Here is a 57,671-nt window from a genome sequence, read left to right on the forward strand (position 1 = left end):
AAAAATTATTTCGATAATAGGACCTAACGGCTCCGGAAAATCAACCATTTTACGCAGTTTTGCACGTCTTTTAAATACTGCATGCGGCCAAATATCCCTTTTCGATACCGATATCGCAACAGTATCAAAAAAGGAATTTGCAAAACGATTGGCAATTTTATTGCAGCACAATATCTCGCCTGAAGATATTACGGTAAAAAATCTGATATACTTCGGCAGATGTCCGCATAAAAAATGGTATCAGCAATTTGAAAAAAGAGATGAAGACATTTTACAACAAGTCCTTATCCAAACGGACTTAGTCGACTTTGCCGAAAAAAAAGTTTGCATGCTTTCAGGCGGCGAAAGACAGCGTGTCTGGCTTGCAATGGCATTGGCACAGCAGCCTCAAGTGCTACTGCTGGATGAGCCTACCACCTATTTGGATATAGGTTATCAGCTGGAACTTTTGGATCTTGTTTACGATTTAAATCGAAACACTAATCTTTCGATTATTATGGTATTGCACGATTTAAATCAGGCAGCACAATATAGCGATGAAATTATCGTATTAAAAGACGGCAAACTCTACAAAAAAGGGACACCGCAAGAAATTTTTACTTCAGAACTTATAAAACAAATTTACGGTATAGACTGTAAAGTTATTTATGACGAAGAGGAACATTTTCCGATCGTATTGCCTAAAAGAAAAGGCAAAATCTAAATCAAAAATCAATTAGGAGAATTATTTATGAAAATTTTATTGACTTATTCAAGTAAAACTGGAAACACCAAGGCTGTAGCAGAAGCCATATTAAAAACTCTTCCTCAGGGAACCGATTTTTTTGCAGTGAGCGAAGTTAAAGACGTAAACAATTATGATGCGGTCATTGTAGGTTTTTGGATCGATAAAGGCCTTCCAAATGAAGAAGCATTAAATTTTATGGAAACGATTAAAAACAAAAAAACGGGCTATTTCTTTACATTGGGAGCTTATCCCGATTCTCCCCATGCGGAAGATTGCCATAAAAGCGCAAAAGAGCTTTTAACAAAAAACGGAAATGAAGTGCTTGCAGGATTCGGCTGTCAAGGAAAAATAGATCCGGCTCTTACCGAAATGTTTAAATCCTTACCTAAAGATCATCCGCACTACATGAATGAAGAAAGAAGAAAACGCCATGAAGAGGCGGCAAAACATCCTGATAAAAAAGATTTTGAAAATGCAAAAAAAGCATTTGAAAATTTCGGAAGATAATTAAAATCTGCCGGTTAAAATTAACATAAGGAGCATTCTATAAATGACTGCAGAAGATATTTTAAATTGTTCATTTAAAGACCGCAAAAAATCTCATCACGATGCAGGAATGGGTTCCATGAAATATTCAAAAGGAATGAGGTCTTTGGAAAAAGCCCTTTCAGAACCCAATACACAAAACGGGAAAAAATCCATTTACATCCACGTACCCTATTGTAAAAAAATTTGCAATTTTTGCAGCATGAGGCGGACAATAAACCCGGTACCGGATGACTACGCCGCCCTTGTGATAAGGCAGATTGAAAATTACGGTAAGACGGAATATGTAAAAACCTCAAACATAAATTCGGTTTATTTCGGAGGCGGAACACCTACAACCCTGCCTGCAAAACAGCTTGCCGAAATACTTAAAGCTCTTCAAAAAAATTTTAACATAGCAAAAGATGCCGAAATTTCGATGGAGACTACCGTTTCTGAATTGGATGACGAAAAGCTTAAAATTCTTTTTGAAAACGGTTTAAACAGAATAAGTGCCGGTATTCAAACCTTTAATGATGAAGGACGAAAAACATTGGGCAGAATCGGAAACGGCGAAAATGCGGAAAATTTTTTGAGACGAGCTTTTAAAACCGGCTTTAAAAATGTCAACATCGATATTATTTATAATTATCCCGGTGAAACAAAGGAAATATTAAAGGATGACTTACATAAGGCCTTTGCCTTAGATATTGCAGGTTTTTCTTTTTACTCTCTCATCGTAATGGATACTTCCAAGATAGGCCGCAGTGTCGATAAAGAAGAATATGCCGAAAAAACGCTTCATCAGGATGCAGAGTTCTTTTTGACCATTTTAGAAGAAAGCCGAAAAGCAGGTTACGATTTTTTAGAGATAACAAAACTTGTAAAACCCGGCAGAGACAACTACGAATATATCAGAAGCGGGCACCTAGGCGGCGATATTTTTCCTGTAGGAGCCGGAGCCGGAGGCTTCGTAAATAATACGGCCGTAATGAATCCCCTCGACAAAGAAAAATTTGCGGATCAAATTAACGGCTTTGATAAAACTTCAGGTATGTGGATAAGCGAAGATTACCGCAGAATAAAAAGATTTTCAGGACAGCTTCAAGAAGGATTGTTGGATTTAAGTTTTTTGACAAAAGAAGAGTCGGATAAAATCTATGATATGCTTACCGGATTGGAAAAAGAGGCTTTGATCAAAAAAGATGAAGGCTCCAAAAATTATAAATTTACCGACAAGGGCTTTTTTTGGGGCAATAGTCTTGCAGCCGAACTTGGAAAAAGCATTTTTTAATAACAAAAAGAATTAAAGAAGAGAGCGGCATAAAGGCAATTCCCCCACCCTCTTGCCGTTTTGCCGTTTTTTTTGTATCTTATACCCACGATAATTACTAAATTAATATAGATTCTTAAGGAGAACTAAAATGGCTAAACAATTATTGTTTAATGAAGAGGCTAGAAAAAGCCTTCTCGCCGGTGTTGAACAAATTTCAAATGCAGTAAAGGTTACACTCGGACCCAAGGGACGAAACGTTCTTATAGATAAGAGTTTCGGTGCCCCTACAGTTACAAAAGACGGCGTATCCGTAGCACGAGAAGTTGAACTTGAAAACAAATTTGAAAATATGGGTGCCCAGCTTTTAAAAGAAGTTGCAACAAAGACAAATGATGTTGCAGGAGACGGAACCACAACAGCTACCGTTCTTGCATACTCCATGGTAAAAGAAGGCTTAAAGGCCGTAGCTGCCGGAATGACTCCGCTTGAATTAAAACGCGGTATTGACAAGGCTGTAGCTATTGCCGTTGAAGATATTCAAAAAAATTCAAAAGAAATTAAGGGCTCGGAAGAAGTTGCCCACGTTGCCTCCGTTTCTGCAAACAATGATGCGGAAATCGGTAAAATCATCGCCGATGCCATCGCCAAGGTAGGAAAAGACGGCGTTATCGACGTAGGTGAAGCCCAGACAATGGAAACCGTTACGGACTATGTAGAAGGTATGCAGTTCGACAGGGGTTATATTTCTTCTTACTTTGTAACCGACAGAGACAGAATGGAAACTGTTTTTGAAAATCCCTACATCCTCATCTACGATAAATCAATCTCTACAATGAAGGATCTTCTCCCTCTCTTGGAGCAGGTAGCCCAGTCAGGCCGCCCTCTTTTAATTATCGCAGAAGATGTTGAAGGTGAAGCCCTCGCAACCTTGGTTGTAAACAGCCTCAGAGGTGCATTAAAGACATGTGCAGTTAAAGCCCCCGGTTTCGGCGACAGAAGAAAGGAAATGCTTGAAGACATAGCCGTTTTAACGGGCGGACAGGTCGTTTCGGAAGAATTAGGCTTTAAGCTTGAAGCAGCTCAAATTTCAATGTTGGGTCAGGCAAAAAGCATAAAAATCGATAAAGACAACACAATGATTATCGACGGAGCCGGAAAATCAAAGGACATTAAAGACAGAGTTACCCAGATCAAGACTCAGCTTGATGCTACCGATTCGGAATATGACAGTGAAAAGCTAAGAGAAAGATTGGCTAAGCTTTCAGGAGGTGTTGCCGTTATTAAGATCGGTGCCGTAACCGAAGTTGAAATGAAAGAGAAAAAGCACAGAGTTGAAGACGCTCTTTCGGCAACAAGAGCCGCTATCGAAGAAGGTATTGTTGCAGGAGGCGGTCTTGCAATGATTCAGGCTATCTCAGCCCTAGAAAAAGCCGATATGGGCTCTCTTACAGAGGACGAAAAAGTTGGCTTTAAGATTGTAAAACGAGCCCTTGAAGAACCTATCCGCCAAATTGCAGAAAATGCAGGTTTGGACGGAGCAGTTATTGCAGAAAAGGCTAAAGAAAAGAAGGGCGTAGGCTTTGATGCCGCTAAGATGGAATGGACGGATATGGTAAAAGCCGGAATCATCGACCCTGCCAAGGTTACCCGTTCCGCCTTGCAGAACGCAGCTTCGATTGCAAGCCTATTGCTGACAACCGAATGTGCAATTACGGACATCCCTGAAAAACAGGCAGGTCCTGCAATGCCTTCACCCGATATGGGCGGCATGGGCATGTACTAAAAAAAATTTTAGTAAACTGTATGCGGGCATGTACTAAAAGGCTTATGCCTACTCTATGCGGGAATGTATTAAACTTTTAGCTTACCGTATGTGGGCATGTACTAAACCGTAATATAAAATGAAGACCGTTATGATGTTTAACATAACGGTCTTTTTTTATTTCCTTTTAATATCATCTTGCTATTTTTTTGAATATATATTACAATGCTTCTATGAGTGATGATATAATTTCAGAACTAGGACTAAATACATCAAGCAAGGATACGGTTGAACTTGATTCTCTCACATTGGAAGCCTTAAAAAAAGGTCCTATAGATATATTTGATAATGTATACCTAGGTGAAACAAGACCGCATTCTCTTATCCTCTGTATAGATGTACGCGGCTTTAGTGACTTTATGTGTAATAATGATGAAACAGTTGTTTTCGGTTTAATTAAATCTTTTACGGCTAATTTTCTTTCCTGCCTTAATCAATTCGGCTATAATTGTTCGTATTATAAACTGCTTGGAGATGGAGCCTTAGTTATATGGGACAAACTGGATGGAGTTGCAATAAAAGAAGCCGTCACGGTTTTTACTACATATATAGAATTTGCACGAGAAGAACTATTTAAACCCTACGGAAATCTGTCAATAGGCGGCGCCTTGGTTTTAGATAAGGTATACAAATATGAAATTTCGGCAGAAGCATCCCAATTAAAGTATAGAGATTATGTAGGCTATGGCATAAATCTTGCATGCCGCCTTCAAAACCTTGCAGCGGGTGGAGAACTCATCGTAAGTAAAAAATTGGTTGATATCGGTGCAATATATGCAACAAAAAATATGGACCCTGAAGTAATGAAAAAACTCAGAGCCCTTAAAGGAGTCAAACCTGAAGACAGGGAAGCTATCTTTTTGTATAAAGATATAAATCCTAAAATTATTTCGATATTTAAAGTTTTAAGCTTAGATTTCTAAATTAGGGCCTTGACATAAATGTATATTTTTTATATACTCAAAACTCTTACGGCGGTATAGCTCAGTTGGCAGAGCAAACGGCTCATATCCGTTAGGTCATAGGTTCAAGCCCTATTGCCGCTAGCTAAATTTAAAGGCACTCAAATGAGTGCCTTTTTTTATTGTTTTTTCCTAATTTCTTGATAACGCTAAAATCTTTCTATCTTTGAGACCAGAAAGGCATCTGCAAGAACTAAATAACACATTGCTTCAACAACAGGCACAATACGAGGGAAAAGGCATATGTCGTGATTTCCTCCGACAGAAAGCATAGATTTCTCCCCTCTTTTGTTAAAGGAGGCTTGGCTCATTTTGATTGACGGAACAGGCTTTACGGCAAGTCTAAAATCTATTTGACATGTGCTCTTATCTTTTCTTCCGCCCTCACGGCTTAAATTTAAAGGATAGCGCATATCACAGGAAATACCGCCCAATATGCCGCCAGAATAATTTTTTGAAATATCATTATTTTCACTGCCGGAAATAGAAGCCGAAAAAAAACCGCCTCCGATTTCTATGCCTTTGACAGCACCTATCGACATTAAGGCTTGAGACAAGACCGCATCAAGTTTGCCGAAAACAGGAGAGCCGAGCCCTTCGGGAACATTTAAAAGAGAACAGGATAAAATACAACCGGCCGAATCTCCATTAGCAGCCAAAGTGCTTAACCTTTCAAAAATCGGTTCAGGCAGAGCATCACCTTCTTTAAGAGGAAGGCCTGTTTTAAGACCTGCAATTTCTTCGGCTCTTACCTGCACCGCAATAGGCTTTTTAGCATCCTTTATAGCAAAGGCTTCGAGCATGTTTTTTGCAACAGCTCCGCCAATAAGCCGGCCTATCGTCTCCCGTCCGGAAGAGCGGCCTCCGCCTCGGTAATCCCGATACCCGTATTTTACATCATGAGCATAATCGGCATGTCCCGGACGGTAAACATCTTTTAAGTTTTCATAATCCTTGGAGGAGGTTTCTTTATTTCTAACCAGAACGGCGATAGGGCTTCCCAGAGTCTTACCTTCAAAAACACCGGATAGAATTTCGCAAATGTCGTCTTCATTCCGTTTTGTAGAAAAAAGACCTGAGGAGCCGGGTTTTCTGCGGTTAAGCTCTTTTTGAATATCCTCGGCACAAAGGGGAATACCGGCAGGGCAGCCGTCAATTACAGCCCCTACCCCTGCACTCCTGCTTTCTCCAAAAGTTGTTAACGTAAAAAAACGCCCAAAAGAATTTGCCCCCATATCACACCTCCTATTCAGATAAACAGTAAGGCAGAATTTCTGCCGCACTGTTTATCGAACCTCCAAGTTTCAAAACTGCTTAATCTTTTTCAAATATAAGCTCACTTATCACGTGTTCTTTTTTTATGCCCTTTTTTTCAAACTTTGTTGTGGGACGCCAGCTTTGGCTTGGAGCGAATTTTTCGTATTTGGATTTTAGATTGGGAGTTTCGCTCAACTGCTCAAAGGCATCCTCTGCATAGTTTTCCCAATCCGTTACCATGTAAATATAGCCGCCCTTTTTTAATTTTTTTGAAAGTAAATCGGTTCGAGGTCTTCTTACAAGCCGCCTTTTATGATTCCGTTTTTTTTGCCATGGATCAGGAAAAAAAATATGAAAGCCGTCAACACTTTCATCATTTATCATATTTTCTAAAACTTCAATTGCATCATGTTCGATAATCCGTAAATTATTCAATTTTTTTTCTTCTATTTCGCCTAAAAGCTTTCCCACACCCGCCTTAAAAACTTCTACACCGAGATAGTTTTTATCCGGATTATCCTCGGCAATTTGGGCAGTTGCAGTTCCCATGCCGAAGCCGATTTCTATGATTACGGGATTATCGTTTTGAAAAAGAGTTTTGAAGCCGATTGGGCTTTCAGTATATGGAATACACCACTTTTGATAAAAAGTTTCGTAATTTCTTTTTTGTCCCTCAGTTATCCGCCCCGTCCGTAAAACAAAGGTTTTTATAGATCGAAAATAAGGTGATACATCGGTATTTTGAGTAATTTCAGTACTATCCATCCTTTAATACTAATACAAACTATGGTACTTTGTCAAATAGGCTGTATCGTCTTGAGCATTTTGAGCCATACATTGAATATAACGGGCATCGGGATATTTTTCGATCAGGGAAGCAATAGAGTCCTCTAGTGTAGACATTTCAGATAAATCTTGAACAAAAATAGGTTGTTTATCGGCTCCCGAAAGAATAAGAAAAAACTTTTTAAATGTAGAATTTTTTGAAGCTTCAACCCTCCATTGGCCGTCTTGAATCCGGAATACAAAAGGAATAGATAAAAGCTTTTCAGGCTCTTTTAAGACAATTTTTTTTATAACTCTATTTCCCGACAAATCTTCCAACACAATGGAATATTCTCCTATGGGAATTTGCCCAAACGGCGATACTATTTTATTGGAACCCGCCCATAAAGTTTTTTCGGAATCCGAAGCTCTAAGCTGTGAGGAAGAAAAAAAGGAAGTATTTTCCCTGTTCAAAATCCATGTAAGCCCCGACTCCAAATGTACCAGCTGTATTGAAGAATAATCATTCCGTCCGTTTTCATCCTTGTACATTAAAAATAGGGAAAGTCTTTCTTCAATTGTTCCGGCATCCGTTTCTATCTTTAAAATTTTGACGGAAAGCTCAGGTATATCGGGCTTATCAAAAGAACATGAAAACAAAAGAGCTGCAATAAAAAAAAAGAAAGTTTTTTTTAGCCATTCTTTTTTTATATTTTTTTTCATTGAATTATCCGCAACTTCTTCATGTTAAAACATAAAGGACATATTCATAACGGTAAGATCCGTATCTTCAAAGCGGTTTGCACTTGATTCAAAACGGACATTTACCTTTTCGCAAGCATCATTTAAATAAGAAATATAATACATTCCCAAATTTAAATCTTCGGAACCTTCAGGAAGGGCTCGATAAAAATCAATCAAAGAATTTTTGTCGACATCTGCCATCTTTAAATCATTTAAGTTTGCCCTGACGGCATCCGACTGTTCATTTTTACTGTAAAGAGTAATCTGAAGCTTGCCCTGTGTACCTATCGAGGCAGTACCTCCACTTCCCAGCTTCCATGAAACAAATACCAGCTCTTTTTTCTTTTCAAGCTCGGTAACAAGCCGGCGGCGTATTTCGGGATCAAAGAGGGCTTCTTGCGGATCATCCAGCTCAGGAAAAAGGATTAAAGCTTCTTTGCGCAAATTCATGTTTTCCGCACTTAGGATCAACTCCATAAGCATCAAGGCTATGTACTCGGCAATCTTCGTTTTATCCATGTATTCGGTAAGGGATGTACGGATTGTTTTTAGAATCAGGTCAAAATCCTTATGAAGTCTAAATTTAGTTATGATAAACCAAGTAAAAGGACGCATCATGTTTAGAAATTTCTCGGCCAAAAAAAGCTGAATATTTTTTTCTTCGGGAGATAAAGCATTATTCTTTGTTATAAAAGAAAAAAGAGGTTTTACGATTTCCTGCTTCGCTTCATAAATCATTTCTTCGTTTTGCTGCAATACATTTGCCAAATATTTTTCGTTTATTCGGGTTTTTTCGTCAATTATACTTGCAGGATTTTGCCTGTTCCATTTTTTTATAACGGGAGAGTTTAATATTTGTTTAAAAATATAATCGTCATATTGTTTATATAAAACCGAATATACTATAAGTTTCGAAAGATCCATAACCTCCTGTCGCGAAGAAACAAATTCGGGTTTCGATATTTCAATCTTCGAGATATAATCCGCCAAAAGAAGACGTTGAATGGTTTCAGGAATAAATTTTTCGAGAGAAATGCCGTATTCTTCAATATTCCCGGCAAGCTTAAATTTAAGGAGTTTTTTATTTCTTTTTATAAAGAATGTAGAACCTTCCTGAGTCAAAATAAGCTTTAATGGAAGGTCCAAAATTCTTTTTTTTTCACTTGCAGCCATAAAATCTCCTCTCCCTATACTACAGACTGTTAACTACATCTTCAATTTTAATATAATTTTAGGAAAAATTCTATAGGTTAATTAAAGGGATGAAAGTATCGAGCGAATTTCCGCAGCTTTTGGATAATTCGGATTTTTATTCAATACACTTTCCAAAATAAGCTTTGCATCAGCCTTTTTATTCAAACTTATGTAAAGTTTACCCAGCTCATAATAAGCATCCCAGTTTTTAGTATCGACCTTTATAATCTGCTCATAAACGCTTACGGCATTTTCTTTTAGATTCGCAGAAATATAGGCTGAAGCCAAATTATGTTTTGCCGTAATATTAAGGGGCTGGGTTTTTACGGCATTAGCGTAATGATTAACCGACTTAGTATAGTCTCCTTTTAGGCCGTATAACTTGCCTAAATTTGTGTTTACTTCAAAATTATTTTGTTCAAGTCTATAGGCAGCCAAAAGGTTTTCTTCCGCTTCACCGAATTTTCCCTCATCCAAATACATACGCCCCAGATTTATTCTAGGCTTAGCATAGTTTCTATTTGCAGACACAGCCTGTGTGTAATAATCATAGGCTTCGGATTTTCTTCCGTTTTTTTCCAAGGTTAACCCGTATGTATATAAAACTCTTGCATCCGCAGGCTTTAGCTTATAAGCTTTTTCTGCATTAGACATAGCTTCTCCGTATTTTCCTAAATCAACCTGTACCGTTGCCAAGTTATAATAAGTTATGGCGTCATCCTCTCCCAGAGTAATAGCCTCCTTAAAGTGACGCTCGGCCAAATTATTTTGTCCCAAATCCGCATAAACTTGAGCCATTTCCCGCAAAGCCGGAAGATTGGTCGGCTCATAAGAAATAGCATTCTTATAGTTTTCTACGGCTTGATCAAATTTCCGTTGGGCCTTGCGTATACGGGCCATCTCCAAAAAGGCTTTTACATAGTCGGGCTTTATCTTTACAGCTGACGAAAAAGCGGAAAAAGCTTCATTTTCCAAACCTAATTTTCTGCAAGACATTCCCAAATTAAAAAAAGCATTATCGAATTTAGGATTGGATTTTACGCTTCTTTCAAAGGAAGTCTTTGCTTTTTGATAATGACCTCTTGCGTAATATTTTTTACCGAGTTCATAATTGTATAAATAATTATCCGGATCCAAACTTTGAGCCTTTTCCAACTCTACAAAGGCAACTTGAGGCTGTTTTTGTGCATCTGCAATCTGAGAATAAACATAATGAGCCCTTGCATTTTGTCCGTCGGCATTTACGGATTTTTTTATGTATGAATCGGCATCCGAAAGAGCTTTCTCGGCATCTCCGGTTCCTTCACGAGCCGAAGCATAGTCGTTTAAAGCAGAAGCCATATCCAAATATTTTTTTGCAGTAAACGAAACTTCGGAATCCGGCATTCTTGTTGAAGCCTTCGAAAAACTGTTAAGAGCCGAATTTAGATTTCCGTTCTTTAAAAAGTTTACACCTTCGGAAACCAAGCGGTTCACCTCATCCATTTGAGCTCTGGTCTTTGCATCGGCGTTTTGTTTTGCAAGTCTTTCAGCTTCTTGAGCCTTTTGAGCATCTAGAGCAGCCTTCTTTTTGGCTTCTTCTTCGAGCCTCTTTTTTTCTCTTTCTGCATCCGATATCTTTTTTGCGGCTTCCTCTTTTGCTCTTTGCTCGGCAGCTAATTTTGCCTTGCGTTCCTGTTCAGCCTTGGCCTTTCGGTCGGCTTCTTCTTTGGCTTTACGCTCTTGTTCAGCCTTTGCTTTGCGGTCTGCTTCAGCCTTGGCAGCAGCGATCTTTTTTGCTTCATCTATCGATGCTTTTTTCTTTGCTTCAGCTTCTTTTAAGGCCTGTTGCTGCTTGATCAATTCTTCTTGCCGCTTTCTTGCCTCTTCAGCCCGTTTTAGAGCTTCTGCAGCCTTTCTTTTCTTTTCTTCTTCAGCGGCCTTTTTTTCTTTTTCTGACGCCGCAGCAAGATTTTTGTTAATTTCCTCAGCTCTCTTAATGCTTTCAGCTTCTAAAAGAGCTTTTTCCTTTTCACTTTCTTTTTTTGCTTGTTCAAGCTCAGCTTCTATCTTAGCTCTTTTTTCTTGAAGACGGGCAAGTTCTTCTTTTTCTGCCTCAATTTTAGCGAGGGTCTGCATATCGGCAGCAGCAGAATCAGAAGTCCTGCTCTTTGTAAAAAATAAAATACCTACAACAACTAAAACGGCTATAAAAATACCCGCTAAAATACCTATTAAAAATTTTTGAAAATCAGTCAAGTTCGTTTTCCTCCGAATAATCTATTGTATCGTCAGCTCCTGCCGATACTGCATCTGCATTGTCAACCGAAGAAAGGTTGGCGTTTACATCTTCCATAAGTTTTTTATACCTTGCCTCTGCAGCCAAGCGTTCAGCCTCCTCGGCAGCTTTTTTTGCTTCAGCTAAGGCTCTCGCTCTTTCCGCCTCTTCGGCAAGACCTTCCAAAAGCGATATCATTTTTTCGATTGAAGATCTTTGCAGCGTATCAGGTTTTAAGTTTAAATAAATTTTATAATCTTGTAAAGCACCCTCAAGCCTTTCCAGTTTGATACGCGCATTAGCCCTGTTTAAAAACGCCGGAGCATAGAGGCCGTTTGAAGAAATAGCCTCATTATAAGCCGACTCGGAGGCTTCAAACTGATTTTGTAAAAAATATACATTGCCTATATTGTAGTAATACAAATGCTCGTTGAGGATATCCTTATCCTTGCCTTGAGAAAGATAGGTTAAGGCCTCACTGTACTTCCCTATCCTAAAATAAGCAACACCGAGATAAAGATAGACCGATTTAGGAGTTCCCGCTTCCTGACTAGCCTTAAAAAGAGCCGAAACAGCCTCTTGAGGCTTATCAGCATACAAAAATTTTTTACCTTCTTCAAAATAATCTACGGCAAAAAGCAATGAAAAAAAAGATAAAAAAACAGCAAAAAAAATGCCTTTTTTGAATTTTAATCGATAAAAATGCGTTTTCATATTTGACATTCCCTCCTAAAAACTATACCATATAGATATGTCTTCATTAACGATTATTTTGATTGCAGCGATAAGTGCAAGCCTCACTTTCCTCATTATTTTTTTGCTAAAATCTGTTCTTTTTCCAAAAAAAAGATCAAGAATCGAAAAAAACTTAAAATCCGGAAAATATGGAGCTGCAATCAAGGATGCAAAATCAATACTCTCAAAAAATCCCAGAGATTCGGAAGCCCGGTATCTTTTGGGCAAGGCATACCTTGCAGACAAAAAAATAGATCTAGCCTTCATCGAGTTTAAAACTCTAAACAAGACAGCAGTATTTAACAATCCGGCAACCGAAATCGAATTCAGAACTATTATAGCAGATTTATATTTAAAATTCCAGCAGCCGGATGAAGCTTTAAAGGAATTTATGCTTTTAAATAAAAAAGATCCGAAAAATCCCAAGCCTTACTTTCAAGCCGGACAAATTTATGAAAATAAAAACAAGTCGGAACAGGCCATAGCTTATTTTCAAAAAGCTATAGAAGTTGATTCACGCTTTGCAGAAGCCTATGCTTCATTAGGTCTTTTACTTTTTAAAGCAAATCAGATACCTGAGGCCGAAAAAGCCATTGCTACAGCCCTAAAATTAGCCCCGGATAACAGTGAAACTCTCTATTACCATGGAAGAATTTTAAAAAGCAAAAAAAACTACGCACAAGCTCTTTCGGCCCTCGAAAAAGCTGCAAGAAAGCAGGAGATAAGGTCAAAATGCTTTTTTGAAAGAGGATGCTGCTATTTGGAAACAAACAGCCTTGAAAAGGCCGAATTCGAATTCACTAGGGCAATAAAATCTTCAAAGCAGCAATCGGCTCCTGAAGTTCTTTATTCGAGATATCTTTTAGCCGATTGTTACGAAAAACAAAGAGACATAGACCAGGCAATAGAGCAATGGGAAGCCATAAGTGCTGTCAATCCTAAATTCAGGAATACGGCTCAAAAACTGGCCGAATATTCAGACCTTCGTACCAACGACCACATGAAAGAATATTTAACCCTCATCAAGGAAGATTTTTTCAAAATGTGCAGAGATATTACCGAGCAGCACTTTGACTATCCCGTTCAAGCCTTAAAAGAAACAAAGATGGGCTGTACAATACTTGCAGTTGAAAAAGGCTCGGAACAATGGCTTAATACAAGAAAAAAGCCCCAACTTCTAATCTTCTCGAGGGATGGACACACCATAACGGAATCCTTTTTACGATCCGTGCATGAAGAGATGAAAAAACAAGCCGTTGTAACCTCTCACATTATAACCTCGGGCAATTTTTCGCCTGATGCGGTAAAGTTTGCAGAAAACAGGCCATTTAACCTTATTGACAGACAAAAACTCGAAAGAATAGTTGAAAAAGTAAAATTTACATTTTAGGGAACGTACAATGAAAAAAATTTTATGTATTTCGGATCAGATAGACCCTGTAATTTACAGCAAAAACATAAAAGAGAAATATGGAGATGTAGATTTTATAATATCGGCAGGGGATCTGCCGGTAGACTACCTTGACTTTGTACAAAACTCCTTAAATAAACCGCTTTATTTTGTTTTCGGAAGCCACCACTTAAAAGCTCTTACTCACTATCATCCCGAAATGGCTGAAAAAACAAAGGATGGAGAGGTAAATATATTTAAAAAGGGAAATACAAAAAAAAGCAATCAGGGAACCTATATAGGTTTTAAAAGCCTTAAGCATGAAAACATTATAATAGCCGGCGTTTCGGGTGCTAAAAAGCACAATGACGGTAAAAATCAGTTTACGGAAAAACAAATGAAGCGAAAGCTTTCAAAAATGATTCCGGCACTGTTTTTAAATAAGCTGAGATACGGGCGTTATTTAGATATCTTAGTAACCCACTGTCCCCCATTGATTGAAGGTGAAAAAGAAGAAAATAAACAAGAAGCTTTTGAGTGTTTTACCAAATTTATAAATTTTTTTAAACCTAAATATCTTATACACGGACAAGTCCATATATATGACCCTCAACAATCCCGCAGCATGAGACATGGAGCAACCGAGATAATTAACGCATACAGCAGACATATTTTGGAGGTAACCTAAAATCTATAAATTGTTACCATTATTTTCAAAATAAATCTTGACGATATTCCCTTTAGATGATAGAATTACTACGATGAAAGAAATTAACTCTCTTGATGTTTATGCATTGATTACTCTTTCGATCTTGAATATTTTATTACTTTTATTTCTCATAAGAATTACGGCTATAAACAAAAAGAAAGCCGGAGAAGTATCAAGGCCGTTTATTTTGTCAACTTATTCTACCCTGGCCTCTGCATTTATAATAAGCATAAGTGCTGCCGCCTCGGTATTTTTTAAAAGCTATATGATTTTAAATATAGGCTTATCGGTTACCCTAGTTGTTTTTACTGTCTATATGGTCTTATCAGAAAAGATATATCTGCAAGACCAAGTAGAAAAACAAAAAAGAGATAAGGCAAATGCAGATTATATTAAAAAATTACAAAACCTCCCCTCTGAAGAATCTTTACGGGCACATAAGCTGATAAACACAGCCCGCCTTTTGCTCCAAAAAACAAACGGATTAATCGTAAGAAAAAAAGATATCTCCTCCGAGATGTTTCCATATATCGCAGAGTCTTTTTTAACGGAATTATCTGCTGATGGGGCTGTAGTCCTCGCAGTACAAAGCTTTGAAGAGGTCCTAGCTGTAAAGGCCTTAGTCGGCACCTTTCCTCCGCCGTATAAATTACCTGATGACCTTGCACGCAAAGAAGACCACGTATTTTCCAACTTTAAATATGCACGGTTTGAGATGGGTGAATCTATATTTACCGAAGTCGCCTCCGAAGGCAAAACAATTCTCATTAAAAATTGGAAAGAAACTACTTTGCTTCCTGACAATGGAAACGAAAAATTTTTACAGCATGGAAGTCTCATATTCTTCCCCTTAATGGTAAACACCATTATAGTGGGTGTGGCGGCAGTATCCCGCAGTCCGGATAAGGTTCCCTTTTCAGAAAATGAAGTCAAGACAGGCGAATTCTTATCGGGTTTTGCAGCAGAAATGATTAACCTTACTTTAAGTATATCCGAGGCTTCCGAACATGCTGAAATTGAAAATATAACCGATACGGTTGCAAAAATTCAAAAAATTCTTTTACCTAAAAACTTAAAAAAAGTTCCCGGCCTTGAAATAGGAGAATATTTTTTACAGGAAAGAGGTATCTGCAGTGACTATTATGACGTAATCGTTCAACAAAAAAGAGTCTTTATCGTCCTTGCAGATGTTGCAGGTAAAAGTATTCAATCTGCAATTATTATGATTATGATTAGGGCCATCCTCTACCTTATAACAAACACCGATCAAAACATGGAATCTATTTTAGACTGGCTCAATAAGGGTATTACCGGCAAGATAGATATAGACCACTTTGCAAGTATTTCTCTTTTATCCTATGAACCCAAAACAAATACGATAGAATTCATAGGCGCAGGTAATCAGGCAATGATGATATGGAACAATGAAAAAAATAAAATCGAACTATTCCAGCAAAAAACGGATCCCATAGGAATAGATGTCCGCTCAACATATAAAAGCATAAAAATTCCTTTGAAAAAAGGTGATGTAGCAGCACTTTATACGGACGGTATGATCGAAACGCTTAATGCTGCAGGAGAGCAGTACGGGACAACAAGACTTGCACAACTAATGGCAGATAATAATTCCCAAAATTCAAAAGATATAGTAAATAAAATAAAAAATGACATGACTTCGTTTATAGGAAAGGCCCAGACTCATGATGATCGCACTTTGCTGATTATTAAGGCTAGGTAATAGAGAGGTTGCTAAGGAGATTGTTATGGAACTAAAAATCCGAAAAAACAAAGAGGTTTACATTATTGACGTAAGCGGTGAAATGGACCTATACAATTCATACAGACTAAAAGAACTTGTTATGAAGATGATAGAACGTCAAATCAAATGTATGATTATAAATCTTGAGGATGTGGACTACATAGATTCTTCAGGAATAGGAGCATTGATTTATATCTGCTCTACCGTAAAAAAGATGAATCTGCGGCTGTTTATAACCAATATTCACGGTTCAGTGAAAAAGGTTATAGAACTGACAAAGCTGATGGGCTACTTTCCCATAACAAACAGTTTGGAAGAAGCATTACAAAAAATGGAAAGCTAAAACGGAGGAGAAGAATATGACAGCAATAAAAGAACTTAAAGTTGATGAAAAAAATCCCTTATTCGATAAAACAGGGATGTTATATAAAGAATTTCCTTCTGATTTCAGGCAAATCAGATATTTTACACTCTTGATAGTACAATCAGCCCCCTTAGAAATAAAGGGAATCAACCTCTTGGAACAGCAAATCAGTGAGATTATTAAAAATGCGGTAAAACACGGAAACAGATGTAATCCGTCCAAAAAAGTCAAGGTATGGTATGAATTCAGCTCTACCCATGCACATTTAATAGTCGAGGATGAAGGAGAAGGCTTTAAAGAAATCGACAAGTGGAACGAATTCAATAGAAAACGCTTGGAGTGTCTGCATAAGCAGGACTTTGCAAACCTTGGAGCCTATGTTTCTTTTAGAACAGCCCGAAGCGATGAATATGACGGAGGAAACGCCCTTTTTGCAGCCCTCGAATATTGGGACGGAGGTTTTATTTTTAACAAGAAAAAAAACGGCGTTGCTATGCTAAAAAAATATCCTCAAAAAAAACACGGTATTTCGCTATAAGATTGGATTAAGACTAAATTTTCGGATATCCGTATTTGCTGGCGTGAGCTTTTTCATGCAAAAAACGTTTATCTTCTTCGTGGATGTTTTTTATTGTAAGGCAAAGAGCTCCACAGCTTTCCCCCGTAGAGTTTAGATTCAGATTGGGAAGGAAAAAAGAAAATATTGACGAGCATTTAACTTTTCGGCGGCCGAACCCTACTTCCATTTGAGCCGAAATTTGAGCCGCAATTTCTTTAGCCTTTTCCTCAATACAAAAAATAAGTATAAATTCCGCATCAATATATAAAAGACATGGGCTAAAATCAGGAGCGCTATGTTTTATTGCTATATCGTAAAGACGATAAAAAAACGCATCAGGGATCTTATCAGCATTTATTTTCATTAAGCCGGAAATCTTTGAGCAAAGACTAAAAAAGACTTCACTATCTTCATCATCTACAACCGGAGGATAGGGAAAGCTAAGAGGAAAATCGCTTGAAATACCGGCTTTTAGTTTAAAACCTCCGGAATTCCACAATGAGATTTGACAGTTTTTAAGCTCATCATTATGTTTATAAAATTTATCGGAGAGTTTAAAAACCGTAATACCCTCTTTTTGTTCGACTCGGCTAAAAAAATAAAGAGGACGTTTTTTATGATTAAAAAAAACCTTTATATCATCGTTTACATCAACTCCATCCGCTTTAAAGAAAATATAATCATCTATAAATTTATAAGAGAAGGAGTCTACTTTTACAAAAGTATTTTTGCATAAGAGGCTTAAAGGAGGTTTTTCTCTGATAAAGGTATCGACAATATACTCATATTCGATTCTATTGAGAGCTTTGTTCATTTTTATCTCCGATAATATCAAAAGAGTCCAAGTACCATTTCCCATCAATAAAAATAATGTAGACCTCAATAATAATATAAAATATTTTATCTTCTCCCCTGATATTGCATTTAAACAGAGTTTTTACCTTTTGATCTGCCTTATTTTCAGGTCTGCCGTAAAAGACAGACACTATGGGCTTAAAAGAATCCAGTCTGTAATTTATAAGATAAGGTAAAAAAGGCTTTTCTTTTGAACAAAGGCTTATATCCGCCTTATTTTCTTTAAATTGTAAACTTAATTTATCCAAAAAATTCAATATGGATTTTTCAATACCGGTATAGTCCAAAACTCCCAGCCCGTCCAAAGAAGGAAATAAGCCTTCTTCTAAATTCATATCTCCATAGGAACTCAAATTCTCCGTTTTTATCTCATCTAAGGTAAAGGGCTCAGCTATAGGAGAGGATGAGATTGTTTCAGATATTGTCCAATCGATCTCTGAAAAATATTTTTTAGCCTCTTCCAATATTGTGGGAAAGGAGATTTCTTCCGCTCGAATTTTATTATAAATACTAAAAAGAAATACAAAACTAAAGATAATCCGGTATTTTTTTAACTTCATACAATATTTATATCACATCTTATACTAACTAGACAATACCTTATCTTTGTGTTATAGTACAGGGGGAAGCTTTCCCTAATATCATTTTCTGTAGAACTAACAGATGGAGGACTTTTATGGATATTAAAAATTATCCTGCAGAACCTTTTAGAATAAAGGTTGTAGAGACTGTTAAGATGATCGATAAGGATCAAAGAGCAAAGGTTGCCAAGGAAGCCGGTTATAACACCTTCCTTATTAACTCGGAAGATGTTTATATCGACCTTCTTACCGACTCGGGAACAAACGCAATGAGCGATAAGCAATGGGGCGGTATGATGATAGGAGATGAAGCCTATGCCGGAAGCCGCAACTTTCATCACTTGGAAGAAACCGTTCAAGATATTTTCGGCTTTAAGCATCTTGTACCGACCCATCAAGGCCGCGGTGCCGAAAACCTTCTTTCAAGAATAGCAATTAAGCCCGGACAGTATGTACCCGGAAACATGTACTTTACCACTACCAGATACCATCAAGAAGCAAACGGCGGTATCTTCGTGGATATCATAAACGATGATGCCCATGATGCAGGCAAAAATGTTCCTTTTAAAGGCGACATCGACTTGAACAAGCTTGAAAAGCTTATAAAAGAAAAGGGAGCCGAAAATATTGCATACGTTTGTTTGGCGGTTACGGTAAACCTTGCAGGCGGTCAGCCCGTTTCTATGAAGAACATGAAAGCTGTCCGTGAGCTTACAAAAAAACACGGCATCAAGGTATTCTACGATGCAACCCGCTGCGTAGAAAACGCCTACTTTATCAAAGAACAAGAAGCCGGTTATGCCGACAAGTCTATCAAAGAAATCGTAAGAGAAATGTTCAGCTATGCAGACGGATGTACCATGAGCGGTAAAAAAGACTGTATCGTAAATATCGGGGGCTTCCTCTGTATGAACGATGAAGAGCTTTTCCAAGCTGCAAAGGAATTCGTTGTTGTATTTGAAGGTATGCCTTCATACGGCGGTATGGCAGGACGCGATATGGAAGCTATGGCTATCGGTCTAAAAGAAGCCCTCCAGTTTGAATATATCGAACACAGAATCAAGCAGGTCCGCTATTTAGGCGACAAGCTCTTGGAAGCCGGAGTTCCTATTATCGAGCCCGTAGGAGGACACGCAGTATTCCTCGATGCAAGACGCTTCTGTCCTCATCTTAAGCAAACCGAATTCCCTGCACAGGCCCTAGCTGCAGAGCTTTATATAGAATCGGGAGTTAGAAGTATGGAACGGGGTATTGTTTCTGCAGGACGAGATCCTAAGACAAGGGAAAACCACGTACCGAAACTTGAAACAGTCCGCTTAACCATTCCGCGCCGTGTTTATACATATAAACACATGGACATTGTAGCAGATGCCGTTATTAAGTTGTACAAACACAAGGAAGTTATAAAAGGATTAAAGTTCGTTTACGAACCTAAACAGCTCCGCTTCTTTACGGCACGCTTTGAACATATCTAAACTCTCAAGGTAAACGAATCACGGTTTTACTTTGACAAAAACTAGGCTGCCATCCAGCCTTTCCGCAAGAAAGGTATTAACAGCCTAGTTTTTTTATATTTACTGCGGCAGGTCTGACTAAATTATAATAATTAACATTTTGAAAATTAATACAACGTTTTTGAGAAAACTTATTAATTATAATTGACATATTTACGCCAGTGGCGTATAATAAGATATGAGAATTATAGAAACGCCTGTTTTCACAAAACAAATAAATAGGCTACTGGACGAAGATACATATAAACAATTTAAAGAATATCTAGTATGTAATCCATTGAAAGGTAAATTGATTAAGGGTGGCGGCGGAATACGAAAAATAAGATGGAGCAAAAAGAATACTGGAAAAAGCGGCGGTATTAGGATTATTTATTTTATAAAAACTGAAACAAAGATATATTTGTTGTTTGCTTATTCAAAAAGTGATGCAGAGAGCATTACAAAAAAACAAATAAATATGTTGGCAAGTTTTATTAAAGGTTTATAAGGAGTTTTTATGTTTAAAAGGAAAAAAATGAGTGATGAGATGTTTACCGAATTACTCCAAAGCGTAAAGGAAGCTGTTTTAATTGAAAAAGGAGAAATTCCCCCCTCCAGAGTTTTTGAAATAGAACCTTTGGATATTGCCAAAATACGCAGTAAGACAAATAAAACACAAGAAGAATTTGCATCTATGCTTAATATCAGTATCGGCACCTTGCGAAACTGGGAGCAAGGCAGGCGTAAACCTGACGGGGCGGCCTTGTCTCTACTTAAAATTGTTTCGGCTAATCCTCAATATGTGGAAAGTGTGCTACAGGGATAAAGGCTTATTCCGGTAAGTCCAGACAATTTTTTTAGGTTAGATTTAACGTGAGGCAATGAAACCCCTTGCATTTTGTAGAACAATGTTCTATAATGTCTGTAGAATATCATTCTATAAAATAAGGAAGTGCCTATGCCTGAAAAAAACGAAAACAGAGAAAGTCGGCAAGAAGACAGAGAAAGTCGACAAAATCAATTGATCGATGCGGCGACAACGCTGTTTTTTTCAAAAGGCTATACAAATACGTCTGTTCGGGATATTTTAGATGAGGCAAACGATAGGACGTCTTCGCCGAGCGTTTTTTATTATTATTTTGAATCGAAGGAAGCAATTTACCGCGCCGTTTTGCGCCGGTACTCCGAGCGCTATGTAAAATCCGTACAGGATGCAATCGACACTCACAAAGACGACGCGCAATCGCTTATGACTCAAGTAACGCGCCTGTTTTTAAAAACGGTAAAAGCCGATGCTCACGGAAAAGAAGCGGCCGCTTCGCCGGACAATCTTTTGTACTCATTAAAACTCAAAGAAGAACTGACACAAAAATTTGTTGAAGTTTGGGAACTGTTTATCCGCTCACTGGATTGGTACAAAGCGGACGCCGAAACGATTCATAAAGCTGCCGTTTTTATTGCCGGCGGCATCGGAGAAATGATGTACGATTTCGGCTATGTTCACGAAAAAAAAGAAGGCAGCGCCCGAAAACTTATGGACTGCATGATTGACTTTTGCGCCGGTGCTTTGAACGCTCCGGCTGCGGAAAAAGAAAAATACAGGAGGATTGTGTATGATAACCTTGCATGAACAGGTTGACATTAGCGCACCGTTCGAAAAACTGTGTGCGTGGGCAGACAATTTTGAAGAGGAATTCGTCAAGTGGAGTCCGTATCATTTGGAATGCGAACTGTACAACGGGAACGTAAATACGGGCAGCAAAGTCCGCTTTTACGAAATCGTTATGGGACTCGACTACGACGTAACCGGCACAATAGTAACGAGCGAACGCGACAACGACCATTTTCGGTTCGTATTTAAAAGCGACAAGGGAACCGCTTTTATCACATTTGAAGGGACGCGCACAAGAGACGGCTGCCGCTTTTCGCACACGGAATCGTTCGGTATAACGACACCCGTCATCGGGCCGATTATGAACTTTTTGCTGTTCAAAATCATCTTCCGTAAAAAATGCAACTGGCAACTCATTCGCGACGATATGATTTTGGACAATAAATACCTGACCGAAATCCTTACCGAAGGCAAGTATCCGGAACGCATTCCCGTTGAACGTTTAAAAGCCGGAGCAAAATAAAAGTCCGCTTTCGGAGTGGGGCGAATTGCCTTGCCGATAAAACATTGCAGTTTTTTCTCCTTTCGGCAATACTTTTTATATCGGAGGATATATGCAAGTATTGGTTATAGGCAGTAACGGCGCTTATTCTAAAAATTTCCCTCTAATGCGGAAATTTTGCTTCAAAAGAAGCCAATACCTTCTCCGATGCAGGGCGGGCATCTATATCTATGATTAAATTCTTTTTAGTATAATAATCGATTAAAGGGGCTGTTTGACTTCGGTAAGTTTCAAGACGCTTTTGGATTGCTTCAATTTTATCATCGGGACGGATAATCAGCTCTCCCGCACATGAATCGCAAATGCCTTCTTTTTTTGGTTTTACGAATTCGATATGAAAACTTTGACCGCATGAGGAACAAACCCGTCTTCCGGAAAGGCGTTTGATAACCTCATCATCGCTTATATCGAAGTTGACAACGGAATCGATTTTTACGATGTCCTCTAAGGCATCAGCCTGAGCGATTGTGCGCGGAAAACCATCGAGGATAAATCCCTTTTTGGTGTCATCTTTTTCCAATCTTTCCTTTACGAGGGCGATTGTGAGGTCATCGCTGACCAATGCCCCGGAATCAATGACAGTCTTAACCTTTTTTCCCAATTCCGTTTGATTCTTGATTGCAGCTCTAAAAAGATCTCCGGTCGAAATATGCGGAATCTTATACGATTTTGAAACCTCAAAAGCAAGGGTTCCCTTTCCTGCGCCCGGCGGGCCCAAAAAAATACAGTTCATTTCTCTCTTCCTTTTTTTTAACAATATTCAATCAAAGCTCTTACATAAAGAAAAGCTCTTATATAAAGAATCTTAAAGTGCGTGTATTAGTCATCTTAGACAAGTGACCGATTATATATGTTCCAACCATGGCGGTTAAGGCATCAATGGCAGCAGCTACCGAACCTATAAAAAAGGCTGCCGGCCGCAAAATTAAAAATCCCGATTCAAAACCTCGTCCGTATATAGCACAAACGGCAACAAGGGAAACATAGGTTCCCGTTATGGGAAAACGGCCTAAAAAGAACGAAAAAAGGGTAGAAATACCGACAAGCCAAAATCTATCTTCAAAACTTATCCCCAGACTGGAATAAGAGTTTAAAATTACAATAAAGCTTATGGTAACAACCATCGCGCTTCCTGCCCTGCCGAAAACCGAAAAAACGGGCAAGGATACCGAAGAAATTCTCCTTCTGACACCCAAGCTCTCGTTTGAATGGCGCAATAAGATAGGCAAGGTTAAATTTGTATCGCCTGAAAAAAAAGCGGCACAAACAGGTGCTATCGAAGCATAGAGCACCTTGTAAGGATTTATATCTCTGCATATTATTTTTAAGATTACAGGATATATGATTAAGGCTATTATAAAAAAGTCAACCAATAGAAGCACAATCAAGCCGGTAAAAAATTTGGTAGAAAGCATAGCTTGAAACTTGATACACCAGTTCACGGATACTGCAATAAGCCCTATTGAAAACATGTCTACAAAAAAGGCCATAACGGCATAAGAAACTCTTGATAATGAATCAAAAAGGGTAAAAACAGGTTTGGAAATATTTTTATCTACAGCACAGGCTGCTCCTGCAAAACCGGCAAAGATACAAAGCGGAAGTATATAAAGACCATCAATCAAGGCTTCAAAGGCACTTGAAGGAAAAAGCCGTAAAAAAGACTCCATCATACCCAAATTTTCGACAGAACTTGTTTCTTCAACAAAGATAGGGATTCTCGGCGGAGAGCTGATAGAGATAGAAATCAAGCCTAAAAGAGCAGCCAAAAGGGATGAAAGAATAATAAACACGGCAATATATATCGAAAGTTTTAATAAGGAACGGCTTTCACGTAATTTAGATATACTTACGGTAAAACCGAAAAATAAAACGGGATATAATGAATAACGGCCGAATTGAATAGCAATATTAGCGGCAAAATCAACAGCTGCATTAAGGAACGCACTATCGGAAGAAGAAATAGCCGCAATTATAATACCTAGAACAGAACCTATAAGATATTTTATCCAAATTTTCATGATTCATTTTACAAAAAGAAAAAGATTCAGTCAATAGACTAAAAAGCTTCTCCCGTTTTTTGAACAAGTGAGTCGATTATACTGCCCATATCTTCAAGACCGTAAAGGGTAAAATAAACTCTCCAGAATTTAAAGGAGGAAGAATTAAGCATTTCTTCGGTAGGCACAAAATTATGGTCAAAGTATTTATCTGTCTTGTATGTTAGATCGGGATTTTTTTCGGCATAAACTACAAGAGTTTTAACATCATATCCGTCACCTGCTATCAAAGAATCAAAGAGCTGCTTCATTGATTTTTCATCAATCTTATTTTCAAAGCAAAAAAGATTTTTTAACTTGCGATTTGAACCTACAACAAGATTCTCTATCTTGTTGCGGTAACAATAAAGCTCTTCAAGATCCTTTAAAGAAGAAAGATCCAAATCCTTTATCTCGTTGGAATCACAATAAAGTTTTTGAAGTTTTGTGTTAAGAGCTATTAAAAGTTTATCGAGATCATTTTTTCCGCAATCCAAAAACTTAAGCTCCTTGTTTTGAAAAAGCGCCAAATCGGTAAGTTTGTTGGCCCTGCAATTAAGCCGATGTAATTTTATATTTTTAGTTAAATCAAGAGTACCTAAACCGGAATTTTCACAATCCAGTTCTTTAAGCTCAATGTTTTTTGTAAGATCAAGAGCTTTTAGGCTTATCGAACTTATATCAAGGCATTCAAGATGACGAAAAACAGAAAAATCCATCTCGTGAATTGTTGTTTTAGCTAAGTTGAGTTTTTTTAAGCCTTTTAACGAAGAAAAGTCAGGCTTATTCATTTTCTTGTTACCTTCAAGAATCAGATTTTCAAGAGCCTTACAATCTAAAAATTCTATATTCTTTAAGCCCGAAAAAGAAATATCCAAGAACTTCAAAGAAGGAGCCTTGATTATTTTAACTCCGCTTAAAATTTCGGCATTATGGATTGTAAGCCCTTTTACATCACCCAAGAGGGCAAGAGAATTTTTTGCTATAAATATTTCGTTTACGGAACCGTCGGCAGGAATTTCCGAAGGAACGGCACCTTCAATTTTGATATTTTTATCGGCTTTAAGGCTTAAATTGATTTTTTTATTTACAGCATCAAATTCAAAAATAATGGAAGCCTCATTTAAGGCTTTTTGATATTGGGCATCAGCCGTTTTCTCCTTATCTTGCTCCGCCTGAAGCCCCTTATCTTTTTTTTCGGAAACAAGTCCGGCCTGAGAGCCGGCCTCAAATTGTTCTTCCTTATTTTCAGCCCCTATTTTTTCTTCCTTTGCGGAACACGAAAAAACAAAAAAACTAAAAATAACCAAAGCCGTAATTTTATATAAGGTCTTTAACATAGCCGGACTCTTTCAATAATATTTACTTCATTATATAGGTTTTAATCGGCGGGAAGCCGTTAAATTCTACAGAAGCATAACTGGATGTATAGGCACCGGTTGTAAGGAAATATACCCTGTCTCCGGGCTTAAGGTTGGTAGGAAGACTGTATTTATAATCTTCATACATAATATCCATACTGTCGCATGTAGGACCGGCCAAAACGACCTCACCCCATTTTTTGCAGCCTTCATCCTTATCGGTAATGATAGGGTATTTTAAGGATTCGTTTAGAGTTTCAATAAGACCGTTAAAAAGACCGGTATCAAGATATACCCATCTAAAGAGGGCTGTGTTGTTTTTGCGCGAAATCATAACAACCTCTGTTACCAAGATACCGCTGTCGCCTACAAGGGAGCGGCCCGGTTCCAAAATAATGCGCGGACGCTCTTCACCGAAATCATCTTCCAAGTAGCGGCTAATTTCGGAAGCATACTCGCTTAGGTCGTTTGCAGGTGTAACATAGGAAGCGGGAAAACCGCCGCCCATGTTTACCATTTCAAGCTTAATTTCTTCTTCTTCTTCCAAAGAGTCCATCAGGTATTTTGTCTTTGCAATGGCATCGTTCCACTGACCGATATCCCGCTGCTGGCTTCCTACGTGGAAAGAAATACCGTAAGGAATAAGGCCCGAATCTCTGGCCTGAATACAAAGGTCATAGGCCATATCGGGATGACAGCCGAATTTTCTTGATAGCGGCCAGTCGGCACTGGTTGTGTTTTCAACAAGAATTCTCACATAAACTCTAGAACCGGGAGCAAGCTGAGCTATATTTTTAAGGTCGTCCTTACTGTCCGTAGCGAACATCCTAACACCCTTTTCATAAAAATAAGCAATATCCTTTGCCTTTTTTATGGTATTTCCGTAACTGAGTCTTTCAGGGCTTACACCTAATTTCAAAACCTTATCAAGTTCATAACGTGAAGCTATGTCGAAACATGAGCCCATCTCGTTTAGCATTGAAATAATTTCTTCATGCGGGTTAGCTTTAATTGCATAAAAAATATCCGCATAGGGAAAATTTTCTCTTAAGTTTTGATAATTTTTTTTGATTGTTTTTAGGTTGACAACAACACAGGGCGTTTCCAGATTTTCTGAAAAACTCATAAAGTGTTTCCACTCAGAATCGCTAATGTAATCTTTTCTATCCATTAGGCCGACCTCCCAGAATATAGTAATAATAAGTTACCTTATAAAGCTATTTTGCATAACTGTCAATAGTCTTAAGGCTTAAAACGGGCTTTTTTTTAATATTTTTAATTTAAAAACAAAAAAACTTAATATTTTTCTATGATATATGTATTGAATATATTTCAATTTTATGGTATTATAATCGCTAGAACATATATTATCCTTGTGTATTCGGAGTCGTTCAAACGGCTCCTTTTTTGTATGCAAAAGGTATCTTGAGAGGAGGTTGAAGTGGAATTTATTCAAAAAAAAGACATTCCGTACTTTACCGAATGCGAACCTCTTGTCGAAGGACTAGGCTTTAAACTGGTTGACCTTAATGTCCTTCATAAAAAAGATGTTTGGCAGGTTAAAGCGGTAATAAAATCGGAAAAAGGGGTCGGTATCAAAGACTGTACCTCCGTACATAGGACTCTTCAGCCCCGTATTGAAGCCCTCATAGGCTCGCAGGATGTAACTATGGAAGTAAGCTCTCCGGGCATCAATCGGCTTGTAAAACGCTCGGTTGAGTTTTATGCCTTTGTGGGAGAAGAAGCCCAAATTTGGGATAACAGTATTACTGATTGGCGGCACGGAATTATAAAAGAAGTAAATTCCGAAGGCCTTGTTTTAAATTCTGATAATCAAGACATTCAAATTCCGTATCAGGATATAAAAAAAGCCAGATGTAATCTTTAAGAATAATTTTAGATTTGTTAAGGAGATTTAATGAAATGTCTGAAGGAATAATTGAGGCAATTCGGGAATTTGCACAGGAAAAAGGGATTGATGACGATTTTGTTTTACACATTGTAGAGCAGGCTCTAAAAGCATCTTATAAAAAACAATTCGGGACGGATGCAAATGCCGTATTCAATGAAGAAACCGGAAAAATATACTCAAAAAAAATAATAACGGAAAATGCAAAAAATCCGGTTTTTGATATAAGTTTAGAAGAAGCAAAAAAATTAGCCCCGGCTTGCGAGACAGGTGATGAACTCTTAGTTGAAGTCGATCCGAAAAACTTGGGCATTAATTCTGTCAAGGTCGGAATGCAAAGAGCAATCCAATGTATCAGAGAAATGCAAAAAGATACTCTTTATGCGGAATACAGTACAAAGGTAGGAGAAATTATAATCGGTTACTACCATCGGGAACGCAACGGAAACATCTATGTCGACTTAGGAAAGGTTGAAGGCTTATTACCTAAAAAATATCAGTCTCCGGGAGATCACTTTGGAAGGAATGCGGCAGCCGGAGAAGAGTCAAGAATAAAGGCCCTTGTACGGGAAGTAAAAAAACACCGCCAATCAAACGTGGTACAGCTAATCCTTTCAAGAACCGATGCGGAATTTGTAAAACAGATACTGGAAGTGGAAGTACCGGAAATTGAAAGCGGAATAGTAAAGATTAATAATATTGTACGTGAACCCGGTTACAGGACAAAGATAGCGGTTTCAACGGACAGAGATGATATAGATCCTGTAGGAGCCTGTGTCGGAGCAAAGGGAGCAAGAATTCAAGCGGTTATTGCAGAATTGGATGATGAAAAAATAGATATTCTGCCCTACTCTGAAGACCCTAAAGCCTATATAAAAAGTGCCCTTTCACCTGCCGAAGTCATTGACGTTATGATATTGGATGCGGAAAAGAGAAAGGCACTTGCAATCGTTTCCGACTCCCAATTATCGTTGGCTATAGGAAAACACGGTTTAAACGTACGCCTTGCAAACCGCCTTGTAGACTGGAACATAGATGTAAAAACCGAAGAACAGTTTAAACAAATGGATATTTACACTGATGCCAGAAAGGCTGTCGAAAACTTATTCACTGATGAAACAAGTGATGAAGATGAAGAATATGAGGAAATTTCCAATGTTTCCGAACTCCCGGGAATTACCGAAGACATTCTGGCAGTATTACATAATAACGAAATTGAAGATATACAAGACTTGATTAACATGGAAGATGATGAAATCAGGAACTTGGAAGGTCTTACTACAGAGATGGCTGATACTCTTCTTGACATTATAGCTAATGCCGTTGAAGTTGTAGAAGACGATGGAGATGAAAGCAATGAAGAAAGCGAGCCTGTTTCGGATGATGAGGGTGAAGAATTTGAATGCCCCGAATGCGGTCATAAAATAACAATAGATATGACAAAATGCCCCAATTGCGGAGTAGATCTTGCTTTTGAATATGAGGACGAAGAGTAGGAGTAATATGGATATAGAAAACACAAATAAGCCTGATATAATTCTCAACAAAAAAAGCAGTAAAGCTGCGGATTCTAAACCTGAACCCGGTAAAACTGATTCTAAAAAGAAAGTAGTTGTCAAAGTTTCAAAAACTTCGGCAAAATCCAAGAAGCCTGAATCATCATCGGAAGAGACTTCCGGAGGAAAAACATCCGTAAAACAGGTTATTTCCGTCAAAAAAGCTTCGTCTCAAAGCTCAAAACCTGCAGAAGCATCTATAAGAGAAAGAAAGGCAGATGAAAGGTTTGAAGAAACAAAGAAGACAGCACCTCGCATTGAAAAAGAAGAAAAACAGCCTGAAAGAAAAAAACTGTCTCCGTCTTCAATGGATTCGATAGATTTTGCAAGTAAACGACCCAATGTAAAGGCCGGAAACCTTGCAGACTCAGGCCGAAGAAATAACCGCGGCCAGGGAAACCATCCGCAACGGCCGGGAGGTCAGGGACAAGGCCAAACCGGGCAAGGAAGGCGGCGCGAAAGCAATTTTTCAGGAGCCCAAGCACGAGCCTATTCCGACGGAAAAAAACAGAGTTTTAGAACAGGACAAGGCGGACAGCAGGGCAGGCCTCAGGGTAGATCCGGCGATAGGCCCCAAAACAGAACAGGATTCGGCGGCCCCAGACCCGGAGTTGCTCCGGCGCCGATTCCACTTGAAAAAAACAAGGCTCAAACAAATAAAAAAGCCCATAAGGCCAAAAAGGAAATATATAACAAAAAAAACAAGGAAGACGAATTTTTTGAAGAACGCCTCTTAAATCAAAAGAAAAAGCAAAAAGAAAAAATTCACAATATTCCTAAACAAATCGAGATAATGGAATCGATTTCGGTTTCGGAATTGGCAAAAAAGATGAATCTAAAGGCCTCGGAGCTTATTGGAAAGCTGATGGGCATGGGAATGATGGTTACGATGAACCAGTCCATCGATGCCGATACGGCAACGATTCTTGCATCGGAATATGACTGCGATGTCAAAATTGTAAGCCTCTACGATGAAACGGTTATCGAAAGTAAGGAAGACGATTTATCCGATCTAAACCCGAGGCCTCCCGTCGTAACCATAATGGGACACGTTGATCACGGTAAGACCAAAACCCTTGATGCCATCAGAAGCTCTAATGTTATAGCAGGAGAATTCGGAGGTATTACTCAGCACATAGGTGCCTATACGGTACAAACACACGGAGGCAAGATCACCTTCCTCGATACTCCCGGACATGAAGCCTTTACTATGATGCGTGCACGAGGAGCCGAAATTACGGACATCGTTGTTTTGGTAGTTGCAGCCGATGACGGCGTTATGCCTCAAACCATTGAAGCCATCAACCATGCACGCGATGCCAAGGTTCCCATAATAGTTGCAGTAAACAAGGTCGATAAGCCCGAAGCAAATGTAGACAAGGTAAAGACCCGCCTTTCCGAATTAGGCCTCATGCCTGAAGAATGGGGTGGAAACACTATGTTTGTTGAAATCTCGGCTCTAAAAAAACTTGGACTGGACAACCTCTTGGATACGATTCTTCTTCAAGCCGAGGTGCTTGAACTAAAGGCCAATTATACATGCAATGCTGAAGGAAAGGTTATAGAATCCCGCATTGACCACGGAAGAGGTGTTGTTGCAACCATTATCGTTCAACGCGGAACATTGAGAACCGGAGACCCTTATGTTGCAGGTATTTATTCCGGCCGCGTAAGAGCTATCTTCAATGACAGGGGCGAAAAAATCGATGAAGCTACTCCGAGTATGCCCGTCGAAATCCTAGGTCTTGAAGGTATGCCCAATGCAGGCGACCCCTTCCAAGTTACGGATTCGGAGCGCATAGCCCGCCAGATTTCGGACAAAAGGCAGGAGCTCAAACGCTTTGAAGATTCAAGGAATGTTAAGAAGGTTACCCTCGATAACCTTTATGAAACAATCCATGACGGAGAAATATTGGAGCTTAAAGTTATCATAAAGGGAGACGTTCAAGGTTCCGTAGAAGCCTTAAAGCAGTCTTTGGAAAAACTTTCCACACCCGAAATAAGGCTCAATGTAATACATGCTTCGGCAGGAGCCATCAATGATTCCGATGTTATGCTTGCCGCCGCCGACTCGAATGCCTTAATCATAGGCTTTAACGTACGCCCCACTCCTCAAGCCAAACTTTTGGCCGATCAGGAAAAGGTCGATATACGAAAATACACGGTTATCTACAAGGCTGTTGAAGAAATTCAGCTCGCCATGGAAGGAATGCTTTCCCCCGATATTAAGGAACAGGTCATAGGTATGGTCGAAGTCAGAAATACATTTAAGGTTCCCAAAATCGGAAAAATTGCCGGCTGTTATGTTCTTGAAGGTGTCGTAAAGAGAAACTGTGCAGTCCATGTTATCAGAGACGGCATAGTCGTTCACTCGGGTAAACTTTCCTCATTAAAGAGATTTAAAGACGATGCAAAAGAAGTTGCAGCAGGCTTTGAGTGCGGTATCGGTATCGAAGACTTTAACGACATACAGGTTGATGACCAGTTAGAAATTATCGAGATGATTCAGGTTGCCCGAAAACTAAGCGACAGCGAAAAATACAAGGCTCCCGAAATCAAAGAAGAAGGAACCGAAGCCGATGAGTGAGTTTAGGCTTGCAAGATTGGGCGAGCAGATAAGGGAAGAAATTTCGGCTCTTATTTGCTCGGGTAAAATAAAGGATCCGAGAGTTTCTTCTCTTCTTTCCGTAAACCGAGTAATCGTTTCCGGAGATCTTGCCTATGCAAAGGTCTATGTTTCAAGCTTTTTAGATGAACATAAAACAAAGCAGGGAGTAAGAGGCTTGGAAAATGCTTCAGGTTTTATAAGAACCAGCCTTGCAAAAAAGCTTCATATAAGGCAGTGCCCTGAACTCACTTTTATATTCGATAAGAGTATAAAGGAAGGAATAGACATGGTAAACAAACTTGAAAGCCTTGAGTATTTTACCGAACCCGATGAAGATGAAGAAAGCGCCGGTAATTCGGAAGCCGATTAAGCCCTGCCTTAAAAATGGAATTAAATAAAAATCTTATCGTCCCGTTTGCAAAACAGGCGGGACTTACCAGCTTTGCTTCAATGTCGGTGGTAAAAAAAGCTCTTTCGACAAAAAAGGTAGGCCACACAGGAACCTTAGATCTTTTTGCCGACGGCCTTTTAGTTCTTCTTACAGGACAATTAACCCGCCTCGCCGACATAATTTCAGCCGAAAAAAAGACTTATGAAGCATGGGTAGAGTTCGGAATGGAAACGGATACCCTCGACCCTGAAGGCGAACCTGTTTTGACAGCCCCCCTTCCCTCTTATAAAAATTTAACGGAATCCATTCCCTCTTTTTTAGGAAAAATACTCCAAAAACCGCCCGAATTTTCTGCAATAAAAATAAACGGAAAAAGAGCTTCCGACAGAATGCGCAGCGGCGAAAAGATAGAAATTGCAGAGAGGGAAATAGAAATTTTTAAAATAGAGCTTAAAGGTATAATTACCGATAGCGGTTTGGAATTTATTAAAGGCGATTTTACAAATATAAACACCGAGATAAAAATAAGATATGCCCATATAGTCGTGGAATGTTCAAAGGGAACATACATCCGCTCCCTTGTAAGAGACCTTGCAAGGAAGGCATCTTCTTGTGCCTATGTTAGAGCTTTGCGGAGGACGGCAGTCGGAAACTTTAAACTTGAGGATGCGGCAGGATGTTCTCTTTTAAATGATTTTTCTGCAGTATCGGAAAAGTTTTATAAACAAAAAGAAATTGCTTCTTCGGAAATAACGGAAAAGGCATTTTCTTTTTCTCCTAAGACAGCAGAAAACTTAAAATTACCTTACCTTTTTTTAGATAGAAAATATCTAAACGATTTTTATAACGGAAAGAAGATTAAATTTAATTGGTTTTTAAATACCGATGAAGTTTTAGAAAATGCCACAGGCTCCGACTTAGAAAACAAAAAAATATGCGCCTTTTGCGATAATTTGTGGATCGGCATTATAGGGCTAAATAAAAACTATTTAAAGTATGAAACCGTGATAAAAAATTAAAGGTTTAAATTAAAATGAGCGTCTAAAATATCGCCGCTCATTTTAACTTGAGTTTTGCTATTGGTACTACAACTTACTGTATTGCATGTCTTCCTGAAGGAGAAGCCGAACAACGTATACCGTAGCTGGTTACAACCCTGTCTCCCAAAATCTTTGTCTCACGGCCGCAATGAATACAATGCGAACCATCGGGTATAATAGCATGTTTTTTTGATACGCTTGCAGGACAATTATATCCGTTATCGTCACTTTCCAAGTTAGGACCGACGGGTCTAACTTCTTTTCCGCAATATTTACATTTCATAAAAATAACTCCTGAGTTTGTTTTATTTATCTTATTTTCGGCATTATAACAGCCTTACATTAAAGACAGATTTTAGTATTTAGTTACAAAACACCATAATATCCGTAAATTAAGGTATAGCTTAGAATTTACTCAATTTTAAAAACATAGTCAATAGCATTATTTCTTAACTACTCGTACTCTTTTCCTATCAGTTCCCGAAAATACTGAGAACCGCTCATAAGCTCTTCAAAGGTGCCTTGCGCTTCGATGCGGCCGGCGGATTTTATCGTAGAAAGGCGGTGTGCAATTATTAACACTGCCCTCCCTTCTTTTAAGGTATTGACAGCCTCATTTATTTTGCTTTCGTTTTCGGAGTCGAGGTTAGCGGAAGCCTCATCTAAAACGAGGATAGGAGAATCTTTTAAAAAGGCTTGGGCAAGGGCGATACGGCCAATGGGAAAGTATGCCGTGTAATAGTTTTTTACCGCATCTACACGGAAGGTTACCATCGAAGTCATATCGCCCGTTCTTTTTTTTGGATAAGGCTTATCATCCCCGCTTTTCCGTAAAACCCTCTTATAAATTTTAAAAGATAACGATTAAAAAAACATCTTTCCTCCTATAAAAACTTTTTGCAAGGATTATCAAATCCTGAAAAAAGTTTTTTCAAGCGGTTTGTTTACAAACCGTATATAATAAACGATGTTTTGTGCTTTGCACAAAACTCGGTAGATAAACAGTGAGGCAGAATTTCTGCCGAGCTGTTTATCGTATCTCCTATAAAAACTTTTTGCAAGGATTATCAATCACAAATAAACAAACTTATCGGCAATTAACGAAAGCATTTTCAAGTCGTGGCTGATAAAAATATAGGCCAGCTTATTTTTTTCTTTTATTTGCAATAACAAACGGACAATTTTTGCCTGCACGCTTGTGTCAAGCATAGAAGTCGATTCGTCAAAAATAATAATTTTAGGCTCCAAAAGTAAGGCGCGCAATATTGAAAAACGCTGGAGCTGACCGCCTGAGACTTCCTCAGGATACCGATTCAGGAGGCTTGTATTCAGTTGAAGCTCATGCATCTTATCTACAATCTTTTTTTCAAATACGGTTTTTTCAGGTTTGGCCGGTATAAAATGCCGTATCTCGTTTAAACTGTATGAGAGCGTTTTATGAGGATTAAAAGAATTTTCAGGATTTTGCATAACCAACTGAATACAGGTATGCAGCTTCTTATCCCGTTTTAACAGGTGAACCGGAACATCGTTAAACAAAATGCGTCCCTTTTCGGGTTTTAATAAGCCCAAGATACAGTGCACTGCTGTGCTCTTACCCGAACCGCTTCCGCCTGTAATACCGATAATTTCATTTTCGTGCAGCTCAAAACTCATATCTTCAATGATAGGTTTTGCCTTTTTATTATAGCGGTACGATATATGTTCAACCTTTAACATGTACACACCCTCACAAAATGCTCATCGTCTATTTTCATCATCTTTGACTGAATACCTCCGCTGTTGCTGATTTCGTTTAAATCCCGATCCAGCAAAGGAAAACCGTCAAAGGTTTTCATTCCGCGTGAAGGAAGAGAATCCAATAAACGTTTAAAATAAGGATGGATGGGATTTTTAAAAAGCTCTTTTGTATTTCCCGTTTCATATATCAAGCCGCCATGCATAACCATAAGAGAATCGGAAATCTCTTCCGCCATTTCCAAATCATGGCTTACCAAAACTATCGTAAGCTTTTTTGTTTTATGGATATTTTGTATCAGCGCTATTGTATCCTTGCGTAATGCGTTGTCCAGCCCCTTAGTCGGCTCGTCAAGAAAAAGTACTTCAGGAGACCCTATAATTCCAAGCGCAATTAAAAATCGCTGTTTCATTCCGCCCGATAATTGAAAAGGATAGAGCTTGAGGATTTTTTCAGGGGGATTAAGTTTTACTTCTTGTAAAAGAGCGCATAATGTTTCATCGCTGGCCGATTTCGTTTTCCATGCAAGGCGGAGCTGCTGCTTGCAGGTAAGCAGGGGATTAAGGGCGGAGGCCGAATTTTGCAACACAAAGCCCATTTCATTTTTACGGATAGACTGCTTTTCAGCTTCTTTAAGCGCATAAAAATCCAAGCCCTTCCACATAACCGTTCCCGATAAACAGGCGTGAGCCGGTAATAGACCGCCGGTAGTACGTTCCGTAAGCGATTTTCCCGAACCGGTCTCACCGGTAATACAAAAGATTTCTCCCTTTTGTACCGTAAAGTTTAAATCCTTTAACACGGGTTCGGTTTGTTCGGGGAAGCGTACGGATAGGTTTTCAACATGTATAAGTTCCATTTTTCCAATTTACAAAACAAGATGTTTTGCTCTCCGTTTTTCTCCTGCCGTTCTGAACGCTTCGGATAATTGGGTAAAGCAAAGAATGACAGCAAATTGCAGTAAGCCCGGACAGAGCACCGTCCAAGGAGCAATATTCATGTAGCGTATGGATTCCTGCATGATAAGGCCGATATCGGCATGGGGAGGCTTTACCCCGAAACCTAAAAACGAATACGCCGATATTGATAAGATGATATGCCCTAAAATCATTCCGGTTTGCGGCAGCATCAGCTTAAAACTTTGCGGTATTAAATGATAAACGATAATACGGTTATCGCTTGCGCCGAGTATTTTCAGGTTTAAAATAAAATCGTTGTTTTTAAACACTATAATTTCAGCCCGTATTAGTCTGATCAACCAAAAAGAATTTAAAACAATCATTGTAATTACCATTGTTTCGGTTTTTGCACCAAATACGGCAGCCAAAATAACAAGGGCTATCATAACGGGAAAACAGAGCAAAAAATTACTGATATGAAAAAACACTTCATCCGCAAGCCCGCCGTAATAAGCCAAGACGGATCCCATATAAAGAGCGATCATAAATGAAAGGGCAAAAATAGCCGCTGCTAAAAAGAAAACGGATATAAAACCTTGCACGCTCCTTAAAAAAACATCGCGGCCGAACTGATCCGTTCCGAAAATATGTTTAAGCGAAGGGCTTTGAAATTGTATATCAGGGTTGTATGTATTCGGCTCAAAACACAAAATAAGAATACCCATAATGACTAAGATCAAAAGAGATACGGACAACCAGAACCGCAAGTTTTTATTTTGCATATAGCTCATAGCTTGCCCTCCTATCCATTTTTATATAATACATATCCGCAAGAAGGTTTATCGTAAGCACCAGTATACCTATAAACAAAATTCCTCCCGACAGCATAATATAGTCTTTATTACCTGAGGCATTAAACATTAAAAGGCCAAAGCCGGGAATCGAAAATATTTTTTCGATTAGTACAGAGCCCCCTAAAAGAGCGATGACGTTTATTGCCAGAATAGCAACACAAGGAGCGGAAATATTTTTCAGTACATGGCCGAATAGGATTTTTCGCGGAGACAAGCCCTGCGCCCTTGCCAATTCGATGTAGCCTTCCTGTAATACCAAGATAGTCTTACTCTTTATTATTTGGATAAAATATCCTGAGCCCATTATGCCGAGTAAAATGCCGGGTATGAGTAAGCTTTTTATTCCGTGGTAGCCTATTACAAAATGCAGTTTTAGTTTTGCAGCGCATATCCATACTACCAGTAAGGCAAGCCAAAAGAAAGGAATACTCATCGAACATATTCCCCACATTTCCGTAAGCTTATTGAGGGAGGGCTTATTTTTCCATGCGGCATACATGCCGAACGGAAAACTAATGCAAACTTGCGTAAGCAATGCGATAAGAGCCAATATAAGCGTTTTTGAAAAACTTGTCTTAATTTCGCTTACGACACTGTCACCTGTAATAAGGCTATTCCCCAAATCGCCGCGGATTATTCCTTTTAACCAGTTGAAATAGGCTTCTTTAAAGGGAAGGTTTAAATTATGCTCGGCTGCATACTGTTCTGCCTGTGTTTCGGTTATAAATACACCCGATACCTTGTGTTTTAATATGATCATAGCTGTACTTTCCCCGGGTGCAAAATACACCACGGAGAAAGAAAGGGCGGTAATTGCCAATAAGTACGGGATAATAGTAACTAATTTTTTTAGTAAAAGCAGCCTCACGGCTATTTATCCCATTGAACGTTTGACAAGTCTATCTTGTATGCACTTTTTGAAAAGTTAAAACCGCTTAAACCCTTTTTATAAAAGGCCCTGCGTGTTTGCGTATAAAGCGGAATAAAGGGATACTCTTCCCATTGAATGTCCCAGTATTTACTAACTGCTGTTTTAAAGGTTTGTAAATCGGCCGCTTCCAATATTGTTTCGGCAGTTTTAATTGTCTCAGGTGTAATACCGAAGCCTATACCGAATTCATGGTATTTTGAATGAAGCCCTCCGAACTCCAATGACGTTGTTAAAGGCTCAAATAAGGAAAGAGAGAAAGCTATGTCCCATTCTCCTTTTTTTACTTTTTCAACAGCGATAGGTGAATTTACAGCTTCGATAGTTACTTCAATACCTATTTCCTGTAAGGCCTTTTGAACAAAAACGGCAATGTCTTTTTGTTGAGGGCTCGCGGTTGAAACATAAGTAAAGCTAATTCTTTTACCGTTCTTTGTCAAGACTCCGTTATTCCACGTGTAACCTGCCTTTGCTAGTATATCTTTTGCTTTTTGAAGGTCATAGACAAAGGGCTTTTTGTTTTTAGGTCCATCGTTAAAAGAAGGATTAAAAAGATAACCGCAAGGATCTGCTTGTCCGAAAAAGATATCCTTTGTCAAAGATTCTCTATTTATAACATACTGCAAAGCATGGCGTAATGCCGTATCTTTTAAAAAGTCTTTTTTATAGTTTAAACCGATACTGAACACGATTGTATACGATTTAGGATCTTGCAGTAATTTTGTAAATTCTTTTAGGTTACTAAGCTCATAGCTCACCGTTAAAGGAATGCTGCCTGCATAATGCTCCGTAATACCAATAACATCCACCTGCCCGGACTGCAAAGCTAACTTACGGGCCTCACCGTCAGGTATCACCTGCCAAATAAGGGTTTCCATCTTGTAAGGCTTTCTCTCCCAATAGTTGGGATTTTTAACCAAAACAGCTCTTACATTTTTTTCGTAGTCTTTTAGGATGTAAGGGCCTGAGCCGATGTACTCGGTAATGGTGCCATTTTCCTGTAAAAATTTTGCGGGAACGAGCTGAATTTTTTCAAGTTCATCTAAGAGAAAAAGAAATGGAGCTTTCATTACCACCTTTACGGAAGTTTTATCTATAATATCAATGTGCTTCAACTTAGGACTATAACTTCTAAACTGCGTCTTGCCTAAGACCTCAATCGATTTTTTTAAGTCCTCGGCACTTGCTTCCGTACCGTCCGAATAACTCAGACCTTTCCGCAAATGGAGTACAAATTCGGTACTATCCTTATTTACCGTCCAGCTTTCAACTGCAGCCGGCTGCACCCTTCTTTCCGCATCCAAGGTAACAATAGTATCGAAGACAAGGGTACCGGCTTCCTGGTTTCCCTTAAAATCGAGAGCTGCTCCTAAAACAAGACGCTTTTCCTTTGCAGGAAGGGAATTTAAATCGCCTTCTCCGCTTCCCATAGCAAAAACGGGAGATAAAAGTAAGGTAAAGACAATAAAAAATACAATTAGTTTTTTCATTACAACATCCTCCAAGATATAAGTTAAATTTTTCTAACCTATATCAAAAAAAAATGCAAACGTCTACTCCGAATTTTGCGGAATAATCCGTTTTTCTTAAATGATTGAAAATTTTTTAATTGTGTAATTTATCAAGCCGGATAGGGGATTCCAATTTCCTAAATTCCTGCGGGGTAAGCCCCATCATTCTTTTAAAGGCAGCAGCGAATTTACCCGGGTTTTCATAGCCCTGCTCAAGGGCTATATCCAAGACTGTTCTATCGGTATTTTTCAGAAGAGATGCCGCCCTATTCATTTTATATTCTTGTCTATAAAGGCTGGGCGAGGTTCCATAAACCAATTTAAATATTTTTTGAAAAAGGTTATAATTTATATTTGACTGTAAAACCAGCTCCGTTATAGGACACGTCGTATGTATCATCATTGCACATATTCTTTTTACGAGTTTACTGTGGGTTTGCGGAACACTCATTTTACTCTTTCCGCATAAAGCAGTATCAACAGAAAAATGATACATAAGCTCTAACACTTTTAATTGTATGAGCGGTAAAGTACGTGTATCAAACAAATCATATAGTTCTAAGAAAATTTTCTCCATTTCGTCGTTTGCAGCGATATAGTACCAGCATTTTGAAAGATTAAATTTAGAAATAATGGAGGAAAACTCTATGCTCCATGTAGAAAATAAGGCAGTCAACCATGACGGAAATTGTTTGTATGAGAAAACAATCGAGATTCCCTCATATAACTCGGCAGGAATAATGGACTCTACCTCCTGCAGACTGGAAAGAGAAGAGGAAAGTGTCATCTTCCCCATACCAAGGGATAGATAAGAACCGTTCTCAAGAAGCGATTCAAAACGTCCATATCTGCAATGATGTATCAATATATCCTCTTTCGGCATATATGTAGAAGGAGGGGAGTTCCATGCCTTTCCCCCTTCACAAAAATAATGCTCTATTATTATGCCGGGGAAGACCTCTATCCTGTATTCCGCGTAATTTCCGTTGTGATATTTTTTTATTTCAGTTGTCATAATAGGCTAACATTATACAAAAAAAAGGAATTTTAGGCAAGGCTTAGGCCAAGGTTTCAACAGCCCAATCTTTAATAGTCCGCTTTTCTTCATCAAAACTTGAGCCGACGTCCATGAGCTTTTTACCACTGCCTGAAAATCTATCTGCATAATTTTTCTTTTATCTGTATTTAATCCTCCATAGTTATTAGTTTAACATAAGTAAGAAGGTCTATCAATTATACGGAAGGCTATTTATGATACTTTCAACAAAATACTCTTGACCGATCATAAAACCAATGTTACAATATATCTATAATTATTACAAGGAGAAAAAGTATATGAAAAAAAGTATTGTATTATTTTTCATTTTGTTGGTGTCATTTCGGATTTTTGCCGATTATAAATCCGAATATGACAATCTGCTTTCGGCAAGAAATTTAGAAGGGATTGCAGCTCTCCTGCCCAAATGGGAAAAGGCAGAGCCCAAAAACCCCGAACTCTACATTGCCTATTTTAATTATTACCTGCTTAAAGGTCAAAGGTCTACACATTCATTGGATACCTATAAGAAGGATAATACTAATTCCTTGGCCTTGGTGGACAAAAAAACAAATAAAATCGCAGGTTATTTAAACAATAATATCTGGTACGAAAAAGAAGATGTCGATAAAGCCTTGTCATATTTGGAAAAAGGATTAAAATTCAGTAAAAACCGCTTGGATATGTATTTTGGAAGAATTCATATTTTAGGCGAAATAGGAGAATATGAAAAGCAATCACAAAAGATTATAGAAGTTCTAAAACTTGGAAAAGAGATAAATCATAAATGGCTTTGGAGCATGAATGAGGTAATTCCGGCATCAGAAAGTGAAAACTTTTTTCTAATTTCGATAAACGAGTATTATAAAGCTTGGCTTCAAAAAAGTCTCCCTCAAACCCTAAGTGCTGCAGAAAAAACATGTGAAGCCCAATTAAAGCTATATCCTAAAAATATTGAAGTTCATAACTATTTGGCTTTGGCATATATCGATCAAGGAAAATTCAAAGAGGCTTTAAATGTGCTATTAAAAGCCGATAAGCTCGCAAATGAAGATTATGTAATTATCTTTAACATAGGCAGATGCTATGAAGCCCTAAAGCAATACGACAAGGCAAAAGAATACTATCTTCGTATGAAAAAAAATCCCAACAAACAAGTTCAAGATATGGCAGACCAAAAACTTTCAGAGCTAAAAAATTTAACCAAATAGTTTTTACAAAACAACCGTGTAATCGGTACTAGGCAAAGAATACCGATTACACGGTATCTAAACCCTTGAATTCCTATCAAAATATAATTAGAATAGTTTATAAAACCTTTTATGGGAGAAACAAAAATGCTCAAAATTGAAAAAGCCGGAATAGAAAAAGCAAAAACTATTTTAGATATCTATAACGACAGTAACAAGGTTTTCGGAGTTGTACCGGAACAAGACATAATTGAAACCTTTGAAAATATGATAAAAACCGAAAATACATATATTCTATATGAAGATAATCAGGCAATCGGATTTATATCACTTAAAGATAAAAATACTCATGGGCTTATTTCAGCCATATACATCAAACATAAAATACAAAGAAAAGGATACGGTAAATACATTTTAAATTTTATTGAACAAGAAGCAAAACATATAGGTTTGGAATATCTTATACTGAAAGCTCTTAAAATGTTTGAATGGACAATAGAATTTTATAAAAAAAACGGCTTTACAATCTTTGATAAAAAAGAAGACGAGCTGCCGTTTATAACCGAATATATTCCGCCGGCAAAATGGGAAGCCGTAATGATAAAAAGGATAATGACATGCAAATAAAGCTTATAGATTTTTACAAGAAAAACGGCTTAAAGAATATTCAAGATTATAACATATCTTGTTACGGAATATTAAAATAAAGGAACTTATCAGCTTATGAAAAATGTAGACTGCAATATAGAAAAAATGAATGAAAAATCTTATAATACTATAAAACGAGATATGATTAAAAATTTAGCCGAAACTTTCATTCAAACTAAAAAAGCAAATGAATTAACAGCTATTAGTTTAGCAGAAAAAGAGCTCAACGGCATATTGACGGAAGGAGTAAAAACAAAGAATCATAATTTATATGTTGTTAAAAAGGACAGTCAAAAAATAGGCTATCTTTGGTATTTTATAATTACTCATAATAACGAAACATTTCCTTTTGTGATGGAGATAAACATAGATAAACAATATAGAAATAAAGGTTATGGGAAACAAACCATGCTGCTACTTGAAAAAGAAACTATCAATTTAGGTTATAATAAAATAAGGCTTCATGTACTTTTAAATAACACCACTGCTTATAATATGTATAAAAACTTAAACTATAAAACTATTAAAAAAATAGACGATGGAGAAATATTGGAAAAGGAACTAAATGGATGCCTCGCCAGTCATCTCTAAAAATCCGACAAGATTTTTAGAGATGACTTATAAAAAACATAAATAGTATTTTTAATTATGAAAGAAAACATTAAACCCGATACAATTAAAGACCTTCTCGATTCACACCTTAAAAACGATAAGTTTAAAACCCTTGAACCGATTCAACTGGAAGATCATACTTATACGGATTTATTTAAGGGAATAACCGGCGGCAATGAAACTTTTGCGGTAAAATTACGGCAGAAAACGGAAAGTATTAAAAATTCAATTAGATATTTAAATGCTTTAAATGACAGTGAAGACTTTATTTTAAAATATAAAAACCTCATTGAAACTGAAAATTACTATATTTTTATAAGTGAATGGCTTGAAGGCTGTCAGCCTACCAAAACCGATAGACATCTGATAAAAGATTTTTTTAAAAAACTTGCACATCTAAATTTAAATAACACATCTTCAAACTCTTTTTCTTCAATGTATTTGGACGGTAAAAGCTATCCTTCAATTGAAGAGATGATAAATGCGGAAGCCATCCCCTATCTTGAAATCTACAGGGGTAACCATGATAAAAAAACTATTAAAAAAAATATTGAAAATTTAAACCTAGGCCTAGGCTGTATTATCCTTGAAGACATGAATACAGGGAATATGCTTAAAACAGAAGATTGCCGCCTAAAAATAATTGATGCCGAACATCTTACTTCCGGTTTAAACTTATATCAATTTGAACATATAAATATTTTAGGCTTAAATAAAAAAGAATGGTATAATATCACCGATGAAGCAAAAGAAGTTTTAAATGCATATTTTTCCGAAATAGGCGAAAGTAAAAACAAAGCTTTTTTACAAATAAAAGCCTTCGCAGTTTTAAGCTTTTTAAGAGAGCTTTATTTTCAAGTTTGGCAAAAACAAAAAATAGACTATTCCGAAAAAGATAAAATTTTTGATATAATATTAAACTGTGGGGTTGAAGAGGTTCTTTAAATCATGAGCATAAAATCAATTAGACTTACCGATAAAATTATTTCTCAAAAAGAAGTAAAAGACTTTCTTCAAAAAGCTGATCTTAACCAAAGAGGAAATCTAATCGGCTTATTCGATAAAGAAAAGATAATCGGAGCAGGCAGTCTTTACACAAATTCTTTTCATCCATACAGAGATTATATAAATATCCATGTCGAGAAAGACTATAGAAACAAAGGATTAAGAAGCCGGCTTTTAAAAGCCTTAAAAGAAAAATCCGAAAAAAAAAGATTTCAAGTTATGTGTTCTTCAGGTAAAGAGGAGTTAATTCAATTTTTACTTAAAGAAGGTTTTGTTTTAGCCCGCAGGTCATATAGTTTTGATCTAAAAAAAGAAGCTCAAAATATTTTTTTGTCAAAGGAAACTTCTATCGAATTTAAAAATATGCAGATAAAACCTCTTATAAATTTAAATTCAAAAGAAAAAGAAGAATTCAAAAAAATATTTTACTTTAATTATGCCGATACACACAAAAGCATAAACCCTCTCAATAAAAATATATGTATAAAAGAATTTTCAAATGAAATTTTAGCCGATTGCGATAAAGAAAAATCCTCATGTTTAATTTCTAATAACGAAGTATCAGCCTATGTGATAGTTTATATGGAAAATTTTCCCGAAATCGGCTACCTTGGCGGAAAGACAATAGAAGGAATCGAAACCTATCTAAATTATTTTCAAGTTATAATCAATAATCTATTAAACGCTTATGAGCAAATTTATTTTGAAATAGATGATACCGATTATTATGCCTTTCCACTAATGACGGCCTTGCAAGTTAACTGTAAAGAATCGTATAATACTTATGTCCTTGATTAAGATTTATCCCTCAAGTAATTTTTTTTCTACCCCATCGATTATAAAATCCGGAGTTGAAGCTCCGGCTGTTAAACCGATTACTGAATAAGAAAAAACCTCTTTCGGTATTTCAGAGGCATCTTCGATCAACCATGAAGGCTTTTTTGTGTCAACAGCGGTTTGAAAGAGTCTTTTTGTATTTGCCGAATTTTTTCCGCCTATAACTAAAAGTGCATCAACTTCATAAGCCAATTTTTTTAAGGCAGCCTGCCTATCGTAGGTTGCAGGACAAATCGTATTGAATACCTTTAAATCGGAAATCCTTTTCTTCAAAGCCGAAGCTATTGCCTCATATTCCGATTCCTTAATCGTCGTTTGAGCAATTAAAACGGCACTCCCATTTGCACTCAAAGAAGAAGGTAAATCTATTAAAGCGGCTTCTTCGGCGTTTTGAACGATTAAGCATTTTCCTTCCGCATAACCTGCAATGCTTATAAGTTCTCCGTGGTTTTTATCTCCAGCTAAAATAACAAAGGCTTTTTCAGAATGTTTTTTTGCAAGGGCCTGACTTGCCTTTACTCTGGAGCATGTTGCATCTATCACCTTAGCCCCGCTTTTTTCCAACTCATCTTTTTTTGACGGAGGAATACCGTGAGCCCTTATTACGATAACGGAATCTTTATAGTCTTCATCCCCGATAAAATTTTCAGTATCAATAGTTTTTACGCCCATTTGTTTTAGCCGTAACATTGTGGAAGGATTATGAATCAAGGGGCCGAAGGTATAAAAACCTAATTTATTTTCAGTATTTTCTTTTGCTATTGTAAGAACCGTATCAACAGCTCTGCGTACTCCGGAACAATAACCTAAAACTTCTGCACGTTTTACAACCATAAAAACCGCCTGCACAAAATAATTTATTGTATGGTTTCATCAATAAAAATACGCGGAACTCTCTTGTTTATATCGCATGTCAGTTCATAAGGAATAGTTCCGGCAATCTTTGCAAGATCCTGGGCCGTATTATTTTTAGGATGTTCTTTTGAAACAGGACCGAAGATACAAACCTCATCCCATCTTTGAACCCATGGAGAAGAACCTATATCTATCATACATTGATCCATACAAATGCGGCCGATGATTGGAAAAAAATCTTTTCCTATTCTCACTTTTAATCCGCTAAGAGAACGCATAAGCCCGTCCGCATAGCCTATAGGAAGGGTTGCAATAAATGTTTCTTTTTCGGCTGTCCAACATCTATCATAAGAGACGCTTGTATCCTTTTCAATTTTTTTGATAAGCACTACCTGTGTAACAAGCTCCATTACGGGCTTTAAATCTATTAAAGAATTTAGCGATGGAGAGGGAGCATAACCGTAAACCAATATTCCCGGACGCACCATATCGAACTGGGCTTCGGGATATTGAAGAACAGCTCCTGAGTTTGCGGCATGAATTAATCCGGGATTAATCCCCGCTTTTTTTATTTCTGTTATTGAGTCCTTAAAAATAGAAATCTGTTTTTTTGTAAATTTAATATTTTTTTCATCGGTAGAATCCGAAACGGCGAAATGCGTACATACGCCTTTAAGCTCAAGGTTGTCGGCACGGTCTATCTGTACCGCAAGTTTAACGGCTTCCATAGGGGAGCAGCCTATCCTGCGCATTCCGGTATCTATTTTAAGATGAACCCCGGCCTTCTTATTCAGTTTTTTTGCAAAACGGTTTAAATCGTTTATAAACTCCTCATCTATAACCAAGGGCTCAATATCGTATTTTAAAAGCTCTGGAATTTCTTCAAGCACGGGAAGGCTTAAAGAAATAATCGGGGCTACAATACCAGCTTCTCTTAATTCGACAGCTTCCTGAATAGAGGCAACAGCCAAATAAGAAACTCCTGCCCTTATTGCTGCAACCGCAACCCTCACAGCCCCATGTCCGTAGGCATCGGCCTTGACCGGAAGACAAATCTTTACATTCTTGTTAAGCCGTTTTTTTATTTCTTTAATATTATATTGTAAGTTATCCAAATGGATAATCGCCTTTGTCGCTCTCATAAGAATATTTTATACATTTATAAGATTTTATGCAAGACCGATGAAAAATGTACATCCATGTACATTTTTCATCTTAGAGTTTTAGCCACAGGCTAAAACTCTCAAGGCTGGAAACACCGCCGTCCATGGCGGTTGGGGAATGTTCGTCCTTGTATATTTTTCATCTTCAAGTTTTAGCCTGCGGCTAAAGATTTTACGATAATTTTGACAGTGTTTTCCTCTTTCCTCAATTGAAAATTTTTGAACTCTGTGCTATTATTATTCTATGAAAAGTTTAAACTCATTATCAAAGCAGCTTTTAGCAGCTCTAGTTCTTGTTTTGTCGGCATCGGTTTTTATAGCCGGTTGTAAAAAAAATGACCAAGCCTTGCAAAATGCAATGGATGATATTGAAAGCATAAGCTACGGAGCCTTAAAGCGGCTTGAGCCTATCAATGTAATTTTTAAAGAAGAAATAAAGCATCCCGAAAACCTTGAAAAGGCCTGCGTTTTAACGCCTAAGCCTTCCGGAGAATGGAAGATAATGGGTAAAAATCAAATTACCTTTACCCCCTCATCAGCCTACAGCTTTAAAACCGATCTTAACTTGGAATTGGATGTAGGACTTCTCCTTGAAAACACCGAAAAGAAAAAGGGAATCAGCCTTACATTCAGCATAGCTCATCCTGAGTTTAAACTTATATCGGGAGAACTAATCCCCGACGAAAAAAAAGAAAATATTTTTAGATTTGAAGGTATCGGCGAAACCGATATACCTGAAACCCTTACCTCAATAGAAAAAATGCTTACCGCCGATTTAAAGATGGGAAATTCAAAGTCAAACCCTGCTATAAAGGTTAGCCAAGGAGCCGCATCCAATCAATATAAAATAAGCATAAAAGAAATAAGCAGAAAAAAACAAGTTCAAGAATTGAACCTATCATGGAATTTGGAAGCTCTCGGCGGAGAGGGCTCAAATTCTGCAAACTTTACCGTAGCTGCCCTATCGGTTTTTCAGGTAACTTCTTTTTCTCAAGAAACGGGAAGCGAAATACAGGTAAACTTTTCGGATATGCTGGACTCTTCACAAGATTTAAGGGGCTTTATAAAACTTGAATCGTCTCCCGAAATGCCTTTTAGATACGGCATTGACGGATATAAGCTTAAAATCTTTTCACAAAACGGGCTTTTCCCCGATAATACACGCTTATCGATACTGCCCGGCATAAAAAACTCAAGAGGAAAAAAACTTGAAACCCAAGCCGATTTTTCCGTAACGGTTGCCTGGGAAAAACCGTCAATACGCTTTACAAAGGCCGGAAATATAATTCCTGCAAAGGAAATGTCCGTCCTTGTTTCTACAAAAAATATCAGCGGCCTTATGCTCGAAGCCTTTCAAATCTATGATAAAAATATGACGCAATTTCTCCAGATAAATACTATAGACGGAAGCTATGAGCTAAACCGAGTAGGAGAACCCGTCTGGCGGCAGAGCTTTGACCTTGAATGGAACAGCTCGATGAAAAATAAAACGGTTCAACACTCCCTCGACCTCAGCAAGCTGATAAAAAAATTTCCCGGCGGTATGTTCGAGCTTCGTGCAAGTTTTACAAAAAAGCACAGCATGTATGAATCGCCTTCCAAATCCAACGAGTTTTCACACCTTCCTTTCCCCAAGGATATAAGCGAAATAGAAAACTTTAAAAACATCGAAACCGATTATTGGAATAATTCCGATATAGAAGATGAAGACCGTTATAAATTTTGGTCGAACCGGGAAAACCCGAATCATCCGGCCTTTTACCTTCCGTCATACAGCAATTACTGTATGGCAATAAAAAGAATTTTGGTTTCAAACATAGGCTTATCGGCAAAAAAAGACAGGGAAGGAAAACTTTACATCAGTGCTGCCGACCTATTGACGGCCGAACCTATGAGCGGTGTAAATATAAGTTTATTTAACTTTGCTCAAAAAGAATTTGAATCAGGCAAAACCGACGGCGACGGGCTTTTAATGCTCAAAAATGAAAACGATGCCTTCCTTATAAGAGCCGAAAAAAGCGGAGATGTAAACTGGCTTCCCCTTAATTCCGAAGTGCTTTCTACAAGTCATTTTCAAGTAGAAGGAGAGTCTTCAAAAAAAGGAGTTAAAGGTTATATTTACGGGGAACGCGGAGTTTGGCGCCCCGGAGACGATATTCATCTTGTATTTATCTTACAGGATTTGGAAAAAAATCTACCGAAAGATTACCCTGTTAAATTCTATCTTGAAGACCCATTAGGCAAAAAAACGGATACTAAGGTTTTTACTTCTTCGGTAGACGGCTTTTATAGGATAGATACTAAAACCAATGCTCAAGACAAGACAGGTATTTGGTATGCAAGAGTTACAGCCGGAGGAAAGACCTGGTCTAAGAGCATAAAGGTTGAATCCATTGTACCCAACCGCCTTTTTGTAAACCTTGATCCTAAAGCAAAATATTTTTCCGAAGGCTACAATCCTGTGGTGCTTGGAGGCGAGTGGCTCCATGGGGCAAAGGCTTCCGGCTTAGAGGCCGAAATTTCCGTCCGCTATGTTTTAAACCGGACACCTTTTGAAAATTATAAAAACTACAATTTTATAAATCCTGAACTTAGAGTACAACAAGACTCAAACACAATTTGGGAAGGAGCCCTAAATGATTCGGGAAAAGCCGAAATAAATCTTTATCTTTCATCCGAAGCAAAAGCCCCCGGAAAACTAAAAGCAATTTTTGAAACAAGAATATATGAGCCTTCAGGCGCCTTTTCTACGGAAAACAAGGTCTTTGATTATTCACCCTATTCACGCTATGTCGGAATGCAGATTCCTAAAAGCGATGATGAGTATAGGGATATGCTTTACACCAATAAGGACCAAACCCTAAATTTTGCGGTTTTGGATCCTGAGGGAAATCCCGTAAAAGAAGGTGTAAACTTAAGCGTAGACCTTTATAAGCTGGAATGGTATTGGTGGTGGGAAGCAGATGAAGAAAGTGCCAACTATACAAATTCAAGGTACACTCAACATATAAAAAACTGGAATATTTCGGCAAAGGGCGGAAAGGCAGAGCTTAAGATGAAGGTTACGGATGGAGATTGGGGCAGGTATTTGATTACGGTTTCAGATCCGAACGGAGGGCACAGCTCGGCTCAGGTAGTATACTTTGACTGGGAAGGATGGGCCAGCCGAAAAACAAGCGATGAGTCAAGCGATTCAATCATCATGCTCACAACCGATAAAGCAAAATACTATGCCGATGATACTGCCGAAATTACATTCCCCGGATACGAGGGAGCAAAAGCCCTAATCACACTCGAAAAAAACGGCAGGGTTCTAAAACAAGAATGGATAAAATCCAAGGGAAAAATTTTCTCGTACAAATTAAAACTTGATCCCTCGATGGCTCCGAACATCTACGCCCATGTAAGTTTAATACAGGAGCACAGCCAGACAAAAAACAGTCTGCCCATAAGAATGTACGGCATAACCCCTGTAATGATTGAAAACAAATTATCAAGACTAAGTCCCGTGATACAAGCGGAACCGAGCTATGAACCTAACAGCAAGGTTTCGTTTACGGTAAGCGAAGAAAAAGGAAGACCCATGACCTTTACCGTTGCCGTTGTAGACGAGGGACTCTTGGGTCTTACAGCCTTCCATACAGGTAATCCTTGGGACAGCTTTTATAAAAAAGAGTCCTCGCAAATTACCTCTTGGGATGTTTATAAATACGTAATCGGAGCCTACAGCGGCAATATAGAATCGATTCTCTCGGTCGGAGGAGGAGGCTTTATAGACAATAAGACCTCAAAGAATGCGGAACGCTTTAAACCGGTTGTTTACTTTTTCGGCCCCTTTGAAATCAAAGCAAAGGAAAAGAAAACAATCGAATTCGATCTTCCTCAGTACATCGGAGCCTTGCGCATTATGGCAGTTGCAGGAAAGGACGGAGCCTACGGTATAAAAGAAGAAACCGTAAAGGTAAAAAGCGATCTTATCGTAATGCCTACCCTTCCCCGCACCATGGGTATAGGAGAAACAATCGAGGTTCCCGTAACAGTCTTTAACGGAACTTCGTCCGAAAAAAAAGCAAAGGTGGTTTTAAAAAGCGAGGGAGCTATAAATATAAGCGAAACAAAAGACTTAAGTATCCCTGCAAATTCCGACTCTTCCGTTTTCTTTAAGGTAAAAACGGATAAGGGCGGCATCGCAAAATTCACAGCGGAAGCCTCGGCCTCAGGCATTTCAAAAACGGCAAAGGCCTTTACCGAAATAGATGTGCTTTCCAGAGGAATACCCTACTCTACAGTCGAGCTTATAAATATTGAAGCCGGAAAAACATTTGCTAAAACCGTTCCGCTAAAAGGCGAAAACGGAACAAAGAGTTTAAGCGTAGAAATTTCTCAAATGCCGGCCCTAGGACTTGAAAACCGTCTGGCCTATCTTTTAGGTTATCCTTACGGCTGTATCGAACAGATAACATCCAAGGCTTTCCCTCAATTATACCTAAACACGATAACGGCCTTAGACCAAACGGAAATCGATAAGGCAAAGAGCAATGTAAACTCAGTCCTAAACCGCTATATAAACTATCAGCTCAGGTCGGGAGGATTCAGCTATTGGCCGGGCGGCGGATATGAAACTTCGTGGGCTACAAACTATGCAGGACACTTTATGGTAGAAGCAAAAAAGACCGGCTATGAAGTAAATGACAGCATCTATCAAAGCTGGCTTTCCCACCAAATCGACATGGCAAAAAATTGGGCAGGCACATATTCGGACAGCATGGAAACTCAGGCCTACCGCCTATACACCCTTGCCCTTGCAGGTAAACCCGAAATAGGAGCAATGAACCGTTTAAAAAATATGGAGCAGAACCTCAACTCCGTATCAAAGGCCTTCCTCGCAAATGCTTACAGTCTTGCAGGCCATAGCAGTACGGCCAAGGCAATGCTCGAAAAGCTCTATGAGCCGACCACAGTTTATAGAAGCACGGGCGGAAACTATTCGTCGAATATCAGGGACTTGGCTTTAATCTTAAATGCTTACACCACTGTCGGAGAAACCGCAAGGACGACGAACCTTATTTCAAAGCTTGCTAAAATTTCTTCAAGCAACGATTGGCTTTCGACACAGGAAACGGCTTGGATTCTTTTAGCCCTGGCACCCCACTACGCCTTCGACAAAAATAAGAGTGCAAACTATGAGATTGTAACCGAAGGAAATGTAATCAAGGACAAATTGAACAATACATCTAAACTCCATAATATTCCTGTAAATACCGAAACGGCAAAAAAGATGGAAATTAAGAATACGGGAAATACACCTATCTTCGCTGCTATAAATACGGCAGGAAAACTTAACCCGGGAAGCGAAACCCGCATCGAAGAAAACTTAAAACTTTCGGTTGTATATCAAAACGAGGATGATCAAGAAGTTTCGCCTGAGACCTTAAAAAAAGGACAGAGGTTTAAGATGAGGGTAAGAGTCGACAATAAGACTCAAGGCGCCCTTGAAAACCTTACCCTTTCAATCCCCATTCCGACAGGCTGGGAAATTACAAACACAAGACTCGGAGGCGATGATGATACGGATTCGGAAGACGAGCGCAACACAAGGCAATTATATGACTTCCAAGATTTAAAGGACACTCATATTTACACTCACTTTGCCTTGGACGGCTACGGCACAAAGAACTTTGAGTTTACGGGAACCGTAACATACGGAGGAGAATACTATATACCGGCAATCTTTGTCGAGGCTATGTACGATTATGCTTACAGAGCCGTCCTCCCCGGCACAAGAATAAAGGCGTTTGAGTAATATGCACATTGACGAATTTATAAAAGCTGCAAAAAAGAATGATATTGAGCTTATAAAAACTTATTTACAAAAGGGCTTTGATATTAATACTCAAGACAAGGACGGATTTACGGCTGTTATGGAAGCAGCCGAATTCGGCTATAAGGATTTATTTTGGTTTTTAATCGAAAAAGGAGCAGATGTTTTAATTAAAGCGGATTATAATTTTTCGATAGTTCACGCCGTCGGTTTAGGCGGCGACAAAAAAATGCTTGACTATGTAATCTCAAAGGGTGCCTGCATAGACGAAAAAGTTACAGGCGGAGAACAGGACGGCATGACAATAAGGGATTATGCTCTTTTAGCAAAGAATGACGAAGTATACAGGGAACTAAAACTTTTATAAAGCTGAGGGAGAAAATTATGAAAAGCAAATTAATGATTTTATGTTTAAGCTTATTATTAACAGCCTGTGCTCCAAAAGAAAGTCAAGAAATCTTTGTTAAAAAGATTGATCATTTTATGCTGACCTGTAAGGAGCCTAAAGAATTATACAATATGCTCGTATATACATTTGATTTACCTATCTCATGGCCGTACCGCAGCATGGGTACGTTTACAAGCGGAGGCGTAGAATTCGGAAACTGTGTATTGGAAGCAATCGACTTTAAAATAGAAGAAGATATTTCGGGAATAATAGGAATGGCCTTTGAACCCGCAATGAAAGTTTCGGATATACAGGACAGACTAAGAGAAAAAGGATTAAAGGAAACAAATCTTTATTCAAATCAATATTGGAAAAATTTAATCTGTAATGATTTATCTACAGGAGGAACAGTCTTTTTTTGCGAGTATCAAATTCCTGTCAAAAAAACGGAAAAAGAACCCGGAGGAAACTTAGGGATTCGATATGTAGAAAAGGTAAAAATAGCATATAGAGATTATAACAAAGCCCTCGATTTGTGGAGAAAGCTTCTTGTTCCTCACAAAGAAACTAAAGAAGGCTTTTGGGAAATAGAATCATCCCCGAATATCGAAATAATCAAAAGCGATTATGACAGGTTTATAAGTTTTGAAGTAAAGGTTAAATCATTAGAAAAGGTGCGTTCCTTTTTATCGGAAAAAGATTTAATCGGTGAAGATACGGGTTCATCGGTTTATACCGATCCGAAAAAAACATACGGCGTTTTATTTGAGTTTACTGATTAAAAGTTACTCGACACTCATTTTGGCAGAGCGGGTACAACCAGCGTAGCTTCAAGGTCAAAAGAGGGGGTTATAGGGGGAGAGTACAGCCAGCAGAGCTTCAAGGCTAAACCCTGCTCTGACTTGAAAAGCCCGTAAGGGAACGGGGTGTTTTCTCCCCCTAATATCGTTACTTGTTGATTCCTACCATGTTAAGAATAAAGGCATATTCGAAGGCTGTATCCTTAATTCTGTCATAGCGGCCTGTAGCGCCGCCGTGGCCGGAATCCATATTCATGTGGAGGATTAGAATATTATCTCCGGTTTTCTTTGCACGCAGCTTTGCCGTATATTTTGCAGGCTCATGGAAAAGAACTTGCGAATCGTTTAAGCCTCCGGTTACAAGAATGTGCGGATAATTTTTTGCTTCGATATTATCGTAGGGAGAATATGAAAGCATGTAGTTATAATATTCTTCTTCGTTCGGGTTTCCCCACTCCTCATATTCGCCTGTTGTAAGGGGCAATGAATCGTCGAGCATGGTGGTAACGACATCTATGAAGGGAACGGCAGCAACAACCGAATGGAAAAGATCCGGCCTCATGTTTGTAACGGCTCCCATAAGAAGGCCGCCCGCACTTCCGCCCATGATTGCGAGCTTATCGGAAGAAGTGTATTTTTGAGAAATCAGGTGCTCGGCACAGGCTATAAAATCGGTAAATGTATTTTTCTTTTTTAAGAGCTTCCCGTCCTCATACCACTGTTCTCCCATGTCGCTTCCGCCCCTGATTTGAGCAACAATATAAACAAAACCTCTCTCGACAAGGCTGTAAACACTCGGACTGAAATAAACATCGGAGCTGTAGCCGTAGCTTCCGTAAGAATAAAGAAGAGCGGGTGCGGATCCGTCCTTTGCCAAACCTTTTTTATAAACGGCAGCCATAGGGACCTTCACTCCGTCCTGAGCTTTTGCCCAAAGCCTTTCTACAGTGTAATCATCGGGATTAAAGCCTGATGGAACTTCCTGCTGTTTTAACAAGACCGATTTTCCCGTAAGTATATCGTAATCGTATACGCTGCTCGGGCGGTTTAAGGATGTGTAAATATAGCGTACCTTATCGGAAGAGTATTCAGGATTTGCACCCAAATAAGCCGTATAAACCGGTTCGGGGAAGGAAATATTTTTTACCTCGCCGTTTTTAAGCGATTTAATTTCAATCTCGATGAGGCCGTTTTTACGAAGCTCCAATACAATGTAGGATTCAAATACGGACACATCCTCAATGCGTACATTTTCGTCATGAGCTCGTTCTTCCTTCCATGTAGATTTATCGGAATAGGAAGAACGAGGAGCGGAATAGATTTTGCCGTTTAAGTTTTGCTTGTCCTTGTAACGGATAAAAAACTTTTCCTTGTGCGGATAAACGGAGTATTCGGTATCCTTAACGCGGGGAAGGAAGATTTTAAATTCTTCTTCCGGCTTATCCGCATAAATAAAACGCTCTTCGGAGGTGGTAGAACTTGAACTTGAAATAAAAATAAATTCCTTTGTCTTTGTTTCATGCACATAGCAAGAATATTTTACATCCTTTTCTTCATAGACAAGAGTTCCTTTTTCTTCATCAAGTTTTTGACGGAAGACCTTGCTTGAACGCAAGGTACTGTCGATTGCACTGTAAAAAAGAGTTTTACTGTCGGAAGCCCAAGCTGCGGTAACGGCTCCGTTGTAGCTGAAGCCTATATCTTTTCCGGTTTCCAAATCGCGTATCTTTAAAATAAATTCCGCAAAGGAGCCTGTTTCGTTATAAAAATAGCAAGCCTTTTTATTGTCAGGGCTTACAACATAGTCACTGAAAATAAAAGCTTGTTTCCCTTCCGCCATTTTGTTTACATCGAAAATGATTTCTTCAGCTGCATCAAGAGAGGCTTTTTTTCTGCAATAGGTTCTATATTGCTTTCCCTTTTCGACACGGTTGTAATAATAATAGCCGTTTTCAAAAACAGGATAGGTTTCATCATCTTCTTTTATGCGGCCTACAATTTCATCATAAATAGATTTTTGCAAATCTTTTGAAGAAGCCATTATCTTATCCGTATAAGCATTTTCTGCATTTAAGTAATCGATAACTTTTTTATCGGTCTTGTCTTTTAACCAATAATAATTATCGATTCTTATTTTCCCAAACTTTTCAAAACGTGTTTCTTTTATTTCCGCAACAGGCGGCTTTTCAAAATCGGATTGTTTCAATTTATTCCTCCTAAATATAATTTAGAGCACATTATAAGCCTTTTCTAACTTTATGTCTACATAGCTTGTACACATCTTTGGTATCACAAATTGCGGAATATCCCGCAGTTAAAATATCGAAACATATAATCCCTTGACAGCTCCGCTATTTTGCACTATAATGTTAGCTATGATACAAAATGTTATTCTGGTAGAAAAAAAATTAAATTTTTTCTCAAAACCTACTAGACAAAGAGTAGCAAAATGCTGTATAGTACCCCCCCCCCCCCCCCCGCAAATTTTTAAAAATATACAACTCATCTACTGTGTCGCACGACGAAAATAAATGCTCAACGTATCATAGATACATTTCTGCTTTATTTTCGCCTAATTCCTTGTATCTGAACCGTCTATTTCCAAAAAACTTTATTTCCATAACCATATCGCATAATCTTTTATTAATTGCACATAATAAAATAACTCAATATATATTCCCGTCCTGCAAACCAAGGGAACTGCTCCATCTAAACAAGAGGCAAATAAACTTAAGGAGAATTATAAATGAAACAAACAAAAAAACGTTTTTCAATCCGCTACAAACTGATCATCATATTCGGGCTATTGATATTGGCCGCAGGAATGGTCGAAGGCTTACTTGCCGTGCAAACAGCGCGCAAGGCCGTCATCGAAAAGGTCGAAACGCATCTTATCGACAAAGCAACCGATACGGCTGAAATTATTGACGGGAGGATTAATGCAATGTTTCAATTTTTAGAAGGCATTGCGCGTATGCCTACCCTTACCGACGCAGGTGCTTCAAATGCGGAGAAAATTAAACTGCTGCAAAAAGAGGCGGAATTTAATCCTGCTATTAATGAATTGGATTTTAGCGGATTAGATGGTATTTGCCATACACCTACCGGATCTCTCAGTGTAAACGACCGTGAATGGTTTCATGCTGCAAAAAACGGTAAATCCTTTATGTCCAAACCACTTATCTCAAAAACGAGTCAAGCTCTTGTACAAATTTTTTCCGTTCCAATTTACGATAATAATCGGCAAATTGTCGGTATTCTGAATGCAGATGTTGACGGTTTATGGCTGTCCGGCCAAATCGATGATATTGTTGTGGGCAAGACGGGCGGCTGTTATATCATAGACAATGAGGGAACTGTCATTGCTCATAAATTGGCATCCCTTGTTACGGATAAGGCGAATGCACAAGAAAAGGCAAAGACTAATGCAAACCGTATATCACTTGCAAATTTTGAAAAAAATGCCTTAGCTTCCGAAGTTTCTTCTGTCGGGTCTTACGAATATGATGGGTTATCAAATATCGCGTCTTATGCACATTTAAAAAGTGCTCAATGGACGATAATCATCAAAGCACCCGTGCACGACTTTATGGAAACGGTAAATTCACTGCGCCGATCTCTGTATTTTACCATCATCGGCATTTTGACCATTGCCTTCATTATCGTCTACTTTGTCGCCGGCTCAGTAGTAAAGCCGATACAAACCGTTGTCTCTGCCCTAAAAGACATCGCCCAAGGCGAAGGCGACCTTACCGTCCGACTGCCCATGCACGGCAATGACGAAGTTACCGACCTTTCCAACTACTTCAATCAAACCATTTCCAAAATCGGCTCGTCGATTAAAAGCGTCGGCGAAAACAGCACGGAAATGACCAACATCGGATCGGAACTTGCATCCAACATGACCGAAACCGCCAGTGCAGTGCACCAAATAAGTGCGAACATTGATGGGGTAAAACAGCAGACTTTGACCCAAGCCGCAAGTGTTACCGAAACAGCAGCTACTGTTGAAGAAATTATCCGTACCATAAAGCAGCTTAACAGCAGTATCGAAAATCAGGCAGCAAGTGTTGCAGAATCTTCTTCAGCTATCGAGCAAATGGTCGGCAATATTGCATCAATCACACAGACACTCAGCAAAACCGATGATGTTATAAAAACTCTTGCATCCGCCACTGCTGACGGTAAAGAGACAATTTCAGGAGCAAACAACGTAACTCAACGCATTGCCGAAGAATCGGGCGGTCTATTGGAAGCTTCAAACGTTATCCAGCACATCGCCTCGCAGACTAACCTCTTGGCGATGAACGCCGCAATCGAAGCCGCCCACGCCG

General features: G+C 38.4%; 52 protein-coding genes, 1 tRNA gene and 1 pseudogene (2 of these 54 running past the window's edge). 30 read left to right on the forward strand and 24 right to left on the reverse strand.

The window, feature by feature from the left end; genetic code table 11:
- The 6 genes from E4N80_RS06980 to E4N80_RS07005 all read left to right on the forward strand — a co-directional run.
- Positions 1-703, forward strand: the 3' portion of a protein-coding gene (locus E4N80_RS06980) for an ABC transporter ATP-binding protein (protein ID WP_002670725.1). 86 nt of this gene lie to the left of the window's left edge; only the last 703 of its 789 coding nucleotides appear in the window; the start codon falls outside the window, past its left edge; its stop codon occupies positions 701-703.
- A 27-nt stretch (positions 704-730) separates the two neighbouring features.
- Entirely contained in the window at positions 731-1,234 is a 504-nt protein-coding gene (locus E4N80_RS06985; protein ID WP_002689579.1) for a flavodoxin family protein, read from the forward strand.
- A 43-nt stretch (positions 1,235-1,277) separates the two neighbouring features.
- On the forward strand, positions 1,278-2,546 hold the full coding sequence (locus E4N80_RS06990; RefSeq protein ID WP_253698433.1) for a coproporphyrinogen-III oxidase family protein: 1,269 nt from the start codon (positions 1,278-1,280) through the stop codon (positions 2,544-2,546).
- Between the two features lie 130 nt (positions 2,547-2,676).
- Positions 2,677-4,311, forward strand: a complete 1,635-nt coding sequence (groL, locus tag E4N80_RS06995; RefSeq protein ID WP_253698434.1) for a chaperonin GroEL — start codon at positions 2,677-2,679, stop codon at positions 4,309-4,311.
- 212 nt (positions 4,312-4,523) lie between these two features.
- Positions 4,524-5,273, forward strand: coding sequence for a hypothetical protein (locus E4N80_RS07000; protein ID WP_253698435.1), 750 nt, complete (start codon positions 4,524-4,526; stop codon positions 5,271-5,273).
- A gap of 50 nt (positions 5,274-5,323) precedes the next feature.
- A tRNA-Met gene (locus tag E4N80_RS07005) sits at positions 5,324-5,396 on the forward strand.
- A gap of 65 nt (positions 5,397-5,461) precedes the next feature.
- Here the strand turns inward: E4N80_RS07005 and aroC are convergent.
- From aroC to E4N80_RS07035, 6 genes are all read right to left on the reverse strand, one after another.
- Positions 5,462-6,547: a chorismate synthase gene (gene aroC / locus E4N80_RS07010; RefSeq protein ID WP_253698436.1), complete on the reverse strand. Its 1,086-nt coding sequence runs from the start codon at positions 6,545-6,547 to the stop codon at positions 5,462-5,464.
- A gap of 79 nt (positions 6,548-6,626) precedes the next feature.
- Positions 6,627-7,334 carry a tRNA (guanosine(46)-N7)-methyltransferase TrmB gene (gene trmB, locus E4N80_RS07015; protein ID WP_253698437.1) on the reverse strand — a complete coding sequence of 236 codons (708 nt, stop codon included), beginning with the start codon at positions 7,332-7,334 and terminating at the stop codon, positions 6,627-6,629.
- Between the two features lie 9 nt (positions 7,335-7,343).
- Positions 7,344-8,057 carry a hypothetical protein gene (locus tag E4N80_RS07020; RefSeq protein ID WP_253698438.1) on the reverse strand — a complete coding sequence of 238 codons (714 nt, stop codon included), beginning with the start codon at positions 8,055-8,057 and terminating at the stop codon, positions 7,344-7,346.
- Between the two features lie 24 nt (positions 8,058-8,081).
- A complete protein-coding gene (locus E4N80_RS07025; RefSeq protein WP_253698439.1) occupies positions 8,082-9,251 on the reverse strand; it encodes a DUF8084 family protein in 1,170 nt (389 codons plus the stop codon).
- Positions 9,252-9,332: 81 nt separating this feature from the next.
- Positions 9,333-11,510: a tetratricopeptide repeat protein gene (locus E4N80_RS07030; protein ID WP_253698440.1), complete on the reverse strand. Its 2,178-nt coding sequence runs from the start codon at positions 11,508-11,510 to the stop codon at positions 9,333-9,335.
- On the reverse strand, positions 11,503-12,243 hold the full coding sequence (locus tag E4N80_RS07035) for a tetratricopeptide repeat protein (RefSeq protein WP_253698441.1): 741 nt from the start codon (positions 12,241-12,243) through the stop codon (positions 11,503-11,505). Before E4N80_RS07035 ends, E4N80_RS07030 begins: the two co-directional genes overlap by 8 nt.
- A 37-nt stretch (positions 12,244-12,280) precedes the next feature.
- Between E4N80_RS07035 and E4N80_RS07040 the strand changes: the two genes are divergently transcribed.
- The 5 genes from E4N80_RS07040 (at position 12,281) to E4N80_RS07060 (ending at position 17,024) form a co-directional block, all read left to right on the forward strand.
- Complete coding sequence (locus E4N80_RS07040) at positions 12,281-13,654, forward strand: tetratricopeptide repeat protein (RefSeq protein WP_253698442.1); 1,374 nt, start codon at positions 12,281-12,283, stop codon at positions 13,652-13,654.
- Positions 13,655-13,664: 10 nt separating this feature from the next.
- Positions 13,665-14,342 (forward strand): metallophosphoesterase, encoded by a 678-nt coding sequence (locus E4N80_RS07045; RefSeq protein WP_253698443.1) that lies wholly within the window; start codon positions 13,665-13,667, stop codon positions 14,340-14,342.
- A gap of 73 nt (positions 14,343-14,415) precedes the next feature.
- Positions 14,416-16,101: a GAF domain-containing SpoIIE family protein phosphatase gene (locus E4N80_RS07050; protein ID WP_253698444.1), complete on the forward strand. Its 1,686-nt coding sequence runs from the start codon at positions 14,416-14,418 to the stop codon at positions 16,099-16,101.
- 25 nt (positions 16,102-16,126) lie between these two features.
- Positions 16,127-16,465: an anti-sigma factor antagonist gene (locus E4N80_RS07055; RefSeq protein WP_010696721.1), complete on the forward strand. Its 339-nt coding sequence runs from the start codon at positions 16,127-16,129 to the stop codon at positions 16,463-16,465.
- 16 nt (positions 16,466-16,481) lie between these two features.
- A complete protein-coding gene (locus E4N80_RS07060) occupies positions 16,482-17,024 on the forward strand; it encodes an ATP-binding protein (protein ID WP_253698445.1) in 543 nt (180 codons plus the stop codon).
- A gap of 13 nt (positions 17,025-17,037) precedes the next feature.
- Here E4N80_RS07060 and E4N80_RS07065 read toward each other — a convergent pair whose 3' ends face one another.
- Positions 17,038-17,859: a hypothetical protein gene (locus E4N80_RS07065; protein WP_253698446.1), complete on the reverse strand. Its 822-nt coding sequence runs from the start codon at positions 17,857-17,859 to the stop codon at positions 17,038-17,040.
- Entirely contained in the window at positions 17,840-18,460 is a 621-nt protein-coding gene (locus E4N80_RS07070) for a hypothetical protein (RefSeq protein ID WP_253698447.1), read from the reverse strand. The genes E4N80_RS07065 and E4N80_RS07070 overlap by 20 nt, the downstream gene beginning before the upstream one ends.
- A 116-nt stretch (positions 18,461-18,576) precedes the next feature.
- Between E4N80_RS07070 and E4N80_RS07075 the strand changes: the two genes are divergently transcribed.
- The 5 genes from E4N80_RS07075 to E4N80_RS07095 all read left to right on the forward strand — a co-directional run bounded on the left by E4N80_RS07075 (position 18,577) and on the right by E4N80_RS07095 (position 22,109).
- Positions 18,577-19,956, forward strand: a complete 1,380-nt coding sequence (locus E4N80_RS07075) for a tyrosine phenol-lyase (protein ID WP_253698448.1) — start codon at positions 18,577-18,579, stop codon at positions 19,954-19,956.
- A 217-nt stretch (positions 19,957-20,173) separates the two neighbouring features.
- The gene (locus tag E4N80_RS07080) at positions 20,174-20,482 is read left to right on the forward strand and encodes a type II toxin-antitoxin system RelE/ParE family toxin (protein ID WP_002677634.1); all 309 of its coding nucleotides are present in this window, start codon (positions 20,174-20,176) and stop codon (positions 20,480-20,482) included.
- A 9-nt stretch (positions 20,483-20,491) separates the two neighbouring features.
- A complete protein-coding gene (nadS, locus tag E4N80_RS07085) occupies positions 20,492-20,800 on the forward strand; it encodes a NadS family protein (protein WP_253698449.1) in 309 nt (102 codons plus the stop codon).
- 132 nt (positions 20,801-20,932) lie between these two features.
- On the forward strand, positions 20,933-21,604 hold the full coding sequence (locus E4N80_RS07090; protein WP_253698450.1) for a TetR/AcrR family transcriptional regulator: 672 nt from the start codon (positions 20,933-20,935) through the stop codon (positions 21,602-21,604).
- The gene (locus E4N80_RS07095; RefSeq protein ID WP_366796819.1) at positions 21,588-22,109 is read left to right on the forward strand and encodes an SRPBCC family protein; all 522 of its coding nucleotides are present in this window, start codon (positions 21,588-21,590) and stop codon (positions 22,107-22,109) included. The genes E4N80_RS07090 and E4N80_RS07095 overlap by 17 nt, the downstream gene beginning before the upstream one ends.
- Before the next feature lie 142 nt (positions 22,110-22,251).
- Here the strand turns inward: E4N80_RS07095 and E4N80_RS07100 are convergent, their stop codons facing one another.
- The 4 genes from E4N80_RS07100 to E4N80_RS07115 are packed head-to-tail and all read right to left on the reverse strand — an operon-like array spanning position 22,252 to position 26,719.
- Positions 22,252-22,881, reverse strand: coding sequence for an adenylate kinase (locus E4N80_RS07100; RefSeq protein ID WP_253698452.1), 630 nt, complete (start codon positions 22,879-22,881; stop codon positions 22,252-22,254).
- A 58-nt stretch (positions 22,882-22,939) separates the two neighbouring features.
- On the reverse strand, positions 22,940-24,169 hold the full coding sequence (locus tag E4N80_RS07105; protein WP_253698453.1) for a dicarboxylate/amino acid:cation symporter: 1,230 nt from the start codon (positions 24,167-24,169) through the stop codon (positions 22,940-22,942).
- Between the two features lie 38 nt (positions 24,170-24,207).
- The gene (locus E4N80_RS07110; RefSeq protein ID WP_253698454.1) at positions 24,208-25,527 is read right to left on the reverse strand and encodes a leucine-rich repeat domain-containing protein; all 1,320 of its coding nucleotides are present in this window, start codon (positions 25,525-25,527) and stop codon (positions 24,208-24,210) included.
- A 22-nt stretch (positions 25,528-25,549) separates the two neighbouring features.
- Positions 25,550-26,719: a type III PLP-dependent enzyme gene (locus E4N80_RS07115; RefSeq protein ID WP_253698455.1), complete on the reverse strand. Its 1,170-nt coding sequence runs from the start codon at positions 26,717-26,719 to the stop codon at positions 25,550-25,552.
- Positions 26,720-26,989: 270 nt separating this feature from the next.
- Between E4N80_RS07115 and rimP the strand changes: the two genes are divergently transcribed.
- From rimP to truB, 5 genes are read left to right on the forward strand one after another with little or no spacing between them, the layout of a single operon-like run.
- Complete coding sequence (gene rimP, locus E4N80_RS07120; protein WP_002671746.1) at positions 26,990-27,436, forward strand: ribosome maturation factor RimP; 447 nt, start codon at positions 26,990-26,992, stop codon at positions 27,434-27,436.
- 35 nt (positions 27,437-27,471) lie between these two features.
- Positions 27,472-28,953 (forward strand): transcription termination factor NusA, encoded by a 1,482-nt coding sequence (gene nusA / locus E4N80_RS07125; protein WP_253698456.1) that lies wholly within the window; start codon positions 27,472-27,474, stop codon positions 28,951-28,953.
- Positions 28,954-28,960: 7 nt separating this feature from the next.
- Positions 28,961-31,600, forward strand: coding sequence for a translation initiation factor IF-2 (gene infB / locus E4N80_RS07130; protein WP_253698457.1), 2,640 nt, complete (start codon positions 28,961-28,963; stop codon positions 31,598-31,600).
- Positions 31,593-31,991, forward strand: coding sequence for a 30S ribosome-binding factor RbfA (gene rbfA / locus E4N80_RS07135; protein ID WP_253698458.1), 399 nt, complete (start codon positions 31,593-31,595; stop codon positions 31,989-31,991). Before infB ends, rbfA begins: the two co-directional genes overlap by 8 nt.
- A gap of 14 nt (positions 31,992-32,005) precedes the next feature.
- Positions 32,006-33,031: a tRNA pseudouridine(55) synthase TruB gene (truB, locus tag E4N80_RS07140; protein ID WP_253698459.1), complete on the forward strand. Its 1,026-nt coding sequence runs from the start codon at positions 32,006-32,008 to the stop codon at positions 33,029-33,031.
- A 73-nt stretch (positions 33,032-33,104) separates the two neighbouring features.
- Here truB and E4N80_RS07145 read toward each other — a convergent pair whose 3' ends face one another.
- From E4N80_RS07145 to E4N80_RS13040, 9 genes and pseudogenes are all read right to left on the reverse strand, one after another.
- Entirely contained in the window at positions 33,105-33,335 is a 231-nt protein-coding gene (locus tag E4N80_RS07145; RefSeq protein WP_253698460.1) for a hypothetical protein, read from the reverse strand.
- Positions 33,336-33,505: 170 nt separating this feature from the next.
- On the reverse strand, positions 33,506-33,835 hold the full coding sequence (locus E4N80_RS07150) for a hypothetical protein (RefSeq protein ID WP_253698461.1): 330 nt from the start codon (positions 33,833-33,835) through the stop codon (positions 33,506-33,508).
- A gap of 288 nt (positions 33,836-34,123) precedes the next feature.
- A complete protein-coding gene (locus E4N80_RS07155; protein WP_253698462.1) occupies positions 34,124-34,771 on the reverse strand; it encodes an ABC transporter ATP-binding protein in 648 nt (215 codons plus the stop codon).
- Entirely contained in the window at positions 34,765-35,649 is an 885-nt protein-coding gene (locus E4N80_RS07160) for an ATP-binding cassette domain-containing protein (protein WP_253698464.1), read from the reverse strand. Before E4N80_RS07160 ends, E4N80_RS07155 begins: the two co-directional genes overlap by 7 nt.
- A 9-nt stretch (positions 35,650-35,658) precedes the next feature.
- Complete coding sequence (locus tag E4N80_RS07165; protein WP_253698466.1) at positions 35,659-36,480, reverse strand: ABC transporter permease; 822 nt, start codon at positions 36,478-36,480, stop codon at positions 35,659-35,661.
- On the reverse strand, positions 36,461-37,303 hold the full coding sequence (locus E4N80_RS07170) for an ABC transporter permease (protein ID WP_253698467.1): 843 nt from the start codon (positions 37,301-37,303) through the stop codon (positions 36,461-36,463). Before E4N80_RS07170 ends, E4N80_RS07165 begins: the two co-directional genes overlap by 20 nt.
- Positions 37,304-37,413: 110 nt before the next feature.
- Entirely contained in the window at positions 37,414-38,961 is a 1,548-nt protein-coding gene (locus E4N80_RS07175) for an ABC transporter substrate-binding protein (protein WP_253698469.1), read from the reverse strand.
- Between the two features lie 115 nt (positions 38,962-39,076).
- Positions 39,077-39,997, reverse strand: coding sequence for a helix-turn-helix domain-containing protein (locus E4N80_RS07180; protein WP_253698470.1), 921 nt, complete (start codon positions 39,995-39,997; stop codon positions 39,077-39,079).
- A gap of 43 nt (positions 39,998-40,040) precedes the next feature.
- Positions 40,041-40,157, reverse strand: a pseudogene (locus tag E4N80_RS13040) (PD-(D/E)XK nuclease domain-containing protein); the annotation flags it as partial.
- Positions 40,158-40,317: 160 nt separating this feature from the next.
- Between E4N80_RS13040 and E4N80_RS07185 the strand changes: the two are divergent.
- From E4N80_RS07185 to E4N80_RS07205, 5 genes are all read left to right on the forward strand, one after another.
- Positions 40,318-41,229, forward strand: coding sequence for a tetratricopeptide repeat protein (locus tag E4N80_RS07185; RefSeq protein WP_253698472.1), 912 nt, complete (start codon positions 40,318-40,320; stop codon positions 41,227-41,229).
- A gap of 111 nt (positions 41,230-41,340) precedes the next feature.
- On the forward strand, positions 41,341-41,835 hold the full coding sequence (locus E4N80_RS07190; protein WP_253698474.1) for a GNAT family N-acetyltransferase: 495 nt from the start codon (positions 41,341-41,343) through the stop codon (positions 41,833-41,835).
- A gap of 96 nt (positions 41,836-41,931) precedes the next feature.
- Complete coding sequence (locus E4N80_RS07195; protein ID WP_253698476.1) at positions 41,932-42,447, forward strand: GNAT family N-acetyltransferase; 516 nt, start codon at positions 41,932-41,934, stop codon at positions 42,445-42,447.
- Positions 42,448-42,504: 57 nt separating this feature from the next.
- Positions 42,505-43,413, forward strand: coding sequence for a hypothetical protein (locus tag E4N80_RS07200; RefSeq protein WP_253698478.1), 909 nt, complete (start codon positions 42,505-42,507; stop codon positions 43,411-43,413).
- A 3-nt stretch (positions 43,414-43,416) separates the two neighbouring features.
- On the forward strand, positions 43,417-44,271 hold the full coding sequence (locus E4N80_RS07205; protein WP_253698480.1) for a GNAT family N-acetyltransferase: 855 nt from the start codon (positions 43,417-43,419) through the stop codon (positions 44,269-44,271).
- Between the two features lie 3 nt (positions 44,272-44,274).
- Here E4N80_RS07205 and ispH read toward each other — a convergent pair whose 3' ends face one another.
- Positions 44,275-45,144, reverse strand: a complete 870-nt coding sequence (gene ispH, locus E4N80_RS07210; RefSeq protein ID WP_253698481.1) for a 4-hydroxy-3-methylbut-2-enyl diphosphate reductase — start codon at positions 45,142-45,144, stop codon at positions 44,275-44,277.
- A 23-nt stretch (positions 45,145-45,167) separates the two neighbouring features.
- The gene (gene alr / locus E4N80_RS07215; protein ID WP_253698483.1) at positions 45,168-46,307 is read right to left on the reverse strand and encodes an alanine racemase; all 1,140 of its coding nucleotides are present in this window, start codon (positions 46,305-46,307) and stop codon (positions 45,168-45,170) included.
- Positions 46,308-46,572: 265 nt separating this feature from the next.
- Here alr and E4N80_RS07220 point away from each other — a divergent pair, with 265 nt between their 5' ends.
- The 3 genes from E4N80_RS07220 to E4N80_RS07230 are packed head-to-tail and all read left to right on the forward strand — an operon-like array spanning position 46,573 to position 53,319.
- Entirely contained in the window at positions 46,573-52,131 is a 5,559-nt protein-coding gene (locus E4N80_RS07220; RefSeq protein ID WP_253698485.1) for an alpha-2-macroglobulin family protein, read from the forward strand.
- Position 52,132: 1 nt separating this feature from the next.
- On the forward strand, positions 52,133-52,516 hold the full coding sequence (locus tag E4N80_RS07225; RefSeq protein WP_253698487.1) for an ankyrin repeat domain-containing protein: 384 nt from the start codon (positions 52,133-52,135) through the stop codon (positions 52,514-52,516).
- Positions 52,517-52,533: 17 nt separating this feature from the next.
- On the forward strand, positions 52,534-53,319 hold the full coding sequence (locus tag E4N80_RS07230) for a hypothetical protein (RefSeq protein ID WP_253698489.1): 786 nt from the start codon (positions 52,534-52,536) through the stop codon (positions 53,317-53,319).
- Positions 53,320-53,485: 166 nt separating this feature from the next.
- On the opposite strand, the gene E4N80_RS07235 is transcribed toward E4N80_RS07230, so the two are convergent.
- A complete protein-coding gene (locus E4N80_RS07235; RefSeq protein WP_253698490.1) occupies positions 53,486-55,543 on the reverse strand; it encodes a S9 family peptidase in 2,058 nt (685 codons plus the stop codon).
- Positions 55,544-56,083: 540 nt separating this feature from the next.
- Here E4N80_RS07235 and E4N80_RS07240 point away from each other — a divergent pair.
- A protein-coding gene (locus E4N80_RS07240) for a methyl-accepting chemotaxis protein (protein ID WP_253698492.1) crosses the window boundary here: on the forward strand, positions 56,084-57,671 show its 5' portion. Its footprint extends 512 nt past the window's final position; 1,588 of the gene's 2,100 nt are visible here — the first part of the coding sequence; its start codon is at positions 56,084-56,086; its stop codon lies off the right edge, out of view.

The organism is Treponema denticola, from assembly GCF_024181605.1.
Lineage (GTDB): Bacteria > Spirochaetota > Spirochaetia > Treponematales > Treponemataceae > Treponema_B > Treponema_B denticola_B.

Bases quoted from the DNA above. Each gene is read 5' to 3' on its own strand.
- E4N80_RS06985 (WP_002689579.1), top strand. From the start codon at position 731: ATGAAAATTTTATTGACTTATTCAAGTAAAACTGGAAACACCAAGGCT.
- E4N80_RS06990 (WP_253698433.1), top strand. From the start codon at position 1,278: ATGACTGCAGAAGATATTTTAAATTGTTCATTTAAAGACCGCAAAAAA.
- groL (WP_253698434.1), top strand. From the start codon at position 2,677: ATGGCTAAACAATTATTGTTTAATGAAGAGGCTAGAAAAAGCCTTCTC.
- E4N80_RS07000 (WP_253698435.1), top strand. From the start codon at position 4,524: ATGAGTGATGATATAATTTCAGAACTAGGACTAAATACATCAAGCAAG.
- aroC (WP_253698436.1), bottom strand. From the start codon at position 6,547: ATGGGGGCAAATTCTTTTGGGCGTTTTTTTACGTTAACAACTTTTGGA.
- trmB (WP_253698437.1), bottom strand. From the start codon at position 7,334: ATGGATAGTACTGAAATTACTCAAAATACCGATGTATCACCTTATTTT.
- E4N80_RS07020 (WP_253698438.1), bottom strand. From the start codon at position 8,057: ATGAAAAAAAATATAAAAAAAGAATGGCTAAAAAAAACTTTCTTTTTT.
- E4N80_RS07025 (WP_253698439.1), bottom strand. From the start codon at position 9,251: ATGGCTGCAAGTGAAAAAAAAAGAATTTTGGACCTTCCATTAAAGCTT.
- E4N80_RS07035 (WP_253698441.1), bottom strand. From the start codon at position 12,243: ATGAAAACGCATTTTTATCGATTAAAATTCAAAAAAGGCATTTTTTTT.
- E4N80_RS07040 (WP_253698442.1), top strand. From the start codon at position 12,281: ATGTCTTCATTAACGATTATTTTGATTGCAGCGATAAGTGCAAGCCTC.
- E4N80_RS07045 (WP_253698443.1), top strand. From the start codon at position 13,665: ATGAAAAAAATTTTATGTATTTCGGATCAGATAGACCCTGTAATTTAC.
- E4N80_RS07050 (WP_253698444.1), top strand. From the start codon at position 14,416: ATGAAAGAAATTAACTCTCTTGATGTTTATGCATTGATTACTCTTTCG.
- E4N80_RS07055 (WP_010696721.1), top strand. From the start codon at position 16,127: ATGGAACTAAAAATCCGAAAAAACAAAGAGGTTTACATTATTGACGTA.
- E4N80_RS07060 (WP_253698445.1), top strand. From the start codon at position 16,482: ATGACAGCAATAAAAGAACTTAAAGTTGATGAAAAAAATCCCTTATTC.
- E4N80_RS07065 (WP_253698446.1), bottom strand. From the start codon at position 17,859: ATGAACAAAGCTCTCAATAGAATCGAATATGAGTATATTGTCGATACC.
- E4N80_RS07070 (WP_253698447.1), bottom strand. From the start codon at position 18,460: ATGAAGTTAAAAAAATACCGGATTATCTTTAGTTTTGTATTTCTTTTT.
- E4N80_RS07075 (WP_253698448.1), top strand. From the start codon at position 18,577: ATGGATATTAAAAATTATCCTGCAGAACCTTTTAGAATAAAGGTTGTA.
- E4N80_RS07080 (WP_002677634.1), top strand. From the start codon at position 20,174: ATGAGAATTATAGAAACGCCTGTTTTCACAAAACAAATAAATAGGCTA.
- nadS (WP_253698449.1), top strand. From the start codon at position 20,492: ATGTTTAAAAGGAAAAAAATGAGTGATGAGATGTTTACCGAATTACTC.
- E4N80_RS07090 (WP_253698450.1), top strand. From the start codon at position 20,933: ATGCCTGAAAAAAACGAAAACAGAGAAAGTCGGCAAGAAGACAGAGAA.
- E4N80_RS07095 (WP_366796819.1), top strand. From the start codon at position 21,588: ATGATAACCTTGCATGAACAGGTTGACATTAGCGCACCGTTCGAAAAA.
- E4N80_RS07100 (WP_253698452.1), bottom strand. From the start codon at position 22,881: ATGAACTGTATTTTTTTGGGCCCGCCGGGCGCAGGAAAGGGAACCCTT.
- E4N80_RS07105 (WP_253698453.1), bottom strand. From the start codon at position 24,169: ATGAAAATTTGGATAAAATATCTTATAGGTTCTGTTCTAGGTATTATA.
- E4N80_RS07110 (WP_253698454.1), bottom strand. From the start codon at position 25,527: ATGTTAAAGACCTTATATAAAATTACGGCTTTGGTTATTTTTAGTTTT.
- E4N80_RS07115 (WP_253698455.1), bottom strand. From the start codon at position 26,719: ATGGATAGAAAAGATTACATTAGCGATTCTGAGTGGAAACACTTTATG.
- nusA (WP_253698456.1), top strand. From the start codon at position 27,472: ATGTCTGAAGGAATAATTGAGGCAATTCGGGAATTTGCACAGGAAAAA.
- infB (WP_253698457.1), top strand. From the start codon at position 28,961: ATGGATATAGAAAACACAAATAAGCCTGATATAATTCTCAACAAAAAA.
- rbfA (WP_253698458.1), top strand. From the start codon at position 31,593: ATGAGTGAGTTTAGGCTTGCAAGATTGGGCGAGCAGATAAGGGAAGAA.
- truB (WP_253698459.1), top strand. From the start codon at position 32,006: ATGGAATTAAATAAAAATCTTATCGTCCCGTTTGCAAAACAGGCGGGA.
- E4N80_RS07145 (WP_253698460.1), bottom strand. From the start codon at position 33,335: ATGAAATGTAAATATTGCGGAAAAGAAGTTAGACCCGTCGGTCCTAAC.
- E4N80_RS07150 (WP_253698461.1), bottom strand. From the start codon at position 33,835: ATGACTTCGATGGTAACCTTCCGTGTAGATGCGGTAAAAAACTATTAC.
- E4N80_RS07155 (WP_253698462.1), bottom strand. From the start codon at position 34,771: ATGTTAAAGGTTGAACATATATCGTACCGCTATAATAAAAAGGCAAAA.
- E4N80_RS07160 (WP_253698464.1), bottom strand. From the start codon at position 35,649: ATGGAACTTATACATGTTGAAAACCTATCCGTACGCTTCCCCGAACAA.
- E4N80_RS07165 (WP_253698466.1), bottom strand. From the start codon at position 36,480: ATGAGCTATATGCAAAATAAAAACTTGCGGTTCTGGTTGTCCGTATCT.
- E4N80_RS07170 (WP_253698467.1), bottom strand. From the start codon at position 37,303: ATGATCATATTAAAACACAAGGTATCGGGTGTATTTATAACCGAAACA.
- E4N80_RS07175 (WP_253698469.1), bottom strand. From the start codon at position 38,961: ATGAAAAAACTAATTGTATTTTTTATTGTCTTTACCTTACTTTTATCT.
- E4N80_RS07180 (WP_253698470.1), bottom strand. From the start codon at position 39,997: ATGACAACTGAAATAAAAAAATATCACAACGGAAATTACGCGGAATAC.
- E4N80_RS07185 (WP_253698472.1), top strand. From the start codon at position 40,318: ATGAAAAAAAGTATTGTATTATTTTTCATTTTGTTGGTGTCATTTCGG.
- E4N80_RS07190 (WP_253698474.1), top strand. From the start codon at position 41,341: ATGGGAGAAACAAAAATGCTCAAAATTGAAAAAGCCGGAATAGAAAAA.
- E4N80_RS07195 (WP_253698476.1), top strand. From the start codon at position 41,932: ATGAAAAATGTAGACTGCAATATAGAAAAAATGAATGAAAAATCTTAT.
- E4N80_RS07200 (WP_253698478.1), top strand. From the start codon at position 42,505: ATGAAAGAAAACATTAAACCCGATACAATTAAAGACCTTCTCGATTCA.
- E4N80_RS07205 (WP_253698480.1), top strand. From the start codon at position 43,417: ATGAGCATAAAATCAATTAGACTTACCGATAAAATTATTTCTCAAAAA.
- ispH (WP_253698481.1), bottom strand. From the start codon at position 45,144: ATGGTTGTAAAACGTGCAGAAGTTTTAGGTTATTGTTCCGGAGTACGC.
- alr (WP_253698483.1), bottom strand. From the start codon at position 46,307: ATGAGAGCGACAAAGGCGATTATCCATTTGGATAACTTACAATATAAT.
- E4N80_RS07220 (WP_253698485.1), top strand. From the start codon at position 46,573: ATGAAAAGTTTAAACTCATTATCAAAGCAGCTTTTAGCAGCTCTAGTT.
- E4N80_RS07225 (WP_253698487.1), top strand. From the start codon at position 52,133: ATGCACATTGACGAATTTATAAAAGCTGCAAAAAAGAATGATATTGAG.
- E4N80_RS07230 (WP_253698489.1), top strand. From the start codon at position 52,534: ATGAAAAGCAAATTAATGATTTTATGTTTAAGCTTATTATTAACAGCC.